Below are 57671 nucleotides of genomic sequence, written 5' to 3' on the forward strand. Positions count from 1 at the left end.
GCTTTGTCGGCGCCAGAGGAATGTTGTTGAGCAGTTGATACTGGCAGTGCACCAGCCATACCCGCTGCACCGAACCATCGCCACCCTCCAAAAGCAGCCAGCGCAACGACTGGCACGCCCAGCCATATCCACATTCTGTTTGTCATTGATTGCTCCGGATGAGGAAAGAGTTCAGGTTGCAAAAGCCAGATCCCGGCGAGAGCCCAAATGGGCACCAGAAAAGCCAGCGCCAGGGAGACCCACAGGAAGGAGCGCCAAGGTTGAGAGGATGGACCCCGCATCACGCAGCCACTCCGGAACTGTTGTCCTCGGACTTCGCCGTCTTTTTGGAGCCTTCTTTCGGGTTCGCCTGCACGCCATTCATCGTTTCGCAAACGACCAAGGGCGGTAAGCCGCCAGGTAGCACCGGCAGTGCTTCGGGCAGATTGCCCGTGCTGTAGTACACGCAATTGCCTCGGATCAGGTCCTTGCGCCAAGGAAGTTCCGGATTCAAAAAGCAAGCGTATCTTGTTGCGAAGTCCTCCCATTGCAGGATGCCCGGCCTGGGTCTCCCACCAAATTTGGTCAAACCGAAGTCCTGCAATCGCCAATCGGCCACTGCACACAGATACTGGTAGAACAGCGGATCACTCGGCGCCTTCCCTTGCCCGATCGCAACGTCATAGGCCGTCACGTTCCGGTGGTTCGCCCGGCTGCCGAAGATCGCGCCATGGAACGAACGACCCGATGCCGAGTTCTGCCAGCGCAGGCGCATTTCATCGGGCGTTTCCAGGCGCTTGATCAGCAACTCGCCGGTAGGCCTGCTGGGTCCAGAGTTGCCTTCCATGCAGAGATACGCTGCCGCCACCACGCATGACTGCGTGTTCGGCTTGCCGGCGTTGAGCACCATCTCCACTCGCGCGCGCATCCAGTCCACGCGTGCAACCCTGTACGGGTAGGTCGCCCCATTGGGGCTTTGTTGTATTTCACCGCGCGTCATCTGTTGTATTGCATCAGCGTCCGGATTGCGCATTACCTGCCAGATGTAGTGATCTTCATTGCCTTGCAGCACGTGATCGCCAGCTTTGCCGTAGTCACTCGTCGCAGCGATGGAAGCATCGATGGGGTCAACCTCTTCGTACGCGCCTACGGGCGCATTTCTGGCGACATCCGGGGGAAGATCCTTGGACTGCAGCGCGCCGGCGTAGAGGTCCGCTGTGACCTTTTTTTGAAGCGGCTCGCCATTGATGGTGCGCCAGCCCCTTCGAGCGATCGCTTGTGTCTCGAGGCCGGCGCCCGCCGGGGCGGGTATGGGCTTGCCGGCGCTGTCGGCGTTCGCCTGTTCCAGCTTCTGGCGCGCGGTACTCGCCATGCCGGTCATTCCGGCCGCGTGGTCGAAACCGTTCTCTCCCTTCACGAGCAAGGCGAAATCGTGGACCTTGTCCTGCCCGATGAGCACAGGCTGGCCGGCACTCGGGTCAGGGCGCCTCTTGGCGGTGAATACACGCTGGAAGAATCCGCCCCCCAGTTCCTTGAAGGGCTCCCTGAGATGTTGCACCGGCCCTGGAACGGGCATGCTGGAGCGCGGTTCAATCTTCACTCCGAGCTTCGCGCCGCGCTGGAAGTCGGGCACGCCTTGCCAGCCAATGCCCTGCATGCTTTGCAAAGCCACCGTCATGTCTTCCGGGCAGAAGTAGAGGTAGACCTTGCCGCGGTTGTCCCGGTCCTTGCCGGGCTCCCATTTGCTGCCGACCACGCCCCGGCACTTTGCATCGCCCAGTGCGGTGAACTGCGGCTCCTGATGCTTGCTGGCGTGCACGTGCTTCACGATGTTGGCCAAGGTTTCCGCCCGGGCACGCAAGGTCTGGCCGTCCTGCAGGTACTTGTATCCGCCCTTCATTGCATCGTCCCCGTCCGCGCTTGCCAGGTCCACGGCGTCGGCCATCCATGACACATCGTCGACCAGGCTGTAGGGTGGATGGGTGATCACCACGGTATCGGCCGGGAGCAGCCCTTTTTGCTGCAGGAATGCCTGCGCCAGCAGGCTGATGAGGCATCCTTGACTGTGCGCCACGATGGACACCGACTCATCCGCGTCGTAGTCGCGAATCATTGAAATCAGCGCAGCCATTCGTTGGGCCGCCAGGATCATGTACATGCGCCCTGGGTTGCCGAGAACAGGCCGGAGTGGGTCGCCAGCGGCCATGTTCAGCAGACCCAGTGCACCCCACTTTCCGCGACCCCACATGTCGGGAATGGTCGCGGTCGCGTTGGCAAACGGGCCACCGCCCTTGCTCAAGTCCTTGTCCAGGCGGTTGCCGAAACGATCGACGGCTTGCCCGTGTTTGGTCTGACTTCCTGGCCTGGCCTTGGCATCAAGCTCGCGGAATCCCCAGTAAAACGGAATGAGCGGGCTCCGCGTGCTGTCGTCGATCTTGCGCTTGAAGAAAACGGCATCCGGATCGACGACGAGTTTCCCCTTGTCGTCCTTGGCCGGCATCCGATAGACACCTGACGTGAAGGGCCGACCCAGTCGATCGGCGAGTCCGTCACACAAACCGCCTTCGACGGAATCGAAGGACGTTCCCACATCGTTGACGCCGTGAATGACGATGACCGTGCCCGGCAAGTCCGGCGGAATGGCCACCTTCTTGTCCGCCACGCGATCCACCTGCAAGCAACTTGTATCGCTGGCGACGGCCTGCTTGGATTTCTCGTAAATGCTGCCCATGAATTCCGCTCCCTGTCTGTTGAATCTTTTTTCGTGGCGCTCTTGCCGGCGCTCAGTCGTGAAAGATCTGGATCGCCGCTATCTGCATGGCCTCGCTCTTTAGTAGCTCCGTCAGGCCGCCTCCGTCGCTGGTCCCGGCCTTGACACTGCCATCCGCCATCCGGATCTCGTAGCGGCGGTTGGCTGCAGGGCTGGGTTTGTCACCGTCTGCGCCCTCGTAGTGCAGGCGGAACTTCTGGTCGGGCGTGCCTTTTTCGAACTGCGGCAGGTCCGTGCTTTTGGTTGCCGGCCCCGTGCTGTTGACGCTGGCAGACTTGAAAATGATGCCGCCCTTGGTGCCCAGCACGATGTCATCGCTGATCTCGATGAAGGAGCCACCCTCCGTGATGAAGGTGAACTTCTTGGCCATGCCGACGATGTTGCCGTCAGTGGCGGTCCACTTGATATTCTTGGCGGCGTTGACCTCGAAGTCGTCGTGCTGGCTCTGCAGCAGGAACTTGCCCTGGTTGGCAATCGCCTTGATGCCTCCGCTGTGCGCGAACAGGCCGATGCCCTGGCCTGCATTGACATTGAAACGCTGGCCAGCGGTGTACTGCATGTGCTTCTGCGCCACCGCGTCGGCGTTGATCCCGGCATAGCTCACGATTGACTTCGACGTGGCAACGCTGATGCCGCCAGGCGCGGTAATGGCCACCACCGGCGCTCCGCCGTCGGCGCCGTTCTCGTCCGTGTTGGAGCCAGCCTCCCAGTTCTTGACGCTGTCCTTGAGTTCGGCCTGCGGCTTGTCGTCGATGGCCATCCCCTCATGCTCGCTGGCGTATTGACCCAATGCCTTGAAGAGGTCGAGGCAATCCTGCATCAGGCCGAGGTATTCCGCGCGGGCCAATTGCTTGTCGTTGGCGTTCAACTGCTTCCAGGCCGAGATCAACAGCGCCTTGGCCGAGCGGATCGCCACGCTTTCATCGCTGCGCAACTCGGCGCCCTCCCCGCGCGGCGTGGCTCGGCCGTCGGTTCGCGGATGGGTGAGGAAGCCTGCGTTGAGTTGCGTGTTCGCGTGCGTGGTGCCGACCTGCACGCTGACTTGGCCCGGGCTATCGTCATAGCGTGTCTGGCTGAAGCCGCTGCCGTGAATCTCCTTGGTCTTGACACCGGAGATATAGCGATTGCCGGGCAACCGGCCGGCGTTGCTGAAGGTGGGCGGCGGGTTGCGGCCGTTGTAGACGAGGCCCACGATCACCGGCCTGTCCGGGTCGCCGCCCAGGAAGTTCACGATGACTTCCATGCCTTCGCGCAGTGGATAGAACTCGCCAAAGTTGGCGCCGGCCATCGCAAAGCCCGCGCGTACCCAGCCACTGTCGCGGTCGGTTCCACTTGTGCCGGCGCCACTGGAATGGGCGTGATCTTCCGGGTTGTAGCCCTGGAACTGGATCTTGAAGCGTCCCTGCTCGTCACACCAGACTTCCTCTCCCGGAGGTGCCACGACGATGGCGGTCACCGGATACACCGGCGGCAAGTCTTCGCCCGGATTCCACGCTGGAACGATCGGCGTATCACGCCGGACGGCCTTGAATTGATTTCGGTAGCGCCTGTCTTCGTCCAGGGTGTGCTCGCGCGTACCGGTCAGCAGATTGATACGCGCGTCGAGTTCCTTGGGAAGGTTGTTCTCGCCAAGGTGCCGGATTTCAACAATGACATATTGGCGTTCGTGCGCCGGATGCGCATCGATGGTGGGATGCCCCTGGATATGGATGTATTGCCCCACAGGCAAATCACGCACGCCGCTTTCGCCGTGCAATGTTTTGGATTCGAGCGCATGTCGATCCGCTCGCAGCCTTGTGCGGCGCATGTGGTCTGCGGCGTTGTCGGCCGCATGAGGCATTTCAATCTGGCCGTCTTGCAATAGCCGGCTGAATGCATCCCCGCCTTCTCCCTGATCCACCCCTGTGGACTCGGCGGCTCCCGTCATCTGGACGGTCTTGTAGTCCCAACTGCCACGCGACACACTTGCAGGCGAAAGCTCACGCTCGAAGACGAGGCCTGTGATGGCATCGCGCCGCTCCGTAGCGTCATCCCGGTGGAACTGGACGATCCCGCCAGGGTAGGCGTCCAACCGGTAAGCATCGTCGAACAACACGAGTTCATGCACCGGTGTGCCCTTGCTGCTTTCGGCGGGACGGAAGAACCACGCGATGCCGGAGCGCTTCCACAAGCGATTCAGGAAGGCAGCGTCGCTTTCATTGCATTGATGCACGAACTCGCGCTGCGGATAGCGGGCAAGGTCGATCAGCTTGATGTCGTACTCGAAAGCCCAGGCCAGCGCCGTACTGCGCTGACGCCATTCGATCAGGACGGTCTCCGTGATCTCCATGTCGCTCTTGCCGCGAAAGATCCTGGAGTTCCTTCTGCCGCGCATGATCTGAACGGTATCGGTGGCGGTGAGTTCGTAGACCGTGAGCGCACCATCGGACTGGCCGAGCTTCGCGCCAGTGACAATCGCGCAGATGCTGCGCAAGCCACCTGTGTCCGTGACGAATTGAACCTCGACCGGTTGGCCGATGAAGGTCTTGAGCGGAAGGTCTGCGCGTGTGCTCAGGCAGGTGAGAAGGGCGTCAATGCCCTCGCATATCGCTTCACGTATGTCTATACGCTGCAGGAGAAGGACATCGCCGAGGGCATTTGATCTCCCAAGCTTGAGCCGAAGCGCTCGATCGGATTGAGACAAGCCCTGACCCGCGAACAACTGGCGCAACTCGGCAACGTTCATGACCTTCACTCCCTGAAAGCTATTTTTTTTGATTGACCCGAAAGTCTACATGCCCGGGCCATTGGCGGGCCGGGCAGGCGCGCTCGCAGAAGCCGTCCTCGCCGGCTTCACCTGACTCGTACCCCTACATCGCCCGCAGCAAGTTGGCTAGCTCCACGGCCGACTTGACATCCATCTTCTCGAAAATCCGCGCGCGGTGGACCTCCACCGTGCGCACGCTGATCGCGAGCTGGTCGGCGATCAGCTTGTTCGGCAGGCCTTCCACCACCCTTTGCATGACGTCGCGCTCGCGCTCGGTCAGTTCGCCTATGCGCGCCGACAGGCGCGAGCGCTCCTTCTGACGCTCGACTGCACGCAGGGACGCGCCCAGCGCCTGCTCGATGCGGTCGACCAGCGCGTTGTCGGAGAAGGGCTTCTCGCAGAAGTCGAAGGCGCCGCGCTTGACCAGGTCCACCGCGGTCGGCACGTCGGCATGGCCCGTGAGAAAGATCACCGGCATGGTGTCGATCAGGCCGCGCTCCGCGAGCCGCTCGAACAGCACCAGGCCGCTGGTGCCGGGCATGCGCACGTCGAGCAGCAGGCAGCGCGGCTGTGTCGGGGCGGAGAGCCCGGGGTCACCGGCCAGCCGGTCCTCGAAGGCCTCGGCGCTGGCGAAGTGCTCGCTCATGAGCCGTCGCGAGCGCAGCAGCCAGGCGAGTGCCTCGCGTACGCTGGCGTCGTCGTCGACGATGAAGATCAGGGCATCGATCAGAGGTTGCATGGGTCAGGCGTCGGCGGCAAGGGCAGGGGCGGGAAGTTCGAAGGGCGCGTTCACGATCGCCGGCAATGTAAATCGAAACACGGTCCCGCGCGGTCGGTTCGGCTCGAACAGCAGCGCGCCGCCATGTTGCTCGACCACGGTGCGGCACAGGCTGAGGCCCAGGCCCATGCCGTCCGTGCGGGTGGTGAAGAAGGGCGTGAACAGGCGTCGCGCCACCGCGTCGTCGATACCGCTGCCGATATCGGCCACCGCAAATTCGAGCCAGCGCCGCGCTTCGGGCGCCGGATCCGCGCGGCCGGGCACGGACGCCACCCGCAGCAGCAGAACGCGCTCGGTGATGGTGGGCTGGTCCATCGCCTGCATGGCATTGCGGGTGAGGTTCAGCAGCACCTGCTCGACCAGCGTGCGGTCGCACAACACCTGCGGCAAGGCGGGCTCCAGCACGATGTCGATGCGCACGCCGAGCTTTTGCGCCTGCAACCTCACCAGCGGCATTACCGCGTCGAGCAGCACCTGCGGCGCCACCGGCTCGCGCGTGCGGTCGCGGCGGCGCACGAAGTCATGCACGCTGCGGATCACCTGGCCGGCGCGCTCGGCCTGCTCGCCGATGCGCCGCATGGCCATGGAAAGTTCGGCCGAGGCGCCGTCGGTCTGGCCGCCGAGCAGGTTGAGCGAACCGGTGGCATAGCTGGCGATGGCGGCCAGCGGCTGTGTCAGCTCATGGCTCAGCAGCGACGCCATTTCGCCGACGGTGGCCAGGCGCGCGCTGGCCTGCAGGCGCTCCTGGCTGGCGCGCGAGATTTCCTCGATGCGGCGCTGTTCGCTGAGATCGACGAAGGCGCTCATCCAGCCGGTCTGCAGACCCTGCGCATTGATCAGCGGCGCCTCGAAGATCAGCACCGGAAAGCGCGCGCCATCCTTGCGCATGTAGACCGATTCGAAGCCGTTGCGCGGGGGCACGCTGCCGCCGATCCGCATGTCCTGCCGCTGCTGGTATTCGTGCGCCAGCTCGGTCGGCCAGTAGGGCGCCTCCACGGTGCCGATCAGCTCCTCGGGGGTGAAGCCGACCATCGCGCAGAAGGCCGGGTTGACGTAGGTGATGCGGCCCTGCAGGTCGCGCGCGCGCAACCCGGTGATGACCGAGTCTTCCATCGCCTTGCGAAAGGCGAGCGTGTCGGCCAGCTCGCGTTCGGCCTTGAGGCGCCGCCGCGTGTCGCGCGCCAGCAGCACCAGCACCGACACCAGCGCGATCGACACCGCCGTGACCAGCGCCGTCAGCAGGTTCGGGAACAGGTCCGGCTCGGAGCGCCAGCCATCGACCCGAAACATCAACGTGACGCCGGGCAGGTCCAGCAATTGCTGCGATGTGAAGACGCGGTTGCCGGTGCGGCGCGCCACGCCCACGGAGGCGAGACGGGTGCCGTCGGGCTCGGAGAAGATGACCTCCTGCCCGCGCCGCAGCGTCGGCCCGACCAATTCGGTCAAGGTGTCGCGCAGCGAATAGGTCGCGACCAGGTAGCCGCCCGCTTCGGAGGGCAGGCAGATCTCCAGCACCTCCAACCCGTTGCCGGCGCTGTTCGAGACGTAGTGGCTGGGCGAATAGGCCGGCGCCGACAGCTTGCTCGCGGCGGTGCAGGCCAGCGCGATGTCGGACTGCATGGCCTCGCGCGCGTCCTGCTCGAAAAGGCGCATGCGATAGGGCGTATCAGTGGCGGCGAGCAGGCGCAACTGCGCGTCGCGCCACTCAAGGCGCAACCATTCGCGGTGCGCGCGCAACTGGCTCGTGGCTTCCATCTCGGGCCAGCGCCTGGCGTTGGCGGTTTCGGTCAGCAACGCGTTCAGGCTCTGCGCGTTGCGCTGGAGGCCACCTCGGAGTTCGGACAGCGCGTCGGCGGTGTCGTGGTCGAGTACGACCTGCATCTGCTCGGCCTCGTGCCGCCCGGCCAGCCACACCACGGTCGCGAGCAGCACCAACACCAGCATCGCCAGCAACAACCACAGGAACCAGCGCTGCCACAACGAACGCAGCCGCGCGAAGGCCTGCCCTGCCGGCGCGACGGATGAGTGCATCGGCTCGTGCATTCAGTGCCCCGGGGTAGCGCAGGCGCTTCGGGGGTGCTTCATCACCCGGCGATGACGCGGTGCGCAAGCGCCGGCAACTGCTGCCGCGCCGCCATCACCCGGGCGATGTCGATGTCGCAGCTCACCACGCCCTCGCCCGTCGGGCGCTGCGCAGCGATCGTGCCCCAGGGGTCCACCACCAGCGACTGGCCCCAGGTGCGCCGCCCGTTCTCGTGCGTGCCGCCCTGGGCCGGGGCCATCGCCCAGGCCAGGTTCTCGATGGCGCGGGCGCGCAACAGCACCTCCCAGTGCGCGGAGCCGGTGGTGTGCGTGAAGGCGCTGGGCACCAGCAGCAACTCCGCGCCCCGCGCCGCCAGCGCGCGGTACAGCTCCGGAAAACGCAGGTCGTAGCAGACGCTCATGCCGACGCGCCAGACATGCCCGTCGCGCGAAGGCAGCTCGAACAGCACCGGCTGAGTGCCGGGCGTGATGACGCGTCGCTCGTCGTAGCGTTCGGTGCCGTTGTCATAGTGGAAGAGATGGATCTTGTCGTAGCGCGCCACGCAGTCACCGGCCGGCGAGAACGCGAGCGAAGTGTTGAGCACGTGAAGATCGTCCTCCGGGCTCACGAGCGGCAAGGTGCCGCCCACGATCCAGAGGCCGAACTCGCGCGCCGCATCGGCCAGGAAGCGCTGCACCGGGCCATCGCCGGGCTGCTCGCGCAGTACGAGCTTGTCGGTGTCGCGCCGGCCCATGACGCAGAAGTATTCGGGCAGCACCGCGAGTTCGGCGCCGGCGGCGGCCGCTTCGCCCAGCAGCGCATGGGCGCGCGCAAGGTTGGCCTCGCGTTCGACCGACGAGACCATCTGGATCGCTGCAACTTTCATGTGTTCTCCATGCCTGTGTTGTGCCCCTGCGCCCGGCGCTTCGTGTCCTCGCTGCCCCCAAGGAGGCGGCGCTCAAGGCTTCGCCTCCTGCGCCACCCGGCGCGCGACCTTGGTGATCTTCGGATCGGCCCAGGTGCCGTCGATCAGGAATTCCTGCGTCGCCGCGGCGCTCAGCGGCTTGCTCAGCGCGTATTGGGCGAGGAAGGCGGCGAGTCCGATGGCGGGGTTGATGACGGTCGCCGCCAACGCCGCGGTGCCGGCCGATATCTCGGGCACCACGACCACGCGCAGCGACTGGGTTTCACGCGTGATGTTGGCCGTGCCCTCCATCAGCACGGCCGCGTTCACGCCCTTCATCTGCAGGTTGTTGGTGCTGGCGGTGCCGTCGCTGATCTTCGCGTCGCCGCGGATGAAGTCGAACTGGAAGCCCTGGCTGAAGATGTCCCGGAAATCCAGCGTCAGCCGGCGCGGCAGCGCCTGCAGGCTCAGCACCCCGAGCAGCTTGGCCAGCCCCGGGTCGGCCTTCAGGAACTGGCCGGACTCCACGTCGATGTGAAGCTTGCCGCCCAGGCTCGGATAGTCGAGCGAGAACGGTGAGCCGCGCCACTCGACTGCTCCGTCAAGCCGCCCATGGCCGCGCCGCACCACGTCCTTCATGTTGAAGCGGTTGAGCAGCAGGCCCACATCCGTGATGTCCAGCGTGAACTGCATGCTGGTGCGCCGTGCATCGCTTCGCGGGCCGGGCGCCGCGGTCGCCGGCAGTGCGCTCCAGCTGCCCTCGGCGACGAAGCTGGCCTCGGGGGTGCTGAGACCCAGCTTGTTCAGCCGCCATTCGTGGCTGGCGCCGCCCAGGTTGACCGCGTTGATCTCCGCCCGGCCCAGCCGACGGTTGAACAGCTCGAAATCGTCGACCACGATGTCGAGCGCCGGCAGCGTGCCGGGTTGCTCGTCGAGCAGCGACTCGACCTCCGTGGCCTCGCTGGGCGCGATGCGCAGCCGCGCCAGCCGCGCATACAGGCGGCCATCCTGCGACTGCCGGTATTCGGCGTAGCCGTTGAGATCGTTGGCGTCGATATTGGCGCGCCAGACCTGCCCGTCCCGGCTGCCGCCCAGCACGACGTTCTGGAGCTTCCGCCGCGACATCACCAACTCCTGCGCGCGTACGGCGATCACCGTGGGCAGGTAGCCCGAGGCCTCCTCCTCCGTCGCCGCCGCTGCGCCGAGCGCTTCCGGCGGGCTGCCCGTGGCCTCACCGAACACCGATTTCCAGGCATCCACATCAAAGCGCGCGAGCCGGATGTTGGCCAGCACGCCCCGCGCCGGCGAGGCGGCCGACTCGCCGGCCTCGAGCCCCATGCCGATCGCGCCGTTGATGACCTTCGGTTCGTTGCCGGAGATGTCGCGCTGGTAGCGGATCGACGCGAGCCGGCCGAGGTCCAACTGCAGTTCGTCGCGTGCCGCCGCCGTCGCCGATGCGCGGGGCAGGAGCTTCTTCTCGAGGCGCAACGGCAGGGCATCGGCCGCCGGCTTGGCCAGCGGAGCGGGCAGGTCGAGCGCCAGGCCCTGCAGGCTGCTGGCGAGGCTGAATTCGGCGACGCCGTCGCGCACCGACAGCGTGCCCGCATAGGGCGTGCTGCCGCTGGCGCGCTTGGCCAACCGGCTCAGCCAGCCCACCTCGCGCAGGCCGCGCAGGCCCTCGGCGGTGGCCGTGCCCTGGGCCTTGTAGACCATCTCGCTGCCGCTGCCGGCGTAGCGTCCCTGCCCTTCCAGCTTGACGTCGCCGCCGGCAACGCGGGCCTGCACGCCGGCCAGCGAGAAGCCGCTTTCGGTGAACGTGAGCATGCCGCGCGCCTGCGTGAAAGCGGGCGCCTCCGGCATCGGCTGCACCTCGTTGTCGGCCAGCGTGACGCTGGTCTGGAGCTTGAACTTGTCCATGGCCTCGAGCGGGAGTTCGAGGCGCACCTTGTAGTCCGCATTGCCGGTGGCACGGGCGCGCGCGATGGCTTCGCCCGGCGCGCCGCCCACGATGGGCGCAGCCGCCTTGATCAGCGAGAACAGCGGTCCCTTGGCAAGGCCATCCACCTTGAGCAACGGGGCGGCATGCGCCATGTCGGCGATCTCGGCATCGGCCTTGGCCACCTCGATGCCCTGCACGCCAGCGAAATGGCCGCGCGCGTTGTGCACCTGCATGCCGGCGCGCTCGAAGATCAACTCGCCCGAGAGGCCGGTCAAGGCCGGCCACGCACCCGCGGCCGGCGGCGCACCGGGCGCGGGCGGCGGCACGTAGGCGTAAGTCACGTCGTTCACCTTGGCCACGATGCGGAAGTCGCCCTGCTTCGGATCGTTGAAGGGCATGTCGTGCAGGTCGCCGCGCACCTTGAAATCGACCGTAGACGCAGTGCCCTTGTTCACGCTGTCGCGCACATAGTCGCGCGTGGACTTGGGTATGACCAGCGGCAGGTAGCGAAACACCCGGGTGCCGTCGGCCTTGGTGAGCTGGCCTTGCAGGTCGAGCACGCCCGGATAGCGCCCGCGCGAGCTGGCGGGGTCGCTGGTGCGCCAGTCGGCCCTGGCCTCTCCTTGCGTATCGGCATTGGAAAAGCGCAGGCCCGTCACCTGGACCTGCGTGGCGGGCCCGTCGAGCTTCCAGGCGACCTTGCCCGTGAGCTGGTCGATCGGCACCACCGGCTCCTCGAAGACGCCGGGGAAGGCGAACGCGCCGTTCGCGATCGCGATGTCTGCGGTGCCGCCGGCCTGGGTCGCGTCGAAGGCGACGGTGGCCCCGCGCAGGCCGGGCGTGCCGGTCGGCACGGCGGCGGGCACGTTGGTTCCGCGTGCCGCGGGCGGCCTGGCGGGCGCCGGCTCGCCGGGTTGCGAGGCGACGGCCAGGTCGCTGACACGGCCGCGCGCCTGGTACTTGTCGGGTGTGCCCAACGGCCCTTGCCAGCTCGCATCGATGCGCTCGAGCAGCCCGCGCAAGTCATGGGTCGAGAGCGCGCGATGGGTGGGCTCGTCGAGCGGCAGCCGGCTGGCGATCTGCGTGAGCGCCCCGAGGTCGAGCCGGTCGGCCTTGAACACACCGCGTTCGGATCCGGTGCGCCCCTTCGCGGGAATGCGCTCGAAGCTCAGGTTGCCGCCGGGCCAGCGCGTGCCGTCGGCGGTGTCGAACTGCAGGTCGGTGGTCGAGAAGGTCAAGTGCTCGTCGTTCATGTCGCCGGCCAGCCGCCCGGTGACGCGACTCAACACCAGCGGCTCCAGCTTCTCGCCGAGCACCGCGTCGACGTGAAGGAGGGCCAGGTCGAGCGCGCCGCCGTGGACCTCGCCGTCGTTCACATCCGCCCACAGCCGCAGCGCGCCGTTGGCTTCGCGGATGCGCGCGTCGAGCGAAACATAGGCGCCCAGGCGCGCGACATCCATGTGGGGAAACTCGGCATAGATCTGCCCGTCCCAGGTCAGCCACTTGCCGGCGTGCGTGGTCAGGAAAGGTTGCCGGAACTGGCCGCGCAAGGTGAAACGCTGGCCCCAGCCTTCGGGCGGCGTGGCATCGAGGCGCATGGCATGGCGGCGCGTGCTGTTGCGCACGACCAGGCTCACGTCGGTCAGCAACAGCGGCTCGGCGTGGCGCGTCTCGTCCGTCCAGCGCACGGTGCCGCCCCGCACGGCGAATTCGCGTTGCGAGAAGAACCAGTCAGCCGCGCGGGTGTCGCCGCTGGTGTCCGCGTGCATGTCGAGACCGGCAACGTGCAGCTTGCCCATGGCGTCGCGCCGCACCTCAACCTCGGGGTTCTCGATGTAGATCTGCTCGAAATTGAAGCGCCACAGTGAACGCGGCGACACGCTGGCCACCACGCGCGCCAGCTTCAGCGCCTGGCGGTCCAGGCTGTCGTGGAGCACCACGTCATGCAGCTCGAATGTCGGGAAAAGGCCTTCGGAAACGGCGGTGATCGCGCCGATTCTCACGGGCACCCCGATGGCCTTCGTGGCCTGCGCCTCCAGCACGCCGCGGTACTCGCCGATTCGCGGCACAATCCATCCGTGTAGGACAACGACCGACAGTGCGAACAACAACCAGGCGGCGATCAGGAGTCCAAGCATCCAGCGCGCCGTGACAGCGGTGACCTGGAGCAGACGTGAGGGGGATGACGTCGTGTCGTTCATTAAGGATCGCGCGCTGTGTCAGGAATTATGACCGCCAGCATTCAGACCAGTTCCAATCCGGACGCGCATGGCCATGGTGCCACCGCGGCGCCCGCCGTGCAGCTTTCATCGCATTCCCGATTCGTGCAACGGCTGCGACGCCGCTATGCCGCCGACCTGGCGCTGCTGCCGCCCGGCGCACCCATGCGCGGCCATTTCACGCAGGCCTACGAAGCCTTGCGCGCGCGCGGCTCCTCGGTGGCGGACGCCTTGCGCATCGTTCGCAATCTGGTGATGGAGCGCCTCGTCACGCTCGACTGCGAGGCGCAGGCGTCCCTGGAGGTCGTGACCACTGCGGTGACGCAGCTTGCCGAGTTCGCGCTCGACACGGCCTGCCACGAAGCCCGGCGCGAGCTGGCCCTGGTGCATGGCCAACCGCTCGGCCCGGACGGCCAGCCGGCCAGCCTCTGGGTCGTCGGCATGGGCAAGCTGGGCGCACGCGAACTCAACGTCTCCAGCGACATCGACCTGATCTACCTCTACGACACCGATGGCGAGACCGCCGGCGATGCGACAGGCCGCGGCAAGCTCGCCAACCAGGACTTCTTCGGCCGCATGGTCAAGCGCATCTACGCGCTCGTCGGCGACACCACCGAGCACGGCTTCGTGTTCCGCGTCGACCTCGCCTTGCGGCCCAACGGCAACTCGGGGCCGAACGCGGTCTCGCTTGACGCACTCGAAGAATATTTCCAGGTGCAGGGCCGCGAATGGGAGCGCTTCGCCTGGCTCAAGAGCCGGGTTGTGGCGCCCTTCGACTGCATCGCGGATGCCTCCGCGCAGGCGCTGCGCACCGTGGTGCTGCCCTTCGTCTTCCGCCGCTACCTCGACTACAACGTGTTCGACTCGCTGCGCGTGCTGCACCGGCAGATCCGCGAGCAGGCTGCGCGCCGCAGCGCAGGCCGTCCATCGCGCGCCAACGACGTCAAGCTGTCGCGTGGCGGCATCCGCGAGATCGAATTCACCGTGCAATTGCTGCAGGTGGTGCGCGGCGGCCAATACCCCGAGCTGCGCACCCGCCCCACGCTCGACGCCTTGCAGCGCCTCGCCCGCGCCGGACTGATGGAGCAGGCGACCGCCGACGCGCTGGCCGAGGCCTATGTCTTCCTGCGCCGCGTCGAGCACCGCATCCAGTATCTCGACGACCAGCAGACCCACGCACTGCCCGTCAACGACGACGACCTGCGCTGGATCGCGCAGACGCTCGGCTACGCGGATTGCTGCGAATTCCTGACCCAGCTCGACGCGCATCGCGAGCTGGTGGCGCAGGAGTTCGACAAGCTGCTGGGCGGCGAGCCGAAGCCGTGCAACGGCAAATGCAACGGCAAGTCGGGCCAGGCCACGCCGGCGGACATCACCGGACTGCTCGACGAACTGCCCCCCGCCTTCGCCGAGCGCGTCAAGCGCTGGGTCGACCATCCGCGCGTGCTGGCCCTGCGCGAGGAAGCCCAGGGGCGCCTGCGTCAGCTCGTGCAGCGCACCGGCCAATGGATGCGCGACGAAGCGGACGGCGACGGCGCCGGCGAGGTCGCCGACCACCTGCAGGCCGCGTTGCGCTGGGCCGACTGGATCGAACCGCTGCTGCGCCGCGAAAGCTACCTCGCGCTGCTGGTCGAACGGCCCGCCGTGCAGCGCCGCCTGCTGCGGCTGCTGGGCGCGGCCAAGTGGCCCGCCCGCTACCTGCTGAAACACCCAGGCGTGATCGACGAACTGGCCGACGACCACATGCTGACCAGCCGCTTCGATGCCCAGACCTTCGAGCAGGAGCTGGAAGAACGCCGCGGCGCCCTGCGCAGCACCGGCGAGGCGGACGAGGAAGCCATGCTCAACCTGCTGCGGCGTGCCCATCACGCCGAGGTGTTCCGCACTCTGGCGCGCGACGTCGAAGGCCGCATCACCGTCGAGCAGGTCGCCGACGACCTCAGCGCGCTGGCCGACACCGTGCTGCGCGTGACGGCCCGTTGGTGCTGGCCACTGGTGCGCAACCACCATCGCCCGCAACCGCAGTTCGCCATCGTCGGCTACGGCAAGCTCGGCGGCAAGGAACTGGGCTACGGCAGCGACCTCGACATCGTCTTCCTCTACGAAGACGACGACGAGCGGGCCGCCGAGGTCTACGCCGCCTACGTGCGCAAGCTCATCAACTGGCTCACCGTCAAGACGGCCGAGGGCGATCTGTTCGAGATCGACACAGCCCTGCGTCCCAACGGCAACTCCGGCCTGCTGACCATCAGCTTCGACGCCTACGAGAAGTACCAGCTCGGCCGCGGCAGCAACACCGCGTGGACCTGGGAGCACCAGGCCATGACCCGCGCTCGCTTCGTGCTCGGCGACCCGGAACTCGGCCGGCGTTTCGACGCCGTGCGCGAGGCCACGATCACCTCGATCCGCGACCTCGATGCGCTCAAGGTGCAGATCGTCGCGATGCGCGACAAGGTGCGTTCGGCGCACCCGGTCAAGGCCGATCGGTTCGACGTCAAGCACAGCCCCGGCGGCATGGTCGATGCCGAGTTCGTGGTGCAGTACATGGTGCTGTCGGCCAGCGCACGTTTTCCGACGCTGCTGCCGAATGTCGGCAACATCGCGCTGCTGCAGCGCGCCGAAGACGCCGGCCTGCTGCCACCCGGCGTGGGCCGCGACGCGGGCGTGGCCTATCGTGAGCTGCGCCGCGTGCAGCACGTGGCCCGCCTCAACGAAGATCCGACCCAGGTGCCGCTGACCTCGCTGGTGGCCGAGCGCACGGCGATGCTCGCCTTGTGGAATGCGGCCTTTGGCTGAGCGCGGCATGCCGGGGGCAACACGCGAGGCGCTGACGCCGTTCACCTGCGCCGCACCGGTGCTGGTGGCCGCGGCACTGGCCGCTGCACTCGCCGGCTGCGCCAGCGGTCCGCGCAGCGGCAGCGATGGCGCCGAAGCCAGCGTACCCGCCAACCTCGACCGCGTGCCCGATGCGGAGCCGCGCGTCGAAAGCATCCGCGCCAGCGGCAGCACCAGCAAGCCCTATGTCGCGCTGGGCCAGACCTATGTGCCCATGGTCGACGATCGACCGTTCCGCGAGAGCGGCCTGGCCTCCTGGTATGGCCGCAAGTTCCACAGTGGCTCGACCGCGAGCGGCGAACCCTACGACATGTACGCCATGACGGCCGCGCACAAGACGCTGCCGCTGCCCAGCTACGCGCGCGTGCGCAACCCGGCCAACGGGCGCGAGGTGATCGTGCGGGTGAACGACCGCGGCCCCTTCGTCGATGGCCGCGTCATCGACCTGAGCTACACGGCGGCACTGAAGCTCGACCTGCTGCGTGGCGTGGCGCCGGTGGAGATCGAGCGCATCACCAACCAGGACATCCGCACGGGCGCGTGGCGACGTCCAGGCGACGCCGCCGTGGCGCAAGATACGTCGGCGCGACTGCCGCCATCGGACGCCGTCGCCGTGCCGGTCGGCCTGACGACGGAAGTCTCCGCGCCGCCGCCGCGTGGCGCCATGGGCACGGACCTGGCGCCCATGAGCCCCATCCCGTTGCCGCGCGCCACCGCGAATCCCCCGCCCGGCACCGCGACAGGCGCCGCGGAGAAGCCTGCGCCCGCAACCGGCTTCTGGGTGCAATTGGGCGCCTTCAGCCAGCGCGAGGGCGCAGCCGCCTTCCAGGAGAAGGTGTCGAAGCAGATGCCGGCGCTGAAGATGATGGTGTTCAGCGAGAACGGCATGCACCGCCTGCAGGCCGGCCCCTACGCCACGCGCGAATCGGCCCAGACGGCTGGCGAGCAGGTCCGCAACGGCCTGAACCTGGCGCCGGTCATCGTCGAGCGGCGCTGAAGGACCCCTGCCGCAGGCCCGCGACCGGTGGCCGTGGCAGAAAGATGCCTGCCTTCGGTCAGGCGCCCTGGTATTCGGGCTTGGGCCCCAGACTCGCTGCGAGCTCCTTGCGGTAGCGATTGAGTTCCTGCACCGTCTTGAAGCTGCGGTTCATCAGCAGGCTCATGTTGTGCAGGATGCGCTCGCCGACCTTGGTTTCCCAGACGGCGTCGAACTTGATCTGCTTGTCGAGCCAGTGCTCGAGCCAGTCCGGGTCGGGCATGCGGCTCTGGATGGTGTCGTTTGGAAACAGCGCCTTGTTCACGTGCAGGTTGGTCGGATGCAGCGCCTGTGCTGTGCGGCGCGCGCTGGCCATCAGCACGCCGACCTTGGTGAAGGCGGCACGGGCCTCGTCGCCGAACTTTTCCATCGCGCGCTTCATGTAGCGCAGGTACGCGCCGCCGTGGCGGGCCTCGTCCTGGCTCAGCGTGGTGTAGATGTGCTTGATGACCGGTTCGGTGTGCCATTCGGCCGCGCGGCGATACCAGTGATTGAGCCGGATCTCGCCGCAGAAATGCAGCATCAGCGTCTCCAGCGGCGGCGCCGGATCGAAGTCGAAGCGGACTTCATGCAGTTCCTGCTCGGTCGGGGCATGTTCGGGGCTGAAGCGCTTGAGATATTCCATCAGCACCAGCGAATGCTTCTGCTCCTCGAAGAACCAGATCGACATGAACGCCGAAAAATCGCTGTCGTGCCGGTTGTCGCGCAGGAACATCTCCGTGGCCGGGAGGGCCGACCATTCGGTGATGGCATTCATCTTGATGGTTTGCGCCTGCTCTGCCGACAGCTTGGTCGCATCGAAGGACTGCCACGGAATGTCCCGGTCCATGTCCCAACGGACGGATTCGAGTTGTCTGAAAAGTTCCGGGTAGAGCATCGATGTCTTTCTTAAGCCGAGGGATTTTAGTCGGCAGGGTTTGGCACGGCCGTGACAAGCGCGCGATGATGCGGAACACGCGCATCGCCGAATTGGATGCGCCATGCCGCTGGAGATACCCGATGCACTTACGCTCCCTGCTTTTCACGTCATTGACGGCCGCCGCGTTGGCCCCCGCCGCAGCGCTGGCCCAGCCGGAGGCCGCCTGCCCTCCGATCCTGCACCACACCTTCCCACGTTTGCAAGACGAAAAACCCCAATCTCTTTGCCAGTATTCCGGCAAGGTGGTGCTGATCGTCAACACCGCGAGCTTCTGCGGCTTCACGCCGCAGTACAAGGGTCTGGAGGCGCTCGACAGCAAATACCGTGGGCGCGGCCTCGCGGTGCTGGGCTTCCCGTCGAACGATTTCGCCCAGGAAACTGGCTCCAACAAGGAGATTGCCGATTTTTGCGAGAGCACTTTCGGCGTGAAATTCCCGATGTTCGCCAAGTCGTCGGTGCGCGGCCCGGAGGCCAATCCGCTGTTCAAGGAACTCGCCCAGATCTCGGGCACGACGCCCAAGTGGAACTTCTACAAGTACCTGATCGGCCGCGATGGAAAGGTGGTCGACAGCTATTCGAGCATGACGACGCCCGACAGCAAGGATTTCGTCCGCGAGCTTGAAAAGCAGCTGGCCGCGAAGTGAGTGACGGCGAATCGAAAACGGTATCGACAGCTTCCGGCATCTGCTTCACAAATGTTTACCTTCGGGGCGGGAACCTCGACGCAGCGGCTTTCCTCCTAAACCCACAGGCGATGAGCGCCTGATTGGTTTTCATGCTGCGAGGTCTTCCGGGCATTCATGTCCGGCTGAAATCCCGAGGCGATTCTTCTCCTCCTCCCTCCCTCCCTCTTCGCACGGGGCGCCTCGCAGCATTTTTGTATTGGAAGGACCGGCGGGCTCCGTGAGGGCCCAACGGGAACGCGCCAGGAAAAGCGCCGGGTTCAGGCCGGCAGCGTGTCCGCGAAGCTCGGCCGCAAGTGCAGCTTGTCGGACAGCTTGGCCAGGTTGGCATGCTCGCCGCGCCAGTCAATGTCGGGAAAGCGGAAGCTGACCCAGCCCAGCGCACAGCCGACCGCAATGTCGGACAGACTCAGGTGGATACCGCTGCAGAAGGGCTTGTCGCCGAGTCCCTTGGACATGGCGGCAATGCCGCCTTCGACCTTGGCGCGCTGGCGATCCATCCAGGCCTGGCTGCGCTCGCCGTCGGCGCGCTTGGGCCAAGTGGCTTCCAGGCGCCAGAGGATGCCCGCGTCCATCACGCCATCGGCCAGCGCTTCCCAGGTCTTGACCTCGGCGCGCTCGCGGCTTTGCTGGGGAATGAGCTTGCCGACAGGAGAGAGGGTGTCGAGGTATTCGACGATGACGCGCGAATCGAACATCGCCTCACTGCCGTCCATGATCAGGCACGGCACCTTGCCCAGCGGGTTGGACTGGCTGATGGTGGTGTCATCGGCCCAGACATCTTCCTTGATGAACTGGTAATCCAGCCGCTTCTCGGCCATGACCACGCGCACCTTGCGCACATAAGGACTGGCGGCGGATCCGATCAATTTCATGCGGGCTCTTCCCTCAGGGTGACATTCGTTGTAGCTTTTTGATTCTAGGGGAACCTCCCCGCGGGGAACTGACCGTCGGCGGAGAGCGAGGGGGAAACGCCACAGCCGGCACCTAAAATTGAAGGATGACCTTCTCCACTGTTTCCGCCCTGTCTCCCCTCGACGGCCGTTATGCCGGCAAACTCGGCGCGCTGCGGCCGCTGATGAGCGAGCAGGGCTACATGCACCGGCGCGTCCAGGTCGAGGTGGCATGGTTCATCGCGCTGTCGGACGCCGGGTTCGCCGAATTCAAGCCGCTCAGCGGCGGCGCCCGCAAGTACCTCATGGGGCTGGTATCCAACTTTTCCGAGGCCGACGCCCTGGCCATCAAGGACATCGAGAAAACCACCAACCACGACGTCAAGGCCGTGGAGTACTGGATCAAGTCGAAGTTCGAGGCCCGGCCTGAATTGCTCGCCGCCTCCGAGTTCGTCCATTTCGCCTGCACCAGCGAAGACATCAACAACACCAGCCACGCCCTGCAGATCCAGGTCGCACGCGACAAGGTGATGCTGCCCGCGCTCGACGGCATCATTGCCACCCTGCGCGACATGGCCGGCAAGTTCGCCGAAGTGCCGATGCTGAGCCGCACCCACGGCCAGACCGCCAGCCCGACCACGGTCGGCAAGGAGATCGCCAACGTGGCGGTGCGGCTGGCCAAGGCCCGCGGGCAGATCGCATCGGTGGCCCTGCTCGGCAAGATGAACGGCGCCGTGGGCAACTACAACGCGCACATCGCGGCCTGGCCGGAGTTCGACTGGGAAGGCTTCAGCCGCAAGGTCGTCGAGACGCCGGCGCCCCAGGGCCTGGGCCTGGGTTTCCAGCCCTACAGCATCCAGATCGAGCCGCACGACTACATGGCCGAGCTGTTTGACGCGTTCGCGCGCACCAACACGATCCTGATCGACTTCGCGCGCGACATCTGGGGCTACGTGAGCCTGGGTTACTTCAAGCAGCGCCTGAAGAAGGGCGAGATCGGCTCGTCGACGATGCCGCACAAGGTCAACCCGATCGACTTCGAGAACGCCGAAGGCAACCTCGGCCTGGCCAACGCGGTGCTGCGCCACCTGAGCGAGAAGCTGCCGATCAGTCGCTGGCAACGCGACCTGACCGACAGCACGGTGCTGCGCAACATCGGCGTGGGCTTCGGCTACACGGCGCTGGCGTATGCGAGCCTGGCCACGGGACTCGGCAAGCTGGAGCTCAACGAGCAGGCGCTGGCGGACGACCTCGACGCCTCGTGGGAAGTGCTGGCCGAGCCGATCCAGACCGTCATGCGCCGTTTTGGCGTGCAGGGTGCCTACGAGCAACTGAAGGAAGTCACGCGCGGCAAGACCGTGACGGCCGAGGCCTTGCATGGGCTGATCCGCTCGCTGGAGATTCCGCAACCGGAGAAGGACCGCTTGCTGGCCATGACGCCCGGCTCGTATACGGGCAAGGCCGCCGAACTCGCGAAGCGCGCATGAGCGAAAACACTCTTCCTCCCTGCCCCCCAAGGGGGCTGATTCGTCGGCGAACCTGATGGCCCTCAAATCCACCATCTTCAAGGCGAACGTCGCCGTTGCCGACATCGACCACAACTACTACGCCGACCATGCGCTGACGCTGGCTCGGCATCCAAGCGAGAACGACGAGCGGATGATGATCCGGCTCGTCGCGCTCGCGCTCAATGCGTACAAGCTGCAGGACGTGGTCCAGGGCGATGGCACGCTGACCTTCGGCGCGGGGCTGTCGAACGTCGATGAACCGGACGTCTGGCTGCGCGACTTCACCGGCGAGGTGAAGCTATGGATAGAAGTCGGCCAGCCTGAAGAGAAGCCCATCATCAAGGCCTGCGGCAAGGCCGACCAGGTGATCGTCTATTGCTTCAGCCATGCGGCGGGCATCTGGTGGAAGGGCATCGAGAACAAGCTGACGCGCCCGCAGAACCTGCAGGTATGGCGGGTGCCGAGCGAGACTTCGCAGGCCGTCGCCAGGCTTGCGGAGCGCAGCATGCAACTGCAGGCCACGGTGCACGAGAACACGTTGACGCTCGGCAATGGCGCCGAAAGCATCGACATCGAGCTGGTCCGTCTGAAGTAGCGCCTCACACGACTTTGAAATCAAGCGCAGAACAAGGCGAAGCGCCGCAGACAGTGCTGTAGCACGGCAATGCGATCCGACGCAGTGATGCGTTGATTGCGAAGTCGTATCAGTGCTGCGTGGCGGCCAGCAGCAACGCCACGCCCGATCCCAGCAACAAGGCGTCAAGCATGTACTGGAAGGCGCGCGGGCTGAGTCGCAGCACCATCGCCTTGCCCGCAAAGGTGCCGGCCATCAGCGACGACCCGACGACCAGCCCCTGTACCAGCACCTCCGCCGGCATGGCGCCCAGCCCCCGGAAGGTCAGCACCTTGCTGACGTACAGCACCAGCGAACTGGCCGCCTCGGTCGAGAGGAACGCGCCCTTGACCAGGCCATAGGCCGCGAACACCGGCACGCTCAGCGGCCCGGTGGACAGCACCACCCCCGTGAGAAAGCCGATGGCCCCGCCCGCGACGGCCATCTGCCACAGCCGGACCTTGAAGGCGCGCCGCTGCACCCAATGGCGAAACGGCACCATCGAAATGAAGAAGATGCCCAGCAACACGTCGATGAGCGTGGCCGGCAGCTGCAGCAAGGTGCGTGCACCCAGCGCCGCGGCCGGGGCGCCGGTCACCGAATAGGCTGCGAAGGCACGCCAGTCGACCTCGCGCCACCATGCCATCACGCGCGAGAGGTTGGCCATGATCGCGGCGACGGCCATCACCGGCACCGCCTGCTTGGGCCCGAAGGCGTAGACGAGCACCGGCAGCAACATGATCGAGGAGCCCGTGCCGATGACGCCGCTCACGGCGCCCGCCACCAGCCCCACGAGCAGCACGAACGCGTAGGCAGCCAAGCCGCGTCAGTCGCCGACGGTTGACGGAATGTCGGGGGCGGACTCGTCAGGCCAGACGTGCTCCGCTTCGCGTGCGCGCTCGGCGTACTTGTTGAAGCGCCAGGCCGTGTCTTCCATGGTGATGCGCCGCCAGGTGCCGCGCTTCTCGGCAGGCGTCATCGCTGGCCAGTGCTGCACTTCGTCGAAGCTGCGGCCGCAGCCCTTGCACTGGTCGTCGCCCTGGCTGGTGGAACAGATGGCGATGCAGGGTGTGTCGGGCGTGGTGCGATACCACTCCAACCACGCGGCCCAGGCCTTGGCCGGGAAGCCGACCTCGCTGACCTCGTCCTCGCGGTGGTAGACCATCAGCGCATAGACCTCGGCCAGCGCGCGCAATTCGGGCGCCAGCGTGATGCCGTCGGGCGACGGGCTCCTGTCGCGCCAGTAATTGATGGCGGCCTCGATGTCGGTGATGTGAATGGCGGCCATGAACGGGGCGAAAGCAGCGGACGCGCATCATAGACCGGGCAAGCCCCGAACGCTCCAAAGGTCTTTATGCTATTGAATTCATAGCAACAGACTCCCTCAGGATAGGCGTAGCGGACCTTTTTTCCATGTGAAACGCCGCATTCGAGGTTGCGGTGCGGGCAATCGCGATGCTTTAATCCACCTTCCGAAGGGGAGTAGCTCCCGTCCATCGCACCTTGCAATGGATATCGTCAGGCCGTCAATACGAAGCACAACACTTCCGGTCTGTCGGGCATCGCGCCTCTGGCGCGCTGTTGAGCAAGACCTTCGATTTGAACCCGTCAAAGGTTTGGTCGAAGCGCTCTAGAGATCTCCGGAACACCCGGCCCCGATCCTCCAGTCGACTCTTCCCCACCTGCGGAATGAATCGGAACGTACTGGAGTGACTTGCACATGGAGCTTTTTTCCGCCCCCTGGTTTTCGGCCTTGCTGGCCATCATCCTGATCGACCTCGTCCTCGCGGGCGACAACGCGATCGTCATCGCACTGGCCGCGCGCAGCCTGCCCAGGGAACATCAACGAAAGGCCATCGTCTGGGGCACGGTGGGCGCGATCGTCGTGCGCTCGGCCATGACGGTCGGCGTGGTCTGGCTGCTGAAGATTCCGGGCTTGATGCTCGTGGGCGGACTGGGCCTGCTCTACATCGCCTACAAGCTGCTGGCCGACACGCATGACGGCGACGACGAGCACGCCAGCGCCGGCGTGACCACCTTCTGGGGCGCGATGAAGACCATCGTGATCGCCGACGCGCTGATGGGCATCGACAACGTGCTGGGCGTGGCCGGCGCTGCGCATGGCGACTTCGTGCTGGTGATCCTGGGCTTGCTGATCAGCGTGCCGATCGTCGTGTTCGGAAGCACCCTGGTGTTGAAGCTGGTGCAACGCTTCCCCGTGATCATCCAGCTGGGCGCCGCAGTGCTTGCCTTCACGGCCGGCAAGATGATCGTGAACGAGAAGATGCTGGCCACCTGGTTCGGCGGCTCGAGCACCAGCAACCAGATCGCCTACTGGGGCGTGTGCGTCCTGTGCATCGTGGGCGTGCTGGCCGCCGGCTGGCTGAAGACGCGTCGTCGCGCGCGGACCCCGGAAGAAGGCCGCGCGGGCAACGACAAGGTTGCCGCGTAAGACTTGTCGAGCGGCCGCATCCCGCTCGGGTCCCACCCTTCACAACAGGAGCACATCATGGAAAAGATCATCGTGTACGTGGACGACGCGGCCTATGCGCGCGATCACATGGCCCGGTTGGTGGCGCCGGCAACCGATGCCGCCGGAGGCGCGCGCCACTGGATCCTGGTGGCTTGCGCGCCGCGCATGACGCACCGGATCAGCAAATGGGTGAGTCACAGCGCACGCGAGAACTGGCGCGCCAAATGGTTCGCCAAGACGGTGGCCGAGGTCACGCCGGTGCTCTGCGGTCCCGGCGACCAGATCACCCCCTCGCTTGCAACGGGCCGCCTGGCCGACATGACGCAGCAATTGCGGCTGGCGCACGGCGCGTCGAAGGTGATCGACGCACGCCGGCCCAAGCTGGGCGTGGACCTGGAGCCGGTGGCGCCCGATGTGCCGGCTGCCGGCCACTCGGGCTGGGCGTTGCCGGGCGCGGTGGTGGGCATGGGCGCCTTGCTGGTGCTGGCCAACGAACTGGGGGAGTAAGGGCCGTTCCCGCTGGCCGGTGTGAACTGGTCCCCGGCGGCCCTCGCCGCGCTTCGTCGCGCCGCGTTATCCTGAGAACATGCGACTGATCCTCAAATGGCTGCTGAGCGCCTTTGCGCTGCTGACCGTGGCCTACTTCTATCACCAGGTGCAGGTGAGCAGCTTCGGCTCGGCCCTGATCGCGGCCGCCGTGATCGGCTTCCTGAATACGATCGTGCGGCCCGTGCTGGTGCTGCTGACCTTGCCAGTCACCATCGTCACGCTGGGGCTGTTCCTCTTCGTGATCAACGCCTTGATGTTCTGGGCTGCGTCGGGCTTGCTGGATGGCTTCCACGTGACCGATTTCAGCGCGGCGCTCATCGGCTCGGTGCTCTATTCCCTGCTGGGCATCGTCATCGAGGCGGCCCTCGGGAAATGACCCACCCCCGAAGCGCCTGCGGCGCCACCCCCTCCAGGGGGCGCACCCAGCGGCCCGGCAAAGCCGGTTCCGCGGGTGCCCACGAATGAACTTCGAGTTGCTCGCCGCAAGCGTGCTCGCCGTCAATTCACCGACAGGTTTTCCTTGCGGGCGATCTGGCCCAGCGTTTCATAGATGAGCCGGTCGGGCGCGACGTTCCAGCCCAGGCGCTCGCGGATGTTGAGCACGGCGCGCATGGCCAGCAGCGAATGGCCGCCCAGGTCGAAGAAGTTGTCGACTGGCGAGATGTCGTCCGCGCCCAGCAGCGCGGACCAGATCTGCGCAATGGCGATCTCCTCGGGCGTGCTCAGCTGCGCCGCGCGTTGCCGCGGTTCGCGCAGGACCTCGCCGACCGGCCGCGGCAGCGCCCTGCGGTCGATCTTGCCGTTGGGCAGCAAGGGCAGCACCTCCAGTCGCACGATGTGCTGCGGCAGCATGTACTCCGGCAGGCGCGCGCGCAGGTGCTCCCGCAGCGCCGCCGGATCGAGCAGCTGCGTGCGGGCGACGCAGTAGGCCACGAGCCGGACGTCGTCTTCGCCCTCGGTGTGCGTGACGACCACGTTGTCGGCCACCGAGGGATGCCCGGACAGGGCGATCTCGATCTCGCCCAATTCGATCCGATAGCCACGCACCTTGACCTGATGATCCAGCCGGCCGAGGTGTTCAAGCAGGCCGTCATGCCGCCAGCGGGCCAGGTCGCCGGTGCGGTACAGGCGCGCGCCGGGCTCGTCGCTCCAGCGATCCGGCACGAAACGGCTCGCCGTCAGCTCGTTGCGCCGGTGATAGCCGAGCGCCACGCCCAGGCCGCCGATGCAGGCCTCTCCAGGGACGCCCGGCGGGCACGGATGGCCCTGCGGATCCAGCACCCATACCGTGGTGTTGGCGATCGGCCGGCCGATTGCGATGCCCTGGCTCGGCGCCTGCACCTGCCAGCAGGTCGACCAAACGGTGGTTTCGGTCGGGCCGTACATGTTCCAGAGCGCGGTGCAACGTTCCATGAGCTGTTCGGCCAGCGCAGGCTGGAGCGACTCGCCGCCGATGAGCGCACGGAAACCGGGCCCGCCCGCCCAACCGGCGTCGATCAGCGCGCGCCAGGCCGATGGCGTGGCCTGCATCACGGTGGCTTCGTGGCGATCCAGCAGCTCGCGCAATTGCGTCGGATCCCCGACCTGCTCCCGGCTGGCCACGATGACCTGGGCGCCGACGGCCAGCGGCAGCAGCAGTTCGAGCACGGCGATGTCGAATGACAAGGTGGTGACTGCCACCAGGCGATCGCTCGCAAGCAGCCCCGGCGCCTGCGCCATCGCCGTGAGGAAATTGACCACCGCCCGGTGCGGCAACGTGACGCCCTTGGGCTGGCCGGTGGAACCGGAGGTGTAGATGATGTAGGCGGCGTTCAGCGGGCCGGCGTCCAGCTCGGGATCGGCGGGTAGCGCGGCTTCCGATTGGCCTGCGACCAGGCCGGGATCCTGCGGGTCGAGCAGCGGCACATCGACGCCCCGAAAGGGCGCGGTCAGCTCCGGCGGCGTCAGGATGGCGGACAGCTCCGCATCGGCGGCCATGTAGGCCAGCCGGCTGACCGGGAAGGCGGGATCCAGCGGGACGTAGGCCGCGCCGGACTTCAGCACCGCGAGCAGCGCCACCAGCATGCCCGCGTCGCGCGGCAGGCACAGCCCGACACGATGGCCGCGGGCAATGCCGCGGCTGCGCAAGGCGCGCGCCAGCGCGTTAGAGCGCGCGTCCAGCTCCGCATAGCGCAAACGAAGGTCCGATGCGTCCACGACGGCGACGGCATCACGCAATGCCGCGCTGTCCGTGCGCAGATGACGGTGCACCAGCAGTTGCGCGGGCAGGGCCAGCTGCGTGGCATTCCAGTGCTTGTGCAGCAACGCGAGTTGGGCTGGGGCGACGATCGGATACGCCGACAGCGGCCATTCAGGTTCGAGCAGCACCTGCTCCACCAGCGCGAGGTAGTTCTCCAGCATGCGCTCGGCCGTCACCGCGGCATACAGGTCGGTGGAGTATTCGAGGTGGATGCGGTGTGCGAATTCGGTGTCGATGTGCAGCGAGAAATCGAACTGCGACGCGGTGCGCTCCAGCGGGTATTCCTCGTAGGCGAAGGGCACCGGCTCCAGCCGTCCGAGCGGCGCATTGAGCACGTTGAACAGCACGCGCACGAGGCCATCGGGCTGCGCGACGCCGCCCTGCCCCAGCGCCTCGACCAGTTCGTCGAAGGGCGCGTCCTGGTGCGCATAGGCGCCCAGCGCGGTCTCGCGCACGCGCAGCACGAGTTGCGAGAACGCGGGGTCGCCCGAGAGGTCGGTGCGCATCACCAGCGTGTTGACCAGCGTGCCGACCAGTTGCTCGGTGGCGAGGTGGTGGCGGTTGGCGATGGGCGTTCCGACCGCGATGTCGGTGCTGCCGGCCTGGCGCGAGAGCATGAGCTTGAACGCCGCCAGCAGGACCATGAACGGCGTCGCCGCATGACGCGCGCAAAAGCTGCGCAGGGCCTCGCTCAACCGTGCAGGCAGGCTCGCAGTGACCTTGGCCCCGTGAAAGCCGGCGAATGCGGGCCGCGAGAAGTCGGTCGGCAACTGCATGGGCTGCAAGCCGCGCAGGCGCTCGATCCAGTACGCCATCTGGTGCTGGCGCTGCCGCACCGTTTCCGGCGCACGCTGCCAGGCGGCATAGTCGGCATATTCGACGGGCAATGCCGGGAGGCACGCCTCGCGGCCGCCGAGCCAGGCGGAATAGAGCGCCAGCACTTCGCGCATCAGGAGTGCCATCGACCAGTTGTCGGTGATGGCATGGTGCATGAGCCACAGGAAGAGATGGTCGTCGTCATCCAGGCCCACGAGCGTGGCGCGGTGCAACGGCGGCTGCGCCAGGTCGAAGGGCGTGGACGCGCGATCGCGCAGCAGGGCGCGCCCCTTGTGCATCCGCTCGGCGGGTTGCAGGGACTGGAGCGGGATGTATTCGATGTCACGCTGCAGGCTTGCCGCGATCAGCTGGACGGGCTCCGGCCCCTGCATCTCGAAATGCGTGCGCAAGCCTTCGTGGCGCTCGACCAGATGGTCGATCACGCGCTGCAGCAGGCCGCGGTCGAGCGGACCCCGCAGCCGCAGCGAGACCGCCACGTTGTAGGCCACGGAAGCCGGATTGAACTGCTGGATGACCCACATGCGCCGCTGCGACAGCGACGCAGGCAGCGGCTGGCCACGTCGCACCGGCAGGATCGGCGTTTCCGGCGCGCGCGGCGGGTCGTCGCGCAAGGCCTCGGCCACCCGTCCCGCCAGCGCGGCGACCGTGGGTTGCTCGAACAGCGCCTGCAGCGGAAGCACCACGCCCAGGCGATCCTGCAGGCGCGATGCGACCTGCGACATCGTCAGCGAGGTGCCGCCCAGTTCGGCAAAGTGATCGTGGACGCCGAACGCGCGAGTGCCGAGCACTTCCTGCCAGATGTCCCACACGGCCTGTTCGGCTGCATCGCGCGGCGGCACTTGCCGCGCATCCGGCGCTTGCGCCTCGCGCGCCAGGAGCTCGAGTTCACCGGCGAGGTACGCGCTGCGGCATGCCTGTCGCTGGATCTTGCCGCTGGAGGTGCGCGGCAGGGCGCCCGCCCGGACCAATGCCACGGCCTCGACGGGCACGTCGTGCGCCTGCGCGACGGCCCGGCGCACCGTGCGCGCGACGGCGGCGGCGGCGTCCGGGTCCGCGCGGCGCTCCATCTCGAGCAGCAGCACCACGGCTTCGCCCTGGCCGTTGTCGACACCGAAGGCCGCGGTGAAGCCGGCGCGCAGGCCGGGATGCGCCTGTTCCGCGGTTTGTTCGAGATCTTGCGGGTAGTGGTTCTCGCCGTGGACGATGATCAGGTCCTTGTGGCGCCCGGTGACGAACAGCTCGCCGCCCTCGACAAAGCCGAAGTCGCCGGTGCGCAACCAGGGGCCCGAGCCGTCCGCCAGGGTGGCCCCGAAAGTGGCACTGGACAACGCGTCCTGGCGCCAGTAGCCGGAGCCGACGCTCGGCGAGCGCACCCAGATTTCGCCGACGCCATCGCCAGCGCAGCGGGTGCGCGTGTCGATGTCGACGATGGCCAGTTCGGTGTCCTGCATTGGCGGCCCGCAACTGACGAGCGCCTGGCTGGCGGGATGGTCGATGGCCTGCGGCAGGACGAGATGGGAGCGCAAGGCCGCCGCATTCACGCCGAGCAGGCGCGGTGGCTGGTCGGGCTTGCTGCTCGTCACCGCGAGCACCGCCTCGGCAAGGCCGAAGCCCGCCGAAAACGCCTGGGGCCGCAGGCCTGCGGGCGCGCCGACTTCCAGAAAACCTTGCACGGTGGCGACACGCACCGGCTCTGCGCCGCAGCTGAACGACACCACCGTTGAAAGATCGCCGGCATAGGGCTGGCCCGCCAACTGGCGCACGCATGCGGCGTAGGCGGAATCGGGCGCGCCGCTGTGCGTGATGCCGAATGCGCTGATGGCATCGAGCCAACGCAGCGGCCGGCGCAGGAAGGTCAGGGGGGACATCAACCAGCTGCTGGCGCCGGCCATCATTGGCGCGAGCAGGCCGGTCATCAGGCCGAAGTCGTGGAATTGCGGCAGCCAAGTGAGCAGCCGGCTGTGCCGCTGCACACCGGCCGCCGTGGCCAACGAGCGTGCATTGGCCAGCGCGTTGGCATGGCTGAGGCACACGCCGCGCGGCTCCGAGGTCGAGCCCGAGGTGTACTGGAGGTAGGCCAGCGTTCCAGGCTCCACGACCGGATCGCCAGGCGCGGCCGGATCGGGCTCGATGGCCTGGAGTTCAGCGGGCGTCAACCAGCGCGGGCCGGCGCCGGTGTGCGCGCCGAGATCGGCCGCGGCCTGGCGCATGGATTCGGCAATCAGGACCAGGCTTGCGCCGGCATCCCCGACGATGCCGCGCAGCCGCGGGGCGGCCCGACGCCAGCGGATCGGGTCCGGGGCCGGCACCGGCACGGCCACACGGCCCGACAGCATGCAGGCCCAGAATGCGCAGGCGAAATCCAGGCCGGTGGGCAGCGCGAGCAATACGCGGTCACCAGGGCGGGTGACCTGGGCCAGGCGTCGTGCCAGGTCGCGGCATCGCACCCCGAGTTCGGCAAAGCTCACGCTTTCGGCCAATGTCAGGTCGTCGCGCACCACGGCATACGCCACGCGGTCGCCTCCCTCGGCGCATCGCGATTCGAAAAGTGCCGCAAGTGTGCGGTGAGTGACCGCGATTTGCGCGGCCCTCCCTGGATAGATGGCTTGGGTCAAAACAGGGAAACTTGGTCCGCCCGCGCTGCGGATAGCGGCGGGCAAGGCTGGGGGTAACAGGAAGTACTAGCGCTGATAGTAGCGGCGTACCTCGCCCTGCCGATACCGATGATTCCCCCGAATCGTGACGCAGGTCACCGCTGGCCCTTCTTCTCCTCGATCATTTGCTCCCGCAACAACCGGTCGACCTCGCGCGCCCGGGTATCGATGATGGAAGCCTCGTAATGGTCCACCGGACCGGCGCCGGGCTGGCGGGCCAGGTCCTGGGCCGCCTTGAAGCGGTCCCGCGCGGCGACGTAGTCGAGGATGGCGACGTTGGCTTCCGCGTCGGCGCGGATCGCACGCAGCGGTTCGTCCTGGGCGTTGTAGAGCGTGCTGAGGGTGCGCCAGGCGGTCGCGTCGCGCGGATGGGTGGCGACCCAGTCGCGCAGCGGCGGGATCATGGGCGCCGGGTTGCGCGTGGCGACGCCGGCTTGCGCGGACAGGAGCATCTCGGGCCGGTCGCGGGCCTTGGCGTCGAGCAGGGCGGCGGCGCGCGCGGGCTGGCCGGCGGAAAGTTCGATCTCGGCGGCAAGCAGTCGTGCCAGCCGGGCCGCCGGCGCGTTGCCGGCCGTGCGTTCGCGCAGGCGTGCGACCAGGTCGCGCGCGGCGCCGAAGTCCTTCAGCTCATCGGCCGACAGGGCCGCGGCGTAGAGCATGCCGGCCTGCTGCGCCGGCGGGCTCCTGGCGAATTCACCGGTGGCCACGGACTGGATCCAGACCCGCAGGATGTCGACGCCGGGGCGCGACATAACCCGCGCGCGCGACGAGATCATGGCGTGGTCCATCACCAGCGGCATGACGACGTCGGCGCCCGGCTTGAACTGGGCGCGGCCCTGCATGTCGGCGATGCGCTCGGTGGTCAGCGGGTGGCTGCGCAGGTAGGGGTAGGAGCCGTTGTCGTTGAGGCGGGAGGCGTATTGCAGCTTCTCGAACATCGCGGCCGCGCCCTGGGGCGCATAGCCGGCCTGGGTCATCACGCCGAAGCCGATGCGGTCGGCCTCGCGCTCCATGTCGCGCGAGAAATTGAGCTGGCCCTGCATGGCGGCCGCCTGGCCGCCCATCGCCACGGCCTGGCCGATGTCGGCGCCGCTGCGGCTGCCGCTCTTGGCCGCGGCCAGCATGCCCAGCACCATGGCCGCGAGCATCACCGGCATGTTGCGAGCGTCGCGGCTGAGCATGCGCGAGATGTGCCGTTGGGTGATGTGCGACAGCTCGTGGCCGAGCACGGTGGCCATCTCGTCGCGGCTGCCGACAACGGCGATCAGGCCGGTGTTCACGCCCATGTAGCCGCCCGGCAGGGCGAAGGCATTGATGTCACGGTCACGGCCGAGCAGGATCGTCCAGGCGAAGCGCTCGTCGAGTTCCGGCGTGAGTTCGCCGCGCACGCGGGCGGCGGCCAGCAGCTTCTGCCAGATGTCGTTGATGTACTCGACCAGCACCGGGTCGTCGAGGTAGTCGTTGTCGCGGTAGATCTGGCGTGCGACGGTGTCGCCCAGCTGGCGTTCGGCGCTGGCGGTCATTTCGCCGTCGCCCATGCCGGGCAAGCCCTGCATCTGGGCGGCCGCGAGCGGCGGCATCACGATCTGGCACGCGATCAGGACGGTGGCGCAAAGCGCCCGCAGGGCGGGCACGACACCCGTTTTTGGCCTGGAAATTGAAGTCAACCGCAGCTTTCCTGGTTGTTGAGTCGGCCTCGTATGATGCGCGACCGCACCGAATGTTCACTCATGAGTTCCCTTACACACTTTGACCGCGAGGGGCAGGCCCACATGGTTGACGTGGCCGGCAAGGCCGCAACGCACCGTGTCGCGATCGCCACCGGCCGCATCGAGATGCTGGCGAGCACGCTGGCGCTGATCGAGTCGGGGAGCGCGAAGAAGGGGGACGTGCTGGGGGTGGCACGGATTGCGGGCATCCAGGCGGCGAAGAAGACCAGCGATCTGATTCCGCTGTGCCATCCGCTGGCGCTGACGCGCGTGGCCGTGGGATTCACCATGCACGCCGCCGAGGCCGGCTTGCCGCCGCATGTGGTCTGCAGCGCGACGGTGGAGACCGTCGGGCCGACGGGCGTGGAGATGGAGGCGTTGACGGCCGTGCAGGTGGCACTGTTGACGATTTACGACATGTGCAAGGCGGTGGATCGGGGGATGACGATCAACGGGGTGCGGGTGCTGGAGAAGCACGGGGGGAAGTCGGGGAGTTTTACGGCGGGTTCAATCTCGCCGCCGTGACCCTTCGCGTGCGGCCCACGTCATACATACTGTTGCAACGCAGCAACGGACTTGTCTCACACGTAGAAGTTTGTATTCACTCACCCAGGAGCCCGCGAAATAGTACACACCTGCGCCGCTTCGCTCAGACGAAAGGCGCGTCCGGCTAGACGAGCGGCCACTCTGTACTCTCACATCGTGTGACACTTTGTCACCATTGAACGATTGAGATACAAAGGTTTAAAAGTGCCAAACGACGCCGCGACCCCACTGCGCTCCCGGGGCTTCACGCTTATCGAAATGATGATCGTCGTGGCGATTGTCGCGATCCTCGCCTCCATCGCACTGCCTGCCTACAAGAACTATGTAATCCGCGGCCGCATCCCCGAGGCGACATCGGCGCTGGCTTCGCAGCAGGTGAAGATGGAACAGTTCTACCAGGACAACTTGACTTATGTCGGCGCGACCTGCACGAACACCGCCACGGCCGTCACGGGCAAGTACTTCGGATTCACCTGCTCAGGCGCGTCGACCACTGCCTATACGCTGACCGCGACTGGCACTGGGGGCATGACAGGCTTCAAGTACACGGTCGATCAGGGGGGCAGCAAGACGACAACGGTGACGTCGGTCTCGGGCTGGGCAAGCCCTTCGCCCAACAACTGCTGGGTCACGAACACGGGCGGGTCGTGCTGATGCGCAAGTTTGCTTCGACCGCGTCGGTGCGCGGCATGACGCTGATCGAATTGATGGTTTCCATCACGATCTTCGCCATCGCGCTGACGCTGAGCATCCCTTCTTTCGGCGAGTGGCTCCAGAACTCGCAACTGCGGAGCACCGCCGAGTCGATGCAGAACGGCATCCAGTTTGCGCGCGCGGAAGCCGTGCGGCGCAACAATCCAACCCAGTTCCAGTTCGTCAGCACGACGGACAACACTTGCGCCCTGGCCACCGCCGGGCCGTACTGGGTCGTCAACATGCCGACCACGGCGGCAGCCACGCCAGTAGGAGCGTGCGGCGCAACGCCGAGCGACGCAACGTCGCCCTACATCCTGCAATTCAGCCCCGTTGTCTCCACCAGGGCATTGACCTCGATGACGGTGGCGGCGTCGCAGAAGGTCATCAGCTTCGACGGGCTGGGCCGGCAGACGGCATCCGTCAATCCGGCAACGCCGGCCGCTCAGTTCTCCGTCGACATCACGCCCGTCAATACCAGTTCCTGTGTCGCCAACGGCGGCACGCTGCGCTGCCTGCGCGTCACCGTGTCGACGATGGGCCAGGTGCGCATGTGCGACCCGAGCCTTACCGCCGGCTCGACCCCGACAGCCTGCTGAATTCCCGCCACCATGAGCAAGTGCCAATCTGCCAACCGTTGCCGCGCTTCGTCGCAAGCAGGCTTCATGCTGCTGGAAGTACTCGTAGCGATATTGATCTTTGCCGTCGGCGTGGTGGGCCTGCTCGGCTTGCAGACCGCTTCGATCCGGCAGGCGGCCGCCGCCGAATACCGCTCGACGGCGCAACTCGCAGCGAACGACCTCATCAGCCGCATGTGGATCACCGATCGCACCTACGCGACGCTCAGCACCAGCTTCGCAGGCGGGGCGACCCCCGGGGCCGGTTATGCGGCCTGGTGGGCGGCCTGGTCAAAATTCCTTCCGGGTACGTCGTCGACGGTTCTGACGCCCACTGTCACTGTCACCTCCGTTCCGGGCGGTGGCGCCACGTCGACGCCAAGCAGCCTCGTGGCGATCACGATTCAGTGGAAGGCATCGGACGCGACAACGCACAACTACAACGTCGAAGCGGCACTCAAGTGACCGGAGCCGTGCAACACATGTTCCTTCACCAACGCATCGGCAAGTCGCGCCAGTCCGGCTTCTCACTGGTTGAAATCATGGTCGGGATCGTGATCGGCATGCTGGCGGTCATCATCATCATGCAGGTCTTCTCCACGTCGGAAGCCAACAAGCGCAACACGACCGGCGGAGGCGATGCCCAGATGAACGGCGGCCTCGCCCTCTACGGCATCGAACGCGACGTGCGGGCGGCTGGCTACGGCGTGAACGCCTTCAACCTGCTGGGCTGCAGCCTTACCTACAAGCCGAAAAACGATGCCGCCGTCACGCTCAATGGCAGCGGCATCGGGCCGGTCACCATCAATCCCCCTGCAGCGCAGGTGCCGGCCGGCGATGTAAAGACCGACACGCTCCTGGTGATGTACGGCAACTCGAACAGCCCGGCCGAAGGCGACCCCACCCTCGCCGTGTCGACCTCCACGGTCTACCGGGTCTCGACGCCGGCATCGTTTGCTGCCAACGACTACATCCTCGCCGAGGCCTCGACGCGTCCTTCGCCCTGCGCGCTAACCCTCGACCAGGTCACGTCCGTGAACGCTTCGACGTCCACTCTCAATGTGAAGACCGGCGCCGCCGGGATGGCCGCCAACAGCGTGATCTTCAATTTGGGCCAGACGCTCACGGTCCGCGCCTACGCGGTGCGCAACGGCAATCTGACGGTGTGCGACTACACCGCCTACGACTGCGGCAAGGCTTCCTACGCCAGCCCGTTGAATTCGACCGTGTGGGTGCCCGCCAACGGCAACATCGTCAGCCTGCGCGCGCAGTATGGCCGCGACACCTCCGGCATGGCAGCCTCGCCTGCGCAGATGTCCGGCGTCGTGGACACCTTCGACCAGACGACGCCTGGCAGCACTGCCGACACCAGCGGCTTGCCACCTTATTGCAGCTGGGCCCGCGCCCTGGCCGTGCGCCTGGTGCTTGTGGCCCGCAGCCCGGCCTTCGACAAGGCGGCTCCGACCAGTGCGTCGCCGACCTGGACCGGCACCGCCGCCAACTCGACGGCGTCGCCCGGCTATCCGCTCAACACGGCGACGCCCATCGACCTCTCCGGCCAGACCAACTGGCAGAACTACCGATACAAAACCAACCAGACCACCGTGCCGTTGCGCAACGTTGTCTGGCAAGGCTCGCAAAGCGGATGCTGATCCACAAAATCCACCTCAAGCCAGCGTTTCACCGGCGCGGCACCGGCCGGCAGGACGGCATCGTCGTGGTCCTCGCGCTTATCGTTCTTGTCGCGCTCACACTGGCGGCCGTCGCCTTGACGCGATCGGTCACCACCAGCAACACCATTGCCGGCAACCTGGCGTTCCAGCAGGCCTCGACACACTCCGCCGACTTGGGTGTAGAGGCCGCCATCGCCTGGCTGGAGAACAACAACGGGCAGACCGCCTCGCCAACGGCCACCACCTGCGGCACAGGCAGCTCGGTGCTGGCTTGCGACCAGACTGCCCGCGGCTATATTGCCCATCGCCAGGATCCGGACTTGGCTGCGACGCCGCCGACCACCTGGCCGGCGTTCTGGGCCAGCATGAAAGGCGAGGGGAAAACCTACACGCTGCCGACCGTAGACAACGGCAACACCGTGTCGTACTTCATCCAGCGCATGTGCACCACGGCCGGCGATTCGACGCTCACCACCAACTCCTGTTCGTATCCGCCTATCGCGTTGGCCGGCAGCTGCGCGGGAGGCAGCAGTTGCAACGCCGGCAGCAACAACCTCAATGCGGCCAGCCAGGTGTATTACCGCATCACCGTCCAGGTCACCGGGCCGCGCAATACACAAAGCATGGTCCAGACCATCGTGGCGCTTTGAACGCACCACGGCACTCGCCCCCGCCGCCACCTCGAACAACACGAAACCCAGCCGACACGCGAGGGACTCCCATGCTCAATACTTTCAAAGTCAAAGTCGCCTTTCAAACCTTGCTGTGCGGCTTTGTGCTCCTGGCCGCCGTCAGCGAGTCTCCCGCGGCTGTGACCGTGCTTGCCACCGCGCCACTGCAAACATCTTCGGCAACATTGGTGAAGCCGAACATCTTCTACGTGCTCGACGATTCGGGCAGTATGTCGTGGGACTTCTTGCCCGACACGGTAGGGACCGACATCAAGAACTCCTCGTTGACCAATTACGCCACCGGCGTCGTTCCGCCGATTCGCAACAGCCGATACAACGGCATCTACTACGACCCCGCCACCACCTACTCGCCGCCGATGAAGTACGACGGCAGCAGCTATCCGTCGCAGACCTCGGCCAATACTTCTTCCTGGAAAGCCGTGCCATATGACGGATTCAACGGCGTGCAGAAGGCAGGCGATCCGCCGAATCCGGGCAACCTCTTTACCGATTCATCTTCCGGCACCACCCAGGACCTCACCGCAACCGGCGTGGCCGTCTACAGCACCTTCGTTCCAGGCGAGTATTGCGCCGAATCCGCGCGGCGCAATTGCCAGAGCCAGTCGGCGCCAACGACCGCGTATCCGTTTGCCGCCTACGTCCGCTGGTGCACTGACAGCACGCTGACCACATGCCAGGCATCGCGCATCGACACACCCATTAACGGCGTGACTTACACCTATGCTCGCTACCCCAACCAACTCGGTGATGCGCAAGGTTCAACGACGACATTGACCGTGAGTGGCAGCGGCACTTCGACCGTGAACAGCATCAAGGTCAATAGTATGGAACTCTTGACTGGCGGCAGTACCAAATCGTCGAAAACCACCAGCACGGTGGCGTCGTACATTGCCGACGGCATCAACGCAGGTAGCACAGGCTACACCGCGAACTCGAACGGCAACGTCGTAACCATCGTTTCGCCGTATTCGGCGGGTGCGATTACCTACACGCCGAGCTCGTCGATCAGTGGGGGGATGTCCATCAGCAGTGCCAGATTCTCGGGATTCGTCGCGGGCACGAACCGGATACCCGGACAGAACATCCAGGTGACGATCCAGAGTTCGACCACCAGCTACCCCTACCCCAACACGACGGCGAAGGCCTCGACCCGCACCGACTGCGCGGGCACGACCTGCAACTTCGCCGAGGAGATGACCAATTTCGCGAACTGGTGGGCCTACTACCGCACGCGGATGCAGATGACGAAGAGCGCCGTCACCATCGCTTTTGCCACGCTGTCGACGAACTACCGCCTCGGCTACATGAGCATCGACAACAACACGAAGAGCGACTTCCTGAACGTGTCCGACATCACCACGGGCAGCGGGGGCCAGAAAGACCTGTGGTATCGGAAGTTCACTGCGGCGCGGCCCAGCGGGGGTACGCCGTTGCGCGGTGCGCTGTCGATCGCGGGGCGCTACTACGCCAACCAACTCACCCTGATCAACGGGCAAACGACCACCGATCCAATGCAGTACTCCTGCCAGCGCAACTACACCATTGCGTCGACCGATGGATACTGGAACAAGGGTACCGACGACGACAACCTGCAAATCGGCGGCTCGAGCCAGATTGGCGACCAGGACGGCACGAGCAGCAACCTGTCGAGGCCGTACCTTGACGGAAATTCGACCTCGAACACGCTCGCGGACGTCGCGGCCTACTACTACAACACCGACCTGCGCACGACGGCCCTGGGCAACAACAGCGGCATGCTTGGCACCGACGTTGCCAGCAACAACATCGCGGACGCGCAACAGCGCATGTACACGTCGACCATCGGGTTGGGTGTCTCCGGGCAGATGCAGTACCAGTCGAACTACAGCAGTGCCACCAGCGGCGACTACTACAGCGTGGCGCAGGGTAACCTGGCGACCAGCACCAGTTGCCTGTGGCAGGGCACGGGTACGACGTGCACTTGGCCGACACCGGTGGGTGACACGCAGACCACGATCGACGACCTCTGGCACGCTGCCGTGAATGGCCACGGCACGTACTACAGCGCCGGCAACCCGGCTGCGTTGAAAACGGGCCTCAGCAACTTCATCCAGAGCGTCAACTCCGCCACGTCGAGCGGCGCCGCGCTGTCGACCACGAGTGCCAACCTGACCCAGACCGGCAACTACATCTTTGCGTCGACTTTCAGGTCTGGCCAATGGTATGGCGAGTTGGCGCGCTACAGCGTCGACAACGCGACCGGGACCATCTCGCCGAACGCGGACTGGTCCGAATCGGGAACGGCCTTCTCGAACGCCGCGGCGCAGACGTCCACGGCGCCATTGCTCGACCAACTCGCGTACACCTCGCGCAACATCCTGACGTATGACCCGAGCAACGGGGGCCTGATCCCGTTCCAGTGGTCGTCGATGTCGACGGCCATGAAGAATTTCTTCCAGGTCGCGACCATCGGCGCTTCATCGACAAGTCCGCTGTCGCAGATGTGCGCCTCCGGCACAACCTGCCTCGACAGTTCCGTGCAGGTGGACAGCACGACCTCCGGCACGGCCACCACGGCGGGCGCCGGCGGCATCAACCTTGTGAATTACCTGCGCGGCGATCGCACCAACGAAGGCCCGGATTCCAGCACCTACTACTTCCAGCGCACGCACGTCCTTGGAGACATCGTCGATTCGCAGGCGGCTTACGTGCAGGCGCCGGGCTATGCATACATTGACAGCGGTTATGCCACCTTCAAGTCAACCAACGCCTCGCGCCAGGGCATGGTCTACGTCGGTGCCAACGATGGCATGTTGCATGCGTTCAACTCCAGCACCGGCGCCGAGTCGTGGGCATATATCCCCTCGATGGTCCTGCCCAACCTCTACAAGCTGGCAGACAAGAACTACGCGTCGAACCACCAGTTCTATGTGGACGGTTCGCCCCAGGTGGCGGATGTGCAGTTCAACGATGGCTGGCACACCATCCTGGTCGGTGGACTCGCAGCGGGCGGGCGCGGCTACTACGCCCTCGACGTGACCAATCCCGCATCCCCATCGGTCCTGTGGGAGTTCACCAACGACACGTCCAAAGCAGCGCCCTACATCAGGGATGCGGACCTCGGCTACAGCTACGGCGCACCGGTCATGACCAAGCTGTCGGACGGTACCTGGGTGGCACTTGTCACTTCCGGCTATGACAACGTCACTTATCCGGTATCGGGGGGGACCGGCGCGGGTACCGGCCACGGCATCCTGTGGGTACTGAATGCGCAGACAGGCGCCATCATCAAGAAGATCGACACCGGGGTCGGCAGTTCGGCGACCGGCGCCGCCGTCACCGGCTGCTCTGCCTCACCATGTCCGAGCGGCCTGGCAAAGATCGCGGCCTTCCAGGGCACTGCTGCAAACAACACGTCGCCACGTGTCTATGGCGGTGACCTGTTTGGCAACCTCTGGCGTTTCGACATCAGTGCACTCAAGGGCGACGGCACGGGCGCGGCCAGTGTGCAACTGCTTGCGACCCTGGCAGATTCGAGCGGCAACCGGCAACCGATCACGTCCACCCCGCAGTTGGGCATGAGCGGCGCCAACGCCCTGGTCTTCGTAGGCACGGGCAGCTACCTGAGCCTGCCCGACGTCACCAGTACGCAGGTGCAAACGCTTTATGCCATCAAGGATCCGCTGACGACCAGCACGGCGACCACGGGCATTTACGGCAGTCCGCGCTCAAAGACTTGCAACAACACGTCGGTGACCAACTGCTTCGTGAAGCAAACCCTGACTGACAGCACCGCCAACGTACGGACGGTCGCGTCGACGATCAGCGCCGCGACCAACCTGACCGCGATGTACGGCTGGTATGAAGATATGCCCGAGACCGGCGAACGCATCAACACCGATCTGCAACTGCAGCTCGGAACTTTGGTATTCACGTCCAACATCCCGAACAACTCTAGCGCCTGCAACATCGGCGGTGTCAGCTATCTCAACTACGTCGACTACGCCAGCGGACTCACGGTAGCGGGCGCCAGCAATGCCGGCGGCATGCTGTCGTATGGCGGCACGACTGCATTGGCCAGCACCCCGATCCTCGGTAGATCGACAACGGGCAAGACCTTCAGCTGGACCAATTTGTCGAATGGCAAGCAGCATCAAGATCCGATACCCACAAGAAGCAGCAGCCAAGGCACGCGCCGCGTGTCGTGGCGGGAGTTGGTGAACGGACAGTAGCGCGCGTGGCTCTGTCGCATCGACAACACGCCAGGGTATTGATCTCTGGGCCAAGTTCACCGCGGTGATCGCTTGTCTGCGAATTGAAAAAATGGATTTCGTCGAGGGGTTGGGTTCGCATGAAAGTTAAAGACAAGAAATCCGCGGTGGGTGTTGCGTCTCGAGCAGCCACGCTTCTGGATGTTCCCCTCCTGTTCGAGTTGATGATGGACGGTAGCGAGAACGGTGCGTTCACCGACCGATTCCTGACAGGTACGGGGATGTTTCGCTTGATGCTGCTGATCGTCGTTGGTGTTTTTCGATCCCGATGGTGGCTTGGCTCGCGTGGCCTGACGGCATGGACGATGCTCGATGCACAGGGCGAAACCATTGGATTCATGAACACCAAAAGCGGCGTGGATGGCAAGGGCGCTGCAACGACAGTGCTCGTGCACCTTGCATTCAAACCTGAGTACAGGAACATGGGGTTCGGCGCCGCCGCTGTGAAGGCGTTCCTGGCAGCCCAACCCGATGGCGCGATCGTGACTGTCTACTGCACCAAGTACGCCCGCGCCATGCAGCACCTCCTGAAGACCTTGCGTTTCAAGCGGCACATTGGCGGCACGCCGATGCCGTTCGCATTGGAGACCTATCTCTTTGCCGTGGATCGCGCCGCTGGTCCAGAACCTGCGCATGCGCCGGTGGTGGGGCTGCGGGATCGGAGCCGGACACGGGACGTGCTGGAAGGGGCGGAGGAAGGGTTTTCCACTGCTCGCTGAGTCTCTATGTCACGTAGCCCTGCATCTGATTCCGGCGCGCCCCATCACTTCATGCATTTCGCCGGGTCATCCGTCGCCGAGGCAAGCGGCGTGGTGTTGGTCTTGGTATAGACCCCGCAATAGTCCCCCGCCATCCCGCCAGCCGGCGTCGCGGTCATCGTGTATCTCACGGCATCCGCGTAGTCCAGCTTGATGTTGTAAAGCACGGGACCGCTCGTGGGCACCGCGCCGAACATGCCGTCGAACACGGTGTTGCTGGTGCCCCCCGTCGTACTGCTGTAGCGGTTGTTCTCGGTGAAGTACCGCTCGAGCCAGCCCTCGCCCTTGAGCACCTCGGCCCGCGCCTGCGCCCGGTTGGAGCGCTTGATGTACTGCGAATACGCCGGCAGCGCGATGGCCGCGAGGATGGCCACCGCCGCCACCACGATCATCAGTTCGATCAAGGTGAAGCCGGCCTTGCGCCTGGCGGGAGCTGTTGGATGTGGATGGGGCAGTGCTTGCATGGTGTTCATCAGCGGTTGCGGAAGATCTCGCGCCAGGTGATGCGGCCGTCGGTGCAGGCGCCGCAGCGGTTGACCGTCTTCAGCGTGCCGTCGCCGGCGGAAATGATCGAGCGGAACAGGCACTGGCCCGCGCAGGCACCGGGCGTACCGGGGCTGCCGTCGGGGTTGGGCGGCGGCGTCGCGGGGATCCTGAACTGGCCGCCGCTCGCGCCTTCGAAGTAGTTGAGGTTGGTGATGCCGACGGCCCCCGCGGTCGTCACGCCGGGCACCGCGCCGGGAATGGCAACGCCGTTGATGGGGTCGAGCGCCATGTCGAAGGAGTTGCCGTCGAAGCGGCAGCCGTTGGAAGTCGCCGCAGGCGCCAGCGAGCGGATGTTGACGCGGTTGGTGTCCTCGCCGAAGGGGTTGAACACCACGCCTTCCGACGTGACCGGCAGGTTGGCATACCAGCCGAACTGGCCGCCCGTGTAGTTGACAGTGGCAGCGGCGATGTAGCGGATGCCCGACACGTCGGTCAGCGTCTGCTGCACCAGGGCGGTCTTGCCGACGGTCAGCGTGCCGGGGATGCCCGGCTTGTCGTAGATGCCGTACATGGTGTTGGTGTACGCCACGGTCATCGGGTAGTCGTTCGACTCGAGCGCCTTGCCGGTGGCGAACACGAGCTGGTAGCCGCCTTGCGGATTCGGGAAGGTGGTGATCGGCGTGGTGATCGGCTGCGGCGTGGTGACCGTGCCGACCAGCGTGGTGGCCTTGTACAGCGGCACCGGGTTGTTCGACCCATCGACGTTCGCGATCTTCCAGTTGGCCGGGTTCGCGCTGCTGACATCGAACTTCCAGACGTTGCCATACAGGTCGCCGGCATAGATGCGGTCGATGATGCCGTCGTTGTTGGTGTCGATGGCCGTGGGCGACGCAAGTCCGTTGTCAGTCTCAGTGGTGGCGACCTTCGGCGTGACGATCTTGATGAACTCCGTACCAGCGGCCCAGCCCGTCGCGCCCGCTGTCGCAGGGCCGTCGGCGAACAGGATGTAGAGCGCGGCCCTGCCGGTGGCGCTGTTGTAGCCATTGCCGTAGATGGCCGCCCACTTGCCGTTGGCCATGTAGCCGGACTGGAAGGGCTGCCCGTTCGAGCGGATGTTGGTGCGGCCGGTGATGTAGCCCATGTCGCTGGGCGCGGCCTCCGAGGCCTCCGTGAACTCCCACTTGACCAGGTTGGCGCCTGAGGTTTCCGTGATGGTGTGGGGCTTGGTCACGTCCAGCGCATAGACGCCCTTCGCGCCGCGGCCAAAGGCGCCGAAGAGGTAAGTCGACCAGGTGGTGCCGACCTTGACGTCGGCGGCCATGACGCTGCCGTCCATGGTGAGCCGATCGGTCGACTCGCCGAGGTAGAAGTCCTTGGCGGTGAGGGCCGTCAGCTTCGAATACGGCGGGGCCGAGGTGGTGGTGTAGAAGGCGCGCGGCAGGTAGGCGAAGAGTTCGTGCCCGTCGGCGCCGTCGAAGGCGTGCAGCATGCCGTCGTTGGCGCCGACGAAGACTGCCGCCCGCTGCTTGTTGCCGTTGGCAGCCACGATGCCGGTGCGGAAGGCGCCGTAGCCTCCGCCATATTGCGCGTTGGTGTAGCCGGCGGCAGGTGCGCCCACGTACCAGGGCGTGGAGTTGATGATGGCGCCGAGCCTGGCCGTGCGGATGCGGTAGCCGGTGTCGGATTCATTCGATGCGTCGCCGCGCAGCCAGTCGAGGCGGCTGGAGCCGTTGGCATCGACCACGCCGTTGGCCGGATTGGTGTTCAGCGCGGTCTGCTGCGTCGTGGACAGGTTGCCCCATCGGAAGGCGACCGGGCCGGTGTCGCGCATGGTGAGCACGGTGCGGTTGCCGTTCCAACCGAGGCCGCTGAGCGCGTTCGTGAGCAGCGCTCCGGCCTTCCAGTCTTCGGTGAGATTGACGACGCCGTTCGCGTCGAAGCTGTAGCGCGCGAATTCACCGCTGTTGTCCGCATCGATGGGGCTGCCCACCGTCTTCGGCTTGACGCTGTAGGTGCTGGCGTAGACGTAGCCGCCGGTCTGCGTTCTCGATGTCGTAGCGGCCGCCGGCGCCGCGCCGCCTGCAGCGAAGACAGAGTTGAACACGCTGGCCAGCGAGCGCTCGAGTTGCGCGGGGTCGATGGCGTAGAAGTACTTGTCGGGGATGCCGTCGCTGCCGGGGCTGCCGTCGACCTTCTTCGAGTCCCAGGCATTGACCGGCAGCACGGAGCCGGAGGCGTAGTTGCCGGCCACGCCACGGTCGAAGCCGCCGTACTTGGCCGCGTACCACATCGGGTCGCGCAGGGCTTCGCCGGAGACGCCGGTCATGGTGAAGGTGGCCGCCGTTGCGGGTTGCTGGAAATAGCAGCCGTTGCAACCGCCGCCGCTGAGGTTGGTGGCCGGCGTGACCGTCACCGGCGGGTTCGGGTCTGCGTAGACCGCGCCGTTGATGCCAGAGTGCATGTGCACGCCGTCCCTGTCGGTGCCCCCGATGGCATAGCCGAAGCCCATCGCATACGGCGTCGAGTTGTAGGCCGCATAGGTCGTGACAGTGATCTTGCCGTTGGCCACGCTGTACTCCAGCGTGCCCCACATGTCCTGGTCGTAGTCGCCGCCCTGTTCCGAGTCTTCCCACTGCACCACGAACTTGCCGTTCGTGGGCGTCTGGCTGACCACGCGGAAATCGACCAGCGCGCCCGCGCCACCGGTGCCGGAAAACAGGCGCATGGCCGGCTGGATCACGACGAACTTGCCGGCCTGGTTGGGCACCGGGATCTGGATGCGCGGCGTGGAGGTGGCCAGCGCCACGCCGTAGGTGTCGACCTTGAAAGCGTCCGTGAAGATCGTGCCCAGCGGCGGCGTGGTGTCCCGGATGCGGTTGGTGTGCGCATATTGCGCGGCGCCCGCCATGAGGAAGCCGCCGTAGCCGGTCGGCGCCTCCGGGCAGATGCCGACGCTGTCGGCGAGGGCGGTGATGGTCTTGTCGCTGCACAGGTTGTTGGTGTCGCCGGTGGTGCGGCCGACCGTCCACTTCTTGCCCGTCGCGTAGAGGCCCTCGGCCGCGCCGATGTCGTTGGTGAGCGTGGAGACCATGCCTTCGGTCAGCCCCTTCACGCCGGTCGCGCTGCTCCATTGGTCGTTGTCGTAGGAGCTGACGCTGGCATTGAAGTTGACCACGCTGGAGCGCCTGCAACTCACCGCGCCGAAGGTGGCGACGGTGCTGTCCGCGAACGGGTCGGTCCAGGTGGCGACCGTCAGGCCCAGGGCAGCATCCTTGCCGCCGCTGGTGTTGAAGGCGCCCGTGGGCGCCGCGCCCGCCATGTAGCGCAGCGACTCCAGGTACATCTCGCCGATCGGGTTGCCCCAGCTTCCGCAGCGCCCCTCCACCAGCCCGATCATTCCATAGTCGCACTGGTCGGCGCTGAGGTAGTAGCCTTGGTCGTAGTCGTAGCCATAGATGCGCAGCTTGTCGAGCGTCGAGACGATGCCGTCGACGCCGGTGAAATTGCCGGAGGGAAGGTCCACTTCCGGCGCGAATGGCGCGATGTTCTTGCGCAGCACGCCGCCCGAGATGTTCTTTTGATAGCTGCCGGTCATCAGGCCGAATCCGGCCTCGTTGCGCTCACCGTACTTCTGTAGCAGCCCGACCGGCTTGTAGTTGCCGTTGGGGTAGAGCTTGCAGCGGTTCTTTTCGTCGTCGGTGAAAGTCCACGAGTCGGGCTTGGTCGGATCGGTCAGGTCCAGCCCGGTCTTGCAGACTTGCACCCTGACCGTGTAGGTGCCCGGATTGAGCCCGCTGCCGCCCGGCCCCAGGGCTTGGCCGCCGGCGCCGCGCGAGGGGTTGCTGCCGGCGGCGTTCAGCCCCGTGACGGCCGGGTTGTTGCCGTTGTTGGCAGGCTTGTCTTCGGACCAGTAGCACTGCCAGCGCTCGTTGGAGTTCCAGAGGGAGTAGTTGCCTTTGGCCACCAGCATGGCCGGCGGGCCGGGCAGGTCATGCGAATACTGCAGGGTGCCGTTGCGGAACGTCGCATTGCAGATGGTGATCTCGCTGGTGCCTGAGTAGGGCGTGAGCTTCGCGATATCGTTGGCGTTGTAGTACTTGGCGAAGGCATGCGCGTCGGTCGGCAGGTGCGCGCGCTCCAGGATGGTCGTCGACGCAGCGCCGTTGGAACGCATGCCGCCATAGAGGATGCGGCGGATCACGTCCATCCGCGTCATGGTGGCCCAGTTGAGGAAGTTGCCGCTCCACTCGTTGGCGAGGGCGCCGCCGTAGTTGCAATAGTTGGTGGCATCGACCTTGCGTGTCGGCACGTAGTAGTTGGCGCCCGTGTCGTAGGTGTAGCAGCGCTGGTTGTCGAAGTAGCCGTAGTACTTGTAGGTGTGGCTGTACTGGGTCTCGATGACGCCGTCGCCGTCGAGGTCGGAGAACTCGTTGTACGCCTTGTAGGAAAGCTGGTGGTCCCGCGACAGGTTCAGCATCACCATCGGCGAGCCCTTGGTCTCCGTGAGGTACGGGGGCAAGGGCGTGAGGTTGACGGCGGAGGCCGAGGTCGCGAAAAGGCCCGCGGCCAGCAGCACCATCGCGCCGATCGCACGCATGAGCCATCGGTTCAGGATGCGTGCGTTCATTTCAGGGCCTTCACGGTGGTTTGCAGCAGGACATGCGTCGTCGGGTTGTTGCTGGGGCCGATGGCGCCATAGCCGGTGGCCGAGACGCGGTAGACGAAGGACTCGCCGAGCTTGAAGTACTCAATGAGGTACTTCGGCTGTTGGGCCACGGCGGGCAGCGCCTTTGCACCCGTGTAGTCGCCATAGGTGGCGGCGCGGCCCGCGATGCTCCAGTTGTCCTTCAGCTCCCAGACGGGCGTCGTGGCATCGGGCAGGCACAGGCCCAGCGCGCAGGTGGAGTCGAACTGGTCTGCGGTTTCCGGGGCGATGGGTGTCGAGCGGCAGGCGGGGGCGACGCATGCGCCCTTGATGTCCTTCTCCGCATCGCGCAGCGCCGACTCGGCCGCCTGGAAGGCCAGCGTGCGGTCGGCCTCGTTGCCGGCGATGCGCGCCGAGAGCGAGGAGCTCTGGATGGCGGTGATGCCGAGGATGCTCAGGATGATGAGGAACATCATCACCAGGAACAGCGAGATGCCGCGCTGGCGCCTCTGTGCGCGGCTGCGGGGCATGGCCCCTGTGGGTCGAACTTGCATGTCGTTCATGGCGCCGCCGTGTTGCGCAGCGCCACCGTGGCGCGGTAGGTACGGTAGCTCTCGGACGGGCCGGGCGTGATGGCCGTGCCGTAGCAATCCGTGTAGCTGGTTCCGGTGTCGTTGCCCGAGGCCTGGATGGTGCGGGCCAGCACGCAGACGTCGACGGCGGCGATGTTTTGCCAGTCCGGCGCGCTGGCCGGGATGGGCACCACCTTGCCCGCCGTCGAGATGTAGTTGAAGGCCAGTTGCTCGATGCCCGGCACCATCGGCTGGCTGCGCAGCACAAGGCCGACCGGCACGCCGTTGAGCACCGGCGTGGCGTCGGACGCGCAGCCGAGCTGGCCCATCGACCGAGTGCCGCTCGGCGTCTGCACGTTGACCTGCGAGACGAAGAAATAGGAGCGGACTTCGTAGGTCTGCACGGCGCCCGGGAGCTGCTTGCTTGCGGCTGCGCCGCTGGTGCAATCGAAGCCCTGTTGCCGGCCACCGCTGGAGGCGGGCGTGTCGGTCTCGTAGCGCGTGAAGATCGACGCCGAGGGTCGCTGGCCTGCGGGCGTGGAGGTTCGGCATGCCAGGTCGGCCGTCGTCAAGGCAGCGCTGGAGCTGGCGTTCACATAGCCGAAGTCGCAGCCTGCGAGCTTGTCGCCGAGCGGCAGCGTGGGGCCGGGCGCTGTCGGGTCCACCATCGCGAAGCCGGCGCTCTGGATCGACTTCGTCAGCAGGTTGATCGCGAAGCGGCCGTTCTCCTCCATCTGCGAGTTCTCGGAGACGGCGTTGTACGACTGCTTGGAATAGAGGTAGACGGCCGACGCGATGATGACCAGGATCAGGCCGATGGTCAGGCCGACCATCAGCTCGACCAGGGTGACGCCGCGCTGTTGCTCGCGGGAGCGACGGATGTGGGTGAGGGGAAGAGGGCGCATGGCTGGCTTCGCTGCTGCTGCGTTCACGGGACGATCGTGAAGTTGCGGCAGCGCACGCCCGCAGGGGCTGCCGCCGCAGCGGGACAGCAATTGCGCGCGTCGATGCCGGTGGTGGTGGCGGTGCATGTCGCGGTCTGGTCGAGGGTGCCGGCAGTGGTCAGGAAGTCCTTGTCCATGTACATCGACGTGACCACGAAGCCGCCTGCCACCGTGCCCGTGATCTGCATGGAGCCCTGCGGCAGCAGGGTCTGTGCTTTCAGCAGCAGGTCGGCGAGGTCGTCCGCGGCGGTCTGCGAGGCGGTGCATGCGCCGGTGGTGCGGCAGTTGAGCTTGGTCAGCGTCGCGGCCTTGCCAGTCGCATAGCTGGACGTGTACTGGTAATCGGCATCCACTGCCTTCGGGTTGGCGCGGATGCGCTCGCCGATGTCGCTGGTGATGTCGGTCACGCGATGCATGGACCAGGCGGCCTTCTGGAAGGTCAGGCCGCTGGCTTGCAGGCCGGCCAGGCCGAGCAGGCCGAAGGACATGACCAGCAGGGACACCAGGGCCTCGATCAGCGTGGCGCCCTTGATCTGGCATTTCCGCTGCCTGCGCGCGCGTCGCTGTGTGCTGCGGTGGGGAGTTGCCTGGCTCATTTCCGCGTCTCCGGTTCAGAAGTCGGGGCAGGTGGTCAGCGTGTAGTCGGCCACGCGGATGCGGCCCACCTTGCTGACGCAGATCGTTCGGCCGTAGCGGGCCTGGTAGGCGGTGTCCGTGGAGATCGCGTAGACCTTGAAGAACTGGGCTTCGCGGGCAAAGCCGGCGCTGCCGAAGGTCAGGACGCCGGCGGCGGAGCGGTCCATGCCCATCTGGGTGTTGGCCGGGTCGACGGCTGCTTGCGTCTTGAGCAGGATGTCGCCGGCGCTGAACGTCCCGTCGCCATCGACGTCCACGAAGGCCTGGATGTCATGGGTGTTCCAGGCGGTGGTGGAGACACAGGCGTTGCTGCCGCTGTTCTTGGGGCAGATGACCACGTCCTGATTGCGGACGATGGCTTCGCTGCGTGCGAGATTGGCGAGGCCGATGAAGCCGTTGACGCTGGAGGAGAGGCGGTTGCTGACCAGGAAGTCGCGCATGCTGGGCATGGCGAGGGCGACGATGACGCTGAGGACGATGACGGTGACGAGCAGTTCCAGGAGCGTTACGCCCCGGGCAGAGGCCAAGCTTGACGAGAGAGAGGGGGCTGCGCGTTTGTCACACATGTGTCTGATTGTCACCAGACTGCAACAAAGGTGTTACCGTTTAGCCCCCCAAATGGTGCCGCTTGTCGAAAACTTGACTACTAACGCATTACAAATATTCGTCCATCGTCTGCCCGAGCGCGCCTCAAGGCGCACGCGAACGCGATATACAAAAGGACAGTGCCGCATCCTGCGAAACGTGGTTTCCGTCAGCGCGGCGCCCGCGTCGACCGCCCGAAACCGAGGTTTCCGACTGTCTTGTGGCGAAATCTTGTAACCCTATCCGTTGCCTCAATCTGTCAGTCGCGGACAGATGAGGACGTGACAGAGGCTCGCGTTGGCATGAACGGGCGCAGCATACTACCTAAAAATGACGAGTTGTCCGCGCCCTTTACCCCGGTAGGCGATGAGCAAGGACCGGGGCAATAGTAAGTGCCAAAAACGACGTCGAAAATTGAGAACAGTCCACCAAAGTTCTTACCGAAAGCCTCTTCGTCTTGGGCGTGATGCCACCGGTGCATTGCCGGAGAAACGATCAACTTGCCGAAAATCCCGAAAGTCCACGGGAGGTTCGAGTGCACCAGATAGGAGTAGTAGTGGAAAACCGCGTATCCGACGGCGATCGACCACATAGGAAAGCCGATCAACGCGAGCATCATCATGTCAATGACCGCGGAGGTCACGCGATTGACTGGATGAAAGCGGTTGAGCGAAAACCAGTTCAACTGCTCGTCGCTATGGTGCATCTCGTGAAAGCGCCAAAGCAGAGGCGAATGCTCGAACCGATGGCGGAAATAAGCGATCAGATCAGCCATAAACACCGATAGGCATGCAATTGCCCAGTTAGGCAGAGATTCGATAAGCCGAGGCGCCACCGCATAGCGGAACACCGAACTGTGGATGAAAGAAGCAATGAGGGTCAGCGGCAGGATCATGACGATCCAGTTGAACGCAAAGACCATCACGTTCATCCTTAAGCTGCTCGGCGTGCACCGATCAATGACATCTTCGAGACTCCGTTTGAAAATTGTGAGGTCTAGCAGCAATATGAAAACGCCACCAATAAGCACGGGGCGCATGTCGTACGCATAGGTCAGCCAAGCGGACGTCAGGGCTTTAAAAAACTCGGACATGAGGCAGCGCCTTTTTAACGAGGCCTTGATCGCCGCCGGCCTAAAACTAGCCCAGACCAAGTTCTGGCAAGAGTGATAAATGGTTCAGTCAACAGCCATAAGAATTCACTTTGTTTTGCCCCCTCTACTCCTGTGGCCTTCATACATACCCCGGGGCAATAGAAGGTGCCGAACAACACATCAATGAAAGCAAACATGCCGGCAAAATTCCTGCCTTTGCTGCTGTCTCGCGCATGATGCCAGCGGTGCATTGCAGGAGAGACGATTATTTTTCCAAATCTTCCCAAAGTCCAAGGTAAATTGGAGTGAATAAAATAAGTATAGTAAGAAGCTATTACGCTCGCCGCGCCGATTGCCCACAACGGAAAGCCCACGGCGGCGAACGCCATGAAATCCACCGCGAAAACGAATGCCATATTCAGTGGATGACCTCGGTGCTCAGTGAACCAGGTCATCTGCTCGTCGCTGTGATGGAGCTCGTGCACTGGCCACAACCACACCGTGTGGAGCATTCGATGCAGGAAGTAGTTCACGAAGTCGACAAAGACGAGCGCCGCAATGACCACGAGCCACGCTGGTGCTGCGTCAAATCTTTCGGGTCTAATCAGGAGCGGTCCGTTACGCAAAACAAACTCATACGAGGCCGACGCCAAAACGGCATAGGGGATCGCAAGAACGAGCGCATTGAGCACGTAAATAAGGCAGTTGACACGAAGGCTGCTCGGCGTACATTGGAGATAAATTCCCCGAAAATTCCTGCGCTTACGAATCACCGATACCAGTAATAGGCAAAGCGCCAGCATGAGCAGCGAACGAACCTCCTCCACACCGCGCTCGACTATGGTGGAAAAAATTGCAGACGCATATTCGACTGAATCTTGCACGAGTGGTCCATTCGTCATGTCAAATGACCAAGGGAATCAGGCGATATCTCGTTCTTTTTTTATAGGCAGCATAGGTCGAATCCTTACAGAGAAGATTTTCCTCTTGCCAAATGCGAATCCCTTGAAAAACGTATAAGCCCACATAAAGGGCCAAGTTCGCAAAACTGTAACTGGCGACGAGAAAGCCGATGTGAGAAATTAAATAGCCCAGATAGATGGGATGCCGAACAATGCGATATGCCCCATGAGTAACAATACCACGATTGGCGGGCAATAGACCGAACGACCTGCCAAGGCAAACTTTGGCCCAGATCTGGATCAATATTCCGAACACTTGAAGGGAAGCGCTGAACCAAACGGGCATCAATTGCTGCCCCGAATCCAGAACGACTACAAAAAAGTAGAATGTCGCGACAACTGCGCTCGTACACGCGATGAATCCAAATTTTACTTCTGTAGGGCGCTTTGCAAAGATCACCAATACGACAAGAAGAACCTCTCCAGCCATAAGCAGTACTAGCGTTATAGTAGGCGCCTGGAGTATTCTGGGAATTATTCTTGCCAGAAATACAGAAAATGCCGCAACGACAATTGCCTTCGCACCCCAGTAGGCAAGATTGTCAAGCCAGACTTTTTGTTTTGAGTCTTCCAGAAGGTCACTCTTCATGGCATTGATTTCATGTGCAGATGCTGCTGCAAACGTTTATTCTCTTTCCGCCATACGACACTGTCCATGAAATAGTGGTGAATATTAATAAATATCGTTACACAAGCAATCGCAACGAATGTGCCCCCGGCCTCCCATGGCAGCCCGCCTCCGCCTAAATAGTCGATGATGCCTGGTGCGAACCAAAATACGATCGAAGCATAAAAAATGGTAGCGCCGAAAAAAGATATCAAGCCTAACCGCGTTTTACTTTCGTTTCCGTTTTTATTCTCGTTAATCTTGACACGCCACACTACCGCCATATATTGCAGCGAATGAAAAAACGGAATTACAAGGAGATAAGAGGGAATTGCCCAGGAAAACACTGTCCACAGATATAGTGTCACAGCGTATGCAAAAATCCCGCATACAGGAAGCTGGCCGCAAGTAAGACCCGAGTCTCGCCATTGCTTGAATGTTGAAATAACTTCGACTGAGCACCACAGAGTGGTGGCCCCCGCGGCGAGACAAGCAAGCCCAGTCACCCACCATGGCAAACTCACCTGCAACTGGAAAAACCCCCAGAAGTCGCTTCCGACCGCGCCATTATTTGCGATTGCCCAAGCCGCAGCCCAACACACATATGCATTGCCTAGCAGCGCCCGTCTTACAGAATGTGGCCAATAGCATTTCTTGACGGCCGCATACAACATTGCCATTCCGAATCCTTGCTTGACATAGTGCCAGCCGACCAAAAAACCAGTCAGGTTAATTGCGCCGGCGATGACTACGTTGCTTCCTTTTGCCCAAAAAAAGATAGCAATTGAAAGCAACGCAGCAAGTAGTCCTGGGACAAGGTAGGCCGCAATGCACCACATGCGCTTGTACGTGGTCGGCGCATCCGGCGCGTCAATACCCGCCTTCAAAGAATAGAACAATTGATACGAATGTATGAAATGGGGATGATTAACGATATTCGCAAGCACCCACATAACAAGCGCGAGCGTGGCGTACTGCGAGCTGGTTAAATCCACGATTCTCAGCCCTGCAAATGCGATCGCAGAGCCCCCGCCAAGCAACATCATGTCGGCGATAGGTCCGAAGAGATTTCCATGAGCGCCCGCACCATTCACGGCAGGTTGCGCGTCGAGGGCTGCGAGATGCATACCATATTTCAATTAAAAAAGGGCACTTGGTGCCCTTTTTTTAATGCCTTCGGTGTTAACCGGCGGCAGCAGGAGCGGCCACTGCTGAACGGCATTGCGATGGCACATACTTGTCCTTGTCGCCCAAGCACGTCCACACAATCGTGCCGGCCGCGTTTACAACGGGGGTCAGTGTCAAGGTGACGGTGCCGGCCTTTGCGGTTGTGACAATCGTAACGACGCCGCTGGTGTCGGCACACTTCACACTGGTGACATTTTCTGTGGCGGTCGTATTGTCAGTGAAGCCTTTGCACGCGCCTGCAGCAATAATGCCACCATTATTTGCTACGTTCTCACCCACTGTGGCTTTTAGAGACGAGGCAGCAATCATCGCCTCTGAAACTCGGCCGCGGACGGTGTAATCTTGGTATGCGGGCAATGCAACCGCAGCCAGAATACCGATGATCGCAACAACGATCATCAATTCGATAAGGGTAAAGCCGGCTTGTGCGCGGCGAGCAATGGAACGACGGTTCATCGACAAACTCCAGGTAGGTTGAGAGAGCCCGGGAAATTTCCCCAGAGCGGAGTTTCAACTGCAGCATCTGTGCCAATGGCAGCGTTCGCTTTGCAGAGCAACACGTTCGCGGATTTGTTCACATTCCGCCTACAACACCTGACATAACTTGCCGCTCCCATCGGCCCCCAAGTGACAATTTTTGTCAATTGACCCAAATGCGTCCTTCGGCTCAGCTCACAGCGTCAGCACCGCAGCCGCCTTCAACCACCGGATATCCCGCGCCTCCACCCCCTCCGCCTTCCACCCTTCGGCCAGCGCCCCGATCTGGCTCATGATCTCTTCCGTCTCGGCCGGCTTGGTGTGGGTGATGTAGATCGGGTAGTTCTTCCCGGCGCCGATCTGCGCCAACTCATGCGCCAGCGTCGCAGGCGACAGGTGCAGGCTGCGCCGCGCCAATGCCTGCTCGCGATTGCTGAACGCCGTTTCAATCACCAGCACGCCCACGTCAAGCTCGTTCACGCGACGCCAGAAGGGCTCGTTGCGTTCGGTGTCCCCACTGAAAACCCAATGGCTCGTCCCATTGGCGCAGCGCACCGCGTAGCCGCAGGCAGGCACGGTATGCACGGCCGGCAAGACCTCGATGTGCTTCGGCAGGCTGGTACCCAGTTGCAAGGTCTGCCCGATCGTCACGGGGTGAAAGGTGACGAAGGGCGATTCGGTACTGGGGATGCTGGCGAAGTCGGGCCAGATCACGTTGTTGAATACATGGGCGCGCAGCGCCTCGATGGTCGCGCGCAGCGCATGCACCCGTAGCGGCTTGGTGCGCAGGCTCGCCACGGTGTCGAGCATCAGGGGCAGGGAGGCAATGTGGTCGAGGTGCGAATGCGTCAGCACCACGTCGTCGATGCTCGCCATTTCCTCGAGGGAGAGGTCGCCCACACCGGTACCGGCGTCGACCAGGAGATCGTTGTCGATCAGGAACGAGGTCGTCCGGCAGTCCTTGGCAATGGCGCCTGAGCACCCCAACACTCGCACCTGCATATTGCAGCCGCCTCTTCTCTTGAACGCTACTTGGAATCGAACCGGGTTGCGCCGTCCCACTCCGGGTCAAAGGGCCGCAACTTCATTGAGGCTAAACGTTCCGCATACAACCGGTAAAGGACTTTTTTGGCATCCCCTGCCAACAGCGTGCCCAGCGCTGTCTGCGCTTCGTCGGGCTGCTGCGTTTGGTACGCCGCCAACATCCTGGCCCACAGGCGGAGTTGGCTGGCCTCTTCCGCGCCCAAGTCCGTCGCTCGGCCGACCGGGGCGTAGATGGTGACGGCCTGCTGCCGGCCCTTGACGCGCACGCGGTCCAGTTCCTGCCATGCGTAGGCGGGGGTCGACCGCATCGTGGCTTCGCTGGCCACGACGGTCGCGCCGTAGGTGGCACCGAGGCCTTCGAGGCGCGACGCCAGGTTCACCGCATCGCCGACCACGGTGTAGCTGCGCCGCACCGCGGAACCCATGTCGCCGACGCTCATCACGCCGGTGTTGATGCCGATGCCCACGCTGACTTGCGCCCGGCCGGCCTGGCGATTCTGTTCGCTGAGTTCACGGATCGCAGCGGCCATGTCGACGGCCGCCTGCACCGCCAGCCCCGCATGGTTCGGCGCGTCCACCGGCGCACCCCAGAAGGCCATGACGCAGTCGCCCATGTACTTGTCCACCGTGCCGCCGTACCGGCTGATGACCTGCGTGAGGCGGTTGAAGACAGTGTTGAGGAACTCCTGCAGTTCCTGCGGCGGGAGCTGCTCCGAAAGATTGGTGAATCCGCGCATGTCGCAGAACATCACGGTGAGTTCCTTGCTCTCCGCGCGCATGCTGTATTGCGCCGGGTGCTCGAGCATCTTCTCGACGAGCTGCGGCGGCACGTAGGTGCCGAACAGGTTGGCCAGCCCGCGCCGGCCGCGCTCTTCCACGAAGTAGCCCCAACCCATGTTGACCGCAAAGGCCGTGGCCATCATCAGCAGCGCCGATGCGATCGGCAGGACGAGCCCGGCTGACGCGAAAAGCCATGCGTTCAGCGCCACGACGGCCGCGAATGTGGCCAGGACAAGGCCCACCGCGCGAGACATCCGCAGCAAGGAAAGACCCACCGCGAGGATGAGCCCGGCAACAAGGACGACGACGATCTCGTAGCCCAGCGCATAGTCCGGCACGACGAGCAGGCGGCGGTCCATCAGGGCCGACAAGACATTGGCGTGCACTTCCACGCCCGGAAAGGTGGCGCTCGTTGGCGTGGCGCGCAGATCCTGCAACCCGGGCGCCGTGGTGCCCACAAGCACGATCTTGCCCCGGAGCTCAGCCGCCGCAAGCTCGCCCGCCAGCACCGCCATGGCCGGGACATACCGGAATGATCCCCCCAGCGCACCGCCGGGGCCGCGGTACGGGATCAGCATGCGTGCGCGCTGGTCGACCGGCACGCGCAATGCGTTCTGGCCGTTGCCGAGCACCAGCGCCTGCAGGGGTGGCCGGTCGGCGTCTTCGCGCAGCGGAAAGGATGCAAAGGTCGGCGTCACGGTCTGCATGCCCGACGCCAGCCGGAAGATCGCGAGGCCGAGCGATTCGTAGTACCCGGCCGGCGCCGCGCCGCCTTCATACCGGGCGATCAGGGGCGCGGCGCGCAGCAGGCCGTCGCTGGCCGATCCCAGGTCCGCATTGATGAAACCCGCGGTGCTGGCCGCATGCGCGAGCACGTCGATATTGCCGCCATAGCCATTCCATTCCGGCGCATAGGCGCCGTGCGGCGGAAAAGCGGTCAGGGCAAGCAGCGGTGGCGGCAGCGTTCCCTTGGAGAGCGGCTTCGCGCCTTGCGTGAAGTAGTACCCGAGCGCCACCGGGCGCCCCTGGATTGCGCGCGCGAAACTGCCGTCGTAGTCCAGCGACTCTTCGAGCCGCACCAGTTCCTTTGCCAGCGCCACGTCGTGCTGCAGCGGGCCGCGCGACAGCGCGCGCAGGTTCGCAAGCCCGGAGCTCTCGTCGACCTCCGCGAACACCACGTCGAAGCCGAGCACCGCCGCCTGTTGCCGGCCCACCAGTTCCTGGGTGAGGCGCGCCAGCTGGTTGCGGCTCCACGGCCATTGCCCGATCGCCTGGATGCTGGCGTCGTCGATGTCGACGATGACGATGCGCGGGTCGAGCGTCTGCGGCATCGTGGCGCGCAGGCGCCAGTCGTAGACGAAGCGGTCGAGGCTGTCGATGAAAGGGCGCCGCGGCATCACCACGGCATGGGTCAGCACCAGTGCCACCGGCACCAGCGTGATCAGGATGCGCTGCCAGTGTTTCAGCAGCGCAGCCATCGCGCGACGGGATCAGGTGTGGACGAACTGCATCCGGGTACCGCCGAGTTCGAGCACGTCGCCGTCCTGCAGCGCCACGGCATCGGTGCCGAGTGGTTCGCCATTGAGCACGGTGCCGCCATCGATCGGCGCCACCACGTAGCCCTGCAACCGACGCGTGACCGCGGCCACCGCGACGCCCGGCTTGCCGATGGTGGTGACGACTTTTTGCAGCGAGAGTTCGCGGCCGGCCCCGGCGCCGGAGAGCACGCGGATGACCGCGATGCCACTCGCGGGCACGAGCGGCGCGATTTCAGTGGGGGCGGTGGACAGCGGAATGGGCGCCGACGCAACCGCGGTGCGCACCGGCATGGCGTGTTCGGACGCGGCGCTGGTCGCCAGGTACCGGATCTTGTACTTGCCGACTTCGATGACGTCGTTGTGCTCCAGCGCCTGCTTCTTGATGGCGCGGGCGTTGATGTAGGTGCCGTTGGTGCTGTTGAGATCTTCAAGATAGACATCGCTGCCGATCATGTGCAGAACGGCATGCTCTCCGCTGATCGCCAGATTGTCGATCACGATGTCGTTGTAGGGCCGCCGACCGAGCGTGGTGCGGTCCTTGGCAAGCGTGACTTCCTTGATCACGACTCCGTCGATCGA

General features: G+C 64.9%; 42 protein-coding genes (1 of these 42 running past the window's edge). 16 read left to right on the plus strand and 26 right to left on the minus strand.

Annotated features, from left to right (window positions below):
• Positions 1 to 280 precede the first annotated feature (280 nt).
• The 6 genes from HB681_RS22820 to HB681_RS22845 form a co-directional block, all read right to left on the minus strand.
• Complete coding sequence (locus tag HB681_RS22820; protein WP_213957159.1) at positions 281 to 2710, minus strand: DUF3274 domain-containing protein; 2430 nt, start codon at positions 2708 to 2710, stop codon at positions 281 to 283.
• A gap of 52 nt (positions 2711 to 2762) precedes the next feature.
• Positions 2763 to 5474: a type VI secretion system tip protein VgrG gene (locus HB681_RS22825; protein ID WP_213957160.1), complete on the minus strand. Its 2712-nt coding sequence runs from the start codon at positions 5472 to 5474 to the stop codon at positions 2763 to 2765.
• 124 nt (positions 5475 to 5598) lie between these two features.
• Positions 5599 to 6234 carry a response regulator gene (locus tag HB681_RS22830; protein ID WP_213957161.1) on the minus strand — a complete coding sequence of 212 codons (636 nt, stop codon included), beginning with the start codon at positions 6232 to 6234 and terminating at the stop codon, positions 5599 to 5601.
• Positions 6235 to 6237: 3 nt separating this feature from the next.
• On the minus strand, positions 6238 to 8304 hold the full coding sequence (locus tag HB681_RS22835) for an ATP-binding protein (protein WP_256735065.1): 2067 nt from the start codon (positions 8302 to 8304) through the stop codon (positions 6238 to 6240).
• A gap of 53 nt (positions 8305 to 8357) precedes the next feature.
• Positions 8358 to 9182 (minus strand): carbon-nitrogen hydrolase family protein, encoded by an 825-nt coding sequence (locus HB681_RS22840; RefSeq protein WP_213957163.1) that lies wholly within the window; start codon positions 9180 to 9182, stop codon positions 8358 to 8360.
• A 72-nt stretch (positions 9183 to 9254) separates the two neighbouring features.
• Positions 9255 to 13340 carry a YhdP family protein gene (locus HB681_RS22845; RefSeq protein ID WP_213957164.1) on the minus strand — a complete coding sequence of 1362 codons (4086 nt, stop codon included), beginning with the start codon at positions 13338 to 13340 and terminating at the stop codon, positions 9255 to 9257.
• 27 nt (positions 13341 to 13367) lie between these two features.
• On the opposite strand from HB681_RS22845, the gene glnE reads away from it, so the two are divergent.
• Entirely contained in the window at positions 13368 to 16154 is a 2787-nt protein-coding gene (gene glnE, locus HB681_RS22850) for a bifunctional [glutamate--ammonia ligase]-adenylyl-L-tyrosine phosphorylase/[glutamate--ammonia-ligase] adenylyltransferase (protein ID WP_213957165.1), read from the plus strand.
• A gap of 7 nt (positions 16155 to 16161) precedes the next feature.
• Positions 16162 to 17190 (plus strand): septal ring lytic transglycosylase RlpA family protein, encoded by a 1029-nt coding sequence (locus HB681_RS22855; protein WP_213957166.1) that lies wholly within the window; start codon positions 16162 to 16164, stop codon positions 17188 to 17190.
• Between the two features lie 58 nt (positions 17191 to 17248).
• Here the strand turns inward: HB681_RS22855 and HB681_RS22860 are convergent, their stop codons facing one another.
• Positions 17249 to 18106 carry a ferritin-like domain-containing protein gene (locus HB681_RS22860; RefSeq protein WP_213957167.1) on the minus strand — a complete coding sequence of 286 codons (858 nt, stop codon included), beginning with the start codon at positions 18104 to 18106 and terminating at the stop codon, positions 17249 to 17251.
• A gap of 122 nt (positions 18107 to 18228) precedes the next feature.
• On the opposite strand from HB681_RS22860, the gene HB681_RS22865 reads away from it, so the two are divergent.
• The gene (locus tag HB681_RS22865; protein ID WP_213957168.1) at positions 18229 to 18792 is read left to right on the plus strand and encodes a glutathione peroxidase; all 564 of its coding nucleotides are present in this window, start codon (positions 18229 to 18231) and stop codon (positions 18790 to 18792) included.
• Between the two features lie 299 nt (positions 18793 to 19091).
• Here HB681_RS22865 and HB681_RS22870 read toward each other — a convergent pair whose 3' ends face one another.
• Positions 19092 to 19706 carry a glutathione S-transferase N-terminal domain-containing protein gene (locus HB681_RS22870; protein WP_213957169.1) on the minus strand — a complete coding sequence of 205 codons (615 nt, stop codon included), beginning with the start codon at positions 19704 to 19706 and terminating at the stop codon, positions 19092 to 19094.
• 125 nt (positions 19707 to 19831) lie between these two features.
• On the opposite strand from HB681_RS22870, the gene purB reads away from it, so the two are divergent.
• Complete coding sequence (purB, locus tag HB681_RS22875) at positions 19832 to 21211, plus strand: adenylosuccinate lyase (protein ID WP_213957170.1); 1380 nt, start codon at positions 19832 to 19834, stop codon at positions 21209 to 21211.
• A 55-nt stretch (positions 21212 to 21266) separates the two neighbouring features.
• Positions 21267 to 21827 (plus strand): YaeQ family protein, encoded by a 561-nt coding sequence (locus HB681_RS22880; RefSeq protein ID WP_213957171.1) that lies wholly within the window; start codon positions 21267 to 21269, stop codon positions 21825 to 21827.
• Positions 21828 to 21936: 109 nt separating this feature from the next.
• Here HB681_RS22880 and HB681_RS22885 read toward each other — a convergent pair whose 3' ends face one another.
• Positions 21937 to 22665 carry a sulfite exporter TauE/SafE family protein gene (locus HB681_RS22885; RefSeq protein WP_213957172.1) on the minus strand — a complete coding sequence of 243 codons (729 nt, stop codon included), beginning with the start codon at positions 22663 to 22665 and terminating at the stop codon, positions 21937 to 21939.
• 6 nt (positions 22666 to 22671) lie between these two features.
• Positions 22672 to 23133, minus strand: a complete 462-nt coding sequence (locus HB681_RS22890) for a DUF3717 domain-containing protein (RefSeq protein ID WP_213957173.1) — start codon at positions 23131 to 23133, stop codon at positions 22672 to 22674.
• 432 nt (positions 23134 to 23565) lie between these two features.
• Between HB681_RS22890 and HB681_RS22895 the strand changes: the two genes are divergently transcribed.
• The 3 genes from HB681_RS22895 (at position 23566) to HB681_RS22905 (ending at position 25243) form a co-directional block, all read left to right on the plus strand.
• Positions 23566 to 24297: a TerC family protein gene (locus tag HB681_RS22895; protein WP_213957174.1), complete on the plus strand. Its 732-nt coding sequence runs from the start codon at positions 23566 to 23568 to the stop codon at positions 24295 to 24297.
• A 57-nt stretch (positions 24298 to 24354) separates the two neighbouring features.
• Positions 24355 to 24825, plus strand: coding sequence for a hypothetical protein (locus HB681_RS22900; RefSeq protein WP_213957175.1), 471 nt, complete (start codon positions 24355 to 24357; stop codon positions 24823 to 24825).
• 79 nt (positions 24826 to 24904) lie between these two features.
• Complete coding sequence (locus HB681_RS22905) at positions 24905 to 25243, plus strand: phage holin family protein (RefSeq protein WP_213957176.1); 339 nt, start codon at positions 24905 to 24907, stop codon at positions 25241 to 25243.
• 122 nt (positions 25244 to 25365) lie between these two features.
• Here the strand turns inward: HB681_RS22905 and HB681_RS22910 are convergent, their stop codons facing one another.
• Together HB681_RS22910 and HB681_RS22915 are read right to left on the minus strand one after the other, a co-directional pair.
• Positions 25366 to 30603, minus strand: coding sequence for an amino acid adenylation domain-containing protein (locus tag HB681_RS22910; RefSeq protein ID WP_345944728.1), 5238 nt, complete (start codon positions 30601 to 30603; stop codon positions 25366 to 25368).
• Positions 30604 to 30692: 89 nt separating this feature from the next.
• Positions 30693 to 32177: a M48 family metalloprotease gene (locus HB681_RS22915; protein ID WP_256735075.1), complete on the minus strand. Its 1485-nt coding sequence runs from the start codon at positions 32175 to 32177 to the stop codon at positions 30693 to 30695.
• Positions 32178 to 32327: 150 nt separating this feature from the next.
• On the opposite strand from HB681_RS22915, the gene moaC reads away from it, so the two are divergent.
• From moaC to HB681_RS22955, 8 genes are all read left to right on the plus strand, one after another.
• Positions 32328 to 32831, plus strand: a complete 504-nt coding sequence (gene moaC / locus HB681_RS22920; protein WP_213957178.1) for a cyclic pyranopterin monophosphate synthase MoaC — start codon at positions 32328 to 32330, stop codon at positions 32829 to 32831.
• A 225-nt stretch (positions 32832 to 33056) separates the two neighbouring features.
• A complete protein-coding gene (locus HB681_RS22925; RefSeq protein WP_345944729.1) occupies positions 33057 to 33506 on the plus strand; it encodes a type IV pilin protein in 450 nt (149 codons plus the stop codon).
• Positions 33506 to 34144, plus strand: coding sequence for a GspH/FimT family pseudopilin (locus tag HB681_RS22930; RefSeq protein WP_213957179.1), 639 nt, complete (start codon positions 33506 to 33508; stop codon positions 34142 to 34144). Before HB681_RS22925 ends, HB681_RS22930 begins: the two co-directional genes overlap by 1 nt.
• A 12-nt stretch (positions 34145 to 34156) precedes the next feature.
• The gene (gene pilV, locus HB681_RS22935; protein ID WP_213957180.1) at positions 34157 to 34627 is read left to right on the plus strand and encodes a type IV pilus modification protein PilV; all 471 of its coding nucleotides are present in this window, start codon (positions 34157 to 34159) and stop codon (positions 34625 to 34627) included.
• A 17-nt stretch (positions 34628 to 34644) separates the two neighbouring features.
• Positions 34645 to 35814, plus strand: a complete 1170-nt coding sequence (locus tag HB681_RS22940; RefSeq protein ID WP_213957181.1) for a PilW family protein — start codon at positions 34645 to 34647, stop codon at positions 35812 to 35814.
• Positions 35808 to 36485, plus strand: a complete 678-nt coding sequence (locus tag HB681_RS22945) for a hypothetical protein (protein WP_213957182.1) — start codon at positions 35808 to 35810, stop codon at positions 36483 to 36485. Before HB681_RS22940 ends, HB681_RS22945 begins: the two co-directional genes overlap by 7 nt.
• Positions 36368 to 40738, plus strand: a complete 4371-nt coding sequence (locus tag HB681_RS22950) for a PilC/PilY family type IV pilus protein (protein ID WP_213957183.1) — start codon at positions 36368 to 36370, stop codon at positions 40736 to 40738. The genes HB681_RS22945 and HB681_RS22950 overlap by 118 nt, the downstream gene beginning before the upstream one ends.
• 119 nt (positions 40739 to 40857) lie before the next feature.
• Positions 40858 to 41496 carry a GNAT family N-acetyltransferase gene (locus tag HB681_RS22955; RefSeq protein ID WP_213957184.1) on the plus strand — a complete coding sequence of 213 codons (639 nt, stop codon included), beginning with the start codon at positions 40858 to 40860 and terminating at the stop codon, positions 41494 to 41496.
• Positions 41497 to 41540: 44 nt separating this feature from the next.
• On the opposite strand, the gene HB681_RS22960 is transcribed toward HB681_RS22955, so the two are convergent.
• The 14 genes from HB681_RS22960 to HB681_RS23025 all read right to left on the minus strand — a co-directional run.
• Entirely contained in the window at positions 41541 to 41999 is a 459-nt protein-coding gene (locus tag HB681_RS22960) for a type IV pilin protein (RefSeq protein WP_213957185.1), read from the minus strand.
• Positions 42000 to 42007: 8 nt separating this feature from the next.
• Complete coding sequence (locus HB681_RS22965; protein WP_213957186.1) at positions 42008 to 46648, minus strand: PilC/PilY family type IV pilus protein; 4641 nt, start codon at positions 46646 to 46648, stop codon at positions 42008 to 42010.
• On the minus strand, positions 46645 to 47196 hold the full coding sequence (locus HB681_RS22970; RefSeq protein WP_213957187.1) for a PilX N-terminal domain-containing pilus assembly protein: 552 nt from the start codon (positions 47194 to 47196) through the stop codon (positions 46645 to 46647). The genes HB681_RS22965 and HB681_RS22970 overlap by 4 nt, the downstream gene beginning before the upstream one ends.
• 29 nt (positions 47197 to 47225) lie before the next feature.
• Positions 47226 to 48143 (minus strand): PilW family protein, encoded by a 918-nt coding sequence (locus HB681_RS22975; protein ID WP_213957309.1) that lies wholly within the window; start codon positions 48141 to 48143, stop codon positions 47226 to 47228.
• A gap of 23 nt (positions 48144 to 48166) precedes the next feature.
• Positions 48167 to 48778: a type IV pilus modification protein PilV gene (gene pilV / locus HB681_RS22980; protein WP_213957188.1), complete on the minus strand. Its 612-nt coding sequence runs from the start codon at positions 48776 to 48778 to the stop codon at positions 48167 to 48169.
• A 15-nt stretch (positions 48779 to 48793) separates the two neighbouring features.
• Entirely contained in the window at positions 48794 to 49345 is a 552-nt protein-coding gene (locus tag HB681_RS22985; RefSeq protein ID WP_213957189.1) for a GspH/FimT family pseudopilin, read from the minus strand.
• 317 nt (positions 49346 to 49662) lie between these two features.
• On the minus strand, positions 49663 to 50496 hold the full coding sequence (locus tag HB681_RS22990; RefSeq protein ID WP_213957190.1) for a sterol desaturase family protein: 834 nt from the start codon (positions 50494 to 50496) through the stop codon (positions 49663 to 49665).
• Positions 50497 to 50510: 14 nt separating this feature from the next.
• Complete coding sequence (locus HB681_RS22995) at positions 50511 to 51380, minus strand: sterol desaturase family protein (protein ID WP_213957191.1); 870 nt, start codon at positions 51378 to 51380, stop codon at positions 50511 to 50513.
• A 19-nt stretch (positions 51381 to 51399) separates the two neighbouring features.
• Positions 51400 to 52047, minus strand: a complete 648-nt coding sequence (locus HB681_RS23000) for an isoprenylcysteine carboxylmethyltransferase family protein (RefSeq protein WP_213957192.1) — start codon at positions 52045 to 52047, stop codon at positions 51400 to 51402.
• Positions 52044 to 53192: a hypothetical protein gene (locus HB681_RS23005; protein WP_213957193.1), complete on the minus strand. Its 1149-nt coding sequence runs from the start codon at positions 53190 to 53192 to the stop codon at positions 52044 to 52046. Before HB681_RS23005 ends, HB681_RS23000 begins: the two co-directional genes overlap by 4 nt.
• A gap of 55 nt (positions 53193 to 53247) precedes the next feature.
• Complete coding sequence (locus HB681_RS38280) at positions 53248 to 53709, minus strand: pilin (RefSeq protein ID WP_275946414.1); 462 nt, start codon at positions 53707 to 53709, stop codon at positions 53248 to 53250.
• Between the two features lie 216 nt (positions 53710 to 53925).
• Positions 53926 to 54732: a 3',5'-cyclic-nucleotide phosphodiesterase gene (locus tag HB681_RS23015; RefSeq protein WP_213957194.1), complete on the minus strand. Its 807-nt coding sequence runs from the start codon at positions 54730 to 54732 to the stop codon at positions 53926 to 53928.
• A gap of 26 nt (positions 54733 to 54758) precedes the next feature.
• Positions 54759 to 57032, minus strand: coding sequence for an adenylate/guanylate cyclase domain-containing protein (locus tag HB681_RS23020; protein ID WP_213957195.1), 2274 nt, complete (start codon positions 57030 to 57032; stop codon positions 54759 to 54761).
• Positions 57033 to 57044: 12 nt separating this feature from the next.
• On the minus strand, positions 57045 to 57671 hold the 3' portion of the coding sequence (locus tag HB681_RS23025) for an FHA domain-containing protein (RefSeq protein ID WP_213957196.1). Its footprint extends 18 nt past the window's final position; the window shows 627 of its 645 coding nt (coding positions 19–645); the start codon falls outside the window, past its right edge — the gene reads right to left on this strand; its stop codon occupies positions 57045 to 57047.

Origin of the sequence: Variovorax sp. dw_954 (assembly GCF_018449755.1) — a bacterium.
GTDB lineage: Bacteria > Pseudomonadota > Gammaproteobacteria > Burkholderiales > Burkholderiaceae_C > Variovorax.

What these genes read in the sequence shown, in the direction of transcription:
- HB681_RS22825 (WP_213957160.1), bottom strand. Translation starts at nt 5,474, where the DNA reads ATGAACGTTGCCGAGTTGCGCCAGTTGTTCGCGGGTCAGGGCTTGTCT.
- HB681_RS23015 (WP_213957194.1), bottom strand. Translation starts at nt 54,732, where the DNA reads ATGCAGGTGCGAGTGTTGGGGTGCTCAGGCGCCATTGCCAAGGACTGC.
- HB681_RS22830 (WP_213957161.1), bottom strand. Translation starts at nt 6,234, where the DNA reads ATGCAACCTCTGATCGATGCCCTGATCTTCATCGTCGACGACGACGCC.
- HB681_RS22865 (WP_213957168.1), top strand. Translation starts at nt 18,229, where the DNA reads ATGCACTTACGCTCCCTGCTTTTCACGTCATTGACGGCCGCCGCGTTG.
- HB681_RS38280 (WP_275946414.1), bottom strand. Translation starts at nt 53,709, where the DNA reads ATGAACCGTCGTTCCATTGCTCGCCGCGCACAAGCCGGCTTTACCCTT.
- HB681_RS22965 (WP_213957186.1), bottom strand. Translation starts at nt 46,648, where the DNA reads ATGAACGCACGCATCCTGAACCGATGGCTCATGCGTGCGATCGGCGCG.
- glnE (WP_213957165.1), top strand. Translation starts at nt 13,368, where the DNA reads ATGACCGCCAGCATTCAGACCAGTTCCAATCCGGACGCGCATGGCCAT.
- HB681_RS22970 (WP_213957187.1), bottom strand. Translation starts at nt 47,196, where the DNA reads ATGCCCCGCAGCCGCGCACAGAGGCGCCAGCGCGGCATCTCGCTGTTC.
- HB681_RS22835 (WP_256735065.1), bottom strand. Translation starts at nt 8,304, where the DNA reads ATGCACTCATCCGTCGCGCCGGCAGGGCAGGCCTTCGCGCGGCTGCGT.
- HB681_RS22945 (WP_213957182.1), top strand. Translation starts at nt 35,808, where the DNA reads ATGCTGATCCACAAAATCCACCTCAAGCCAGCGTTTCACCGGCGCGGC.
- HB681_RS22860 (WP_213957167.1), bottom strand. Translation starts at nt 18,106, where the DNA reads ATGCTCTACCCGGAACTTTTCAGACAACTCGAATCCGTCCGTTGGGAC.
- HB681_RS22915 (WP_256735075.1), bottom strand. Translation starts at nt 32,177, where the DNA reads ATGCCGCCGCTCGCGGCCGCCCAGATGCAGGGCTTGCCCGGCATGGGC.
- HB681_RS22820 (WP_213957159.1), bottom strand. Translation starts at nt 2,710, where the DNA reads ATGGGCAGCATTTACGAGAAATCCAAGCAGGCCGTCGCCAGCGATACA.
- moaC (WP_213957178.1), top strand. Translation starts at nt 32,328, where the DNA reads ATGAGTTCCCTTACACACTTTGACCGCGAGGGGCAGGCCCACATGGTT.
- HB681_RS22870 (WP_213957169.1), bottom strand. Translation starts at nt 19,706, where the DNA reads ATGAAATTGATCGGATCCGCCGCCAGTCCTTATGTGCGCAAGGTGCGC.
- HB681_RS22900 (WP_213957175.1), top strand. Translation starts at nt 24,355, where the DNA reads ATGGAAAAGATCATCGTGTACGTGGACGACGCGGCCTATGCGCGCGAT.
- HB681_RS23020 (WP_213957195.1), bottom strand. Translation starts at nt 57,032, where the DNA reads ATGGCTGCGCTGCTGAAACACTGGCAGCGCATCCTGATCACGCTGGTG.
- HB681_RS22955 (WP_213957184.1), top strand. Translation starts at nt 40,858, where the DNA reads ATGAAAGTTAAAGACAAGAAATCCGCGGTGGGTGTTGCGTCTCGAGCA.
- HB681_RS22890 (WP_213957173.1), bottom strand. Translation starts at nt 23,133, where the DNA reads ATGGCCGCCATTCACATCACCGACATCGAGGCCGCCATCAATTACTGG.
- HB681_RS22880 (WP_213957171.1), top strand. Translation starts at nt 21,267, where the DNA reads ATGGCCCTCAAATCCACCATCTTCAAGGCGAACGTCGCCGTTGCCGAC.
- HB681_RS22905 (WP_213957176.1), top strand. Translation starts at nt 24,905, where the DNA reads ATGCGACTGATCCTCAAATGGCTGCTGAGCGCCTTTGCGCTGCTGACC.
- purB (WP_213957170.1), top strand. Translation starts at nt 19,832, where the DNA reads ATGACCTTCTCCACTGTTTCCGCCCTGTCTCCCCTCGACGGCCGTTAT.
- HB681_RS23005 (WP_213957193.1), bottom strand. Translation starts at nt 53,192, where the DNA reads ATGCATCTCGCAGCCCTCGACGCGCAACCTGCCGTGAATGGTGCGGGC.
- HB681_RS22845 (WP_213957164.1), bottom strand. Translation starts at nt 13,340, where the DNA reads ATGAACGACACGACGTCATCCCCCTCACGTCTGCTCCAGGTCACCGCT.
- HB681_RS22895 (WP_213957174.1), top strand. Translation starts at nt 23,566, where the DNA reads ATGGAGCTTTTTTCCGCCCCCTGGTTTTCGGCCTTGCTGGCCATCATC.
- pilV (WP_213957188.1), bottom strand. Translation starts at nt 48,778, where the DNA reads ATGAGCCAGGCAACTCCCCACCGCAGCACACAGCGACGCGCGCGCAGG.
- HB681_RS22930 (WP_213957179.1), top strand. Translation starts at nt 33,506, where the DNA reads ATGCGCAAGTTTGCTTCGACCGCGTCGGTGCGCGGCATGACGCTGATC.
- HB681_RS22855 (WP_213957166.1), top strand. Translation starts at nt 16,162, where the DNA reads ATGCCGGGGGCAACACGCGAGGCGCTGACGCCGTTCACCTGCGCCGCA.
- pilV (WP_213957180.1), top strand. Translation starts at nt 34,157, where the DNA reads ATGAGCAAGTGCCAATCTGCCAACCGTTGCCGCGCTTCGTCGCAAGCA.
- HB681_RS23000 (WP_213957192.1), bottom strand. Translation starts at nt 52,047, where the DNA reads ATGAAGAGTGACCTTCTGGAAGACTCAAAACAAAAAGTCTGGCTTGAC.
- HB681_RS22940 (WP_213957181.1), top strand. Translation starts at nt 34,645, where the DNA reads ATGTTCCTTCACCAACGCATCGGCAAGTCGCGCCAGTCCGGCTTCTCA.
- HB681_RS22960 (WP_213957185.1), bottom strand. Translation starts at nt 41,999, where the DNA reads ATGCAAGCACTGCCCCATCCACATCCAACAGCTCCCGCCAGGCGCAAG.
- HB681_RS22840 (WP_213957163.1), bottom strand. Translation starts at nt 9,182, where the DNA reads ATGAAAGTTGCAGCGATCCAGATGGTCTCGTCGGTCGAACGCGAGGCC.
- HB681_RS22990 (WP_213957190.1), bottom strand. Translation starts at nt 50,496, where the DNA reads ATGTCCGAGTTTTTTAAAGCCCTGACGTCCGCTTGGCTGACCTATGCG.
- HB681_RS22975 (WP_213957309.1), bottom strand. Translation starts at nt 48,143, where the DNA reads ATGCGCCCTCTTCCCCTCACCCACATCCGTCGCTCCCGCGAGCAACAG.